General features: G+C 59.8%; 50 protein-coding genes (2 of these 50 cut by a window edge). 30 read left to right on the top strand and 20 right to left on the bottom strand.

Translation table 11 applies throughout. The features are described 5' to 3' along the window. From M2367_RS06505 to M2367_RS06440, 14 genes are all read left to right on the top strand, one after another. Positions 1 to 655: the 3' portion of a LysR substrate-binding domain-containing protein gene (locus tag M2367_RS06505; RefSeq protein WP_259236182.1), read on the top strand. Its footprint begins 224 nt before the window's first position; 655 of the gene's 879 nt are visible here — the last part of the coding sequence; its start codon lies beyond the left edge, outside the window; it ends in the stop codon at positions 653 to 655. Positions 656 to 1,052: 397 nt separating this feature from the next. Continuing rightward, entirely contained in the window at positions 1,053 to 2,981 is a 1,929-nt protein-coding gene (gene thrS, locus M2367_RS06500) for a threonine--tRNA ligase (RefSeq protein ID WP_259236181.1), read from the top strand. Positions 2,982 to 3,002: 21 nt separating this feature from the next. Next, positions 3,003 to 3,533, top strand: coding sequence for a translation initiation factor IF-3 (gene infC, locus M2367_RS06495; protein WP_259236227.1), 531 nt, complete (start codon positions 3,003 to 3,005; stop codon positions 3,531 to 3,533). An 85-nt stretch (positions 3,534 to 3,618) separates the two neighbouring features. Beyond that, positions 3,619 to 3,816, top strand: coding sequence for a 50S ribosomal protein L35 (gene rpmI / locus M2367_RS06490; protein WP_005315535.1), 198 nt, complete (start codon positions 3,619 to 3,621; stop codon positions 3,814 to 3,816). A gap of 14 nt (positions 3,817 to 3,830) precedes the next feature. Further along, the gene (gene rplT, locus M2367_RS06485) at positions 3,831 to 4,187 is read left to right on the top strand and encodes a 50S ribosomal protein L20 (protein ID WP_005300683.1); all 357 of its coding nucleotides are present in this window, start codon (positions 3,831 to 3,833) and stop codon (positions 4,185 to 4,187) included. 319 nt (positions 4,188 to 4,506) lie between these two features. Then, positions 4,507 to 5,490 (top strand): phenylalanine--tRNA ligase subunit alpha, encoded by a 984-nt coding sequence (gene pheS / locus M2367_RS06480; RefSeq protein ID WP_224432855.1) that lies wholly within the window; start codon positions 4,507 to 4,509, stop codon positions 5,488 to 5,490. 12 nt (positions 5,491 to 5,502) lie between these two features. After that, positions 5,503 to 7,902 carry a phenylalanine--tRNA ligase subunit beta gene (gene pheT / locus M2367_RS06475; protein ID WP_259236180.1) on the top strand — a complete coding sequence of 800 codons (2,400 nt, stop codon included), beginning with the start codon at positions 5,503 to 5,505 and terminating at the stop codon, positions 7,900 to 7,902. A 3-nt stretch (positions 7,903 to 7,905) separates the two neighbouring features. After that, a complete protein-coding gene (ihfA, locus tag M2367_RS06470) occupies positions 7,906 to 8,205 on the top strand; it encodes an integration host factor subunit alpha (protein WP_005908994.1) in 300 nt (99 codons plus the stop codon). 45 nt (positions 8,206 to 8,250) lie between these two features. Continuing rightward, entirely contained in the window at positions 8,251 to 12,276 is a 4,026-nt protein-coding gene (locus M2367_RS06465) for an ATP-binding protein (protein WP_259236179.1), read from the top strand. Further along, positions 12,260 to 13,501, top strand: a complete 1,242-nt coding sequence (locus tag M2367_RS06460; RefSeq protein ID WP_259236178.1) for a response regulator — start codon at positions 12,260 to 12,262, stop codon at positions 13,499 to 13,501. The genes M2367_RS06465 and M2367_RS06460 overlap by 17 nt, the downstream gene beginning before the upstream one ends. Then, positions 13,502 to 14,149, top strand: coding sequence for a GNAT family N-acetyltransferase (locus M2367_RS06455; protein WP_259236177.1), 648 nt, complete (start codon positions 13,502 to 13,504; stop codon positions 14,147 to 14,149). A 73-nt stretch (positions 14,150 to 14,222) separates the two neighbouring features. After that, the gene (gene cobB, locus M2367_RS06450; RefSeq protein ID WP_259236176.1) at positions 14,223 to 14,996 is read left to right on the top strand and encodes a Sir2 family NAD+-dependent deacetylase; all 774 of its coding nucleotides are present in this window, start codon (positions 14,223 to 14,225) and stop codon (positions 14,994 to 14,996) included. 132 nt (positions 14,997 to 15,128) lie between these two features. After that, entirely contained in the window at positions 15,129 to 15,620 is a 492-nt protein-coding gene (locus M2367_RS06445; RefSeq protein ID WP_259236175.1) for a molybdopterin-dependent oxidoreductase, read from the top strand. Beyond that, positions 15,617 to 17,263 (top strand): GGDEF domain-containing protein, encoded by a 1,647-nt coding sequence (locus tag M2367_RS06440; protein WP_259236174.1) that lies wholly within the window; start codon positions 15,617 to 15,619, stop codon positions 17,261 to 17,263. The genes M2367_RS06445 and M2367_RS06440 overlap by 4 nt, the downstream gene beginning before the upstream one ends. 115 nt (positions 17,264 to 17,378) lie before the next feature. Here the strand turns inward: M2367_RS06440 and M2367_RS06435 are convergent, their stop codons facing one another. The 7 genes from M2367_RS06435 to M2367_RS06405 form a co-directional block, all read right to left on the bottom strand. Next, positions 17,379 to 18,380: a substrate-binding domain-containing protein gene (locus M2367_RS06435; RefSeq protein ID WP_042042424.1), complete on the bottom strand. Its 1,002-nt coding sequence runs from the start codon at positions 18,378 to 18,380 to the stop codon at positions 17,379 to 17,381. Beyond that, on the bottom strand, positions 18,380 to 19,303 hold the full coding sequence (gene rbsK / locus M2367_RS06430; protein WP_259236173.1) for a ribokinase: 924 nt from the start codon (positions 19,301 to 19,303) through the stop codon (positions 18,380 to 18,382). Before rbsK ends, M2367_RS06435 begins: the two co-directional genes overlap by 1 nt. Positions 19,304 to 19,407: 104 nt before the next feature. Then, positions 19,408 to 20,283: a ribose ABC transporter substrate-binding protein RbsB gene (rbsB, locus tag M2367_RS06425; RefSeq protein WP_259236172.1), complete on the bottom strand. Its 876-nt coding sequence runs from the start codon at positions 20,281 to 20,283 to the stop codon at positions 19,408 to 19,410. A 45-nt stretch (positions 20,284 to 20,328) separates the two neighbouring features. Continuing rightward, positions 20,329 to 21,294 carry a ribose ABC transporter permease gene (rbsC, locus tag M2367_RS06420; RefSeq protein WP_042042429.1) on the bottom strand — a complete coding sequence of 322 codons (966 nt, stop codon included), beginning with the start codon at positions 21,292 to 21,294 and terminating at the stop codon, positions 20,329 to 20,331. Further along, positions 21,291 to 22,814, bottom strand: coding sequence for a ribose ABC transporter ATP-binding protein RbsA (rbsA, locus tag M2367_RS06415; RefSeq protein WP_259236171.1), 1,524 nt, complete (start codon positions 22,812 to 22,814; stop codon positions 21,291 to 21,293). Before rbsA ends, rbsC begins: the two co-directional genes overlap by 4 nt. A 17-nt stretch (positions 22,815 to 22,831) precedes the next feature. After that, positions 22,832 to 23,251 carry a D-ribose pyranase gene (gene rbsD / locus M2367_RS06410; RefSeq protein ID WP_259236170.1) on the bottom strand — a complete coding sequence of 140 codons (420 nt, stop codon included), beginning with the start codon at positions 23,249 to 23,251 and terminating at the stop codon, positions 22,832 to 22,834. Between the two features lie 201 nt (positions 23,252 to 23,452). Then, on the bottom strand, positions 23,453 to 24,070 hold the full coding sequence (locus M2367_RS06405; protein ID WP_259236169.1) for a glutathione S-transferase family protein: 618 nt from the start codon (positions 24,068 to 24,070) through the stop codon (positions 23,453 to 23,455). 302 nt (positions 24,071 to 24,372) lie between these two features. On the opposite strand from M2367_RS06405, the gene M2367_RS06400 reads away from it, so the two are divergent. Then, complete coding sequence (locus M2367_RS06400) at positions 24,373 to 25,113, top strand: hypothetical protein (protein WP_042042433.1); 741 nt, start codon at positions 24,373 to 24,375, stop codon at positions 25,111 to 25,113. A 9-nt stretch (positions 25,114 to 25,122) separates the two neighbouring features. After that, entirely contained in the window at positions 25,123 to 25,794 is a 672-nt protein-coding gene (locus tag M2367_RS06395; RefSeq protein ID WP_259236168.1) for a DUF2987 domain-containing protein, read from the top strand. 102 nt (positions 25,795 to 25,896) lie between these two features. Here the strand turns inward: M2367_RS06395 and ttcA are convergent, their stop codons facing one another. From ttcA to ccoN, 11 genes are all read right to left on the bottom strand, one after another. After that, positions 25,897 to 26,805, bottom strand: a complete 909-nt coding sequence (gene ttcA, locus M2367_RS06390) for a tRNA 2-thiocytidine(32) synthetase TtcA (RefSeq protein WP_042042435.1) — start codon at positions 26,803 to 26,805, stop codon at positions 25,897 to 25,899. Between the two features lie 67 nt (positions 26,806 to 26,872). Then, a complete protein-coding gene (uspE, locus tag M2367_RS06385; RefSeq protein WP_042042436.1) occupies positions 26,873 to 27,820 on the bottom strand; it encodes a universal stress protein UspE in 948 nt (315 codons plus the stop codon). 136 nt (positions 27,821 to 27,956) lie between these two features. Continuing rightward, entirely contained in the window at positions 27,957 to 28,712 is a 756-nt protein-coding gene (locus M2367_RS06380; protein ID WP_042042437.1) for an FNR family transcription factor, read from the bottom strand. A 68-nt stretch (positions 28,713 to 28,780) separates the two neighbouring features. Beyond that, the gene (locus tag M2367_RS06375) at positions 28,781 to 29,467 is read right to left on the bottom strand and encodes a sulfite exporter TauE/SafE family protein (RefSeq protein WP_259236167.1); all 687 of its coding nucleotides are present in this window, start codon (positions 29,465 to 29,467) and stop codon (positions 28,781 to 28,783) included. After that, on the bottom strand, positions 29,451 to 29,642 hold the full coding sequence (ccoS, locus tag M2367_RS06370) for a cbb3-type cytochrome oxidase assembly protein CcoS (protein ID WP_259236166.1): 192 nt from the start codon (positions 29,640 to 29,642) through the stop codon (positions 29,451 to 29,453). Before ccoS ends, M2367_RS06375 begins: the two co-directional genes overlap by 17 nt. Positions 29,643 to 29,751: 109 nt before the next feature. Beyond that, positions 29,752 to 32,124 carry a heavy metal translocating P-type ATPase gene (locus M2367_RS06365; protein ID WP_259236165.1) on the bottom strand — a complete coding sequence of 791 codons (2,373 nt, stop codon included), beginning with the start codon at positions 32,122 to 32,124 and terminating at the stop codon, positions 29,752 to 29,754. Between the two features lie 2 nt (positions 32,125 to 32,126). Next, complete coding sequence (locus M2367_RS06360; protein WP_042042441.1) at positions 32,127 to 32,615, bottom strand: FixH family protein; 489 nt, start codon at positions 32,613 to 32,615, stop codon at positions 32,127 to 32,129. A 122-nt stretch (positions 32,616 to 32,737) separates the two neighbouring features. After that, the gene (ccoP, locus tag M2367_RS06355; RefSeq protein ID WP_042042443.1) at positions 32,738 to 33,724 is read right to left on the bottom strand and encodes a cytochrome-c oxidase, cbb3-type subunit III; all 987 of its coding nucleotides are present in this window, start codon (positions 33,722 to 33,724) and stop codon (positions 32,738 to 32,740) included. Beyond that, entirely contained in the window at positions 33,724 to 33,903 is a 180-nt protein-coding gene (locus tag M2367_RS06350) for a CcoQ/FixQ family Cbb3-type cytochrome c oxidase assembly chaperone (protein ID WP_042042444.1), read from the bottom strand. The genes ccoP and M2367_RS06350 overlap by 1 nt, the downstream gene beginning before the upstream one ends. A gap of 11 nt (positions 33,904 to 33,914) precedes the next feature. Next, entirely contained in the window at positions 33,915 to 34,529 is a 615-nt protein-coding gene (ccoO, locus tag M2367_RS06345; protein ID WP_042042446.1) for a cytochrome-c oxidase, cbb3-type subunit II, read from the bottom strand. 17 nt (positions 34,530 to 34,546) lie between these two features. Further along, the gene (gene ccoN / locus M2367_RS06340) at positions 34,547 to 35,971 is read right to left on the bottom strand and encodes a cytochrome-c oxidase, cbb3-type subunit I (protein WP_042042447.1); all 1,425 of its coding nucleotides are present in this window, start codon (positions 35,969 to 35,971) and stop codon (positions 34,547 to 34,549) included. A gap of 289 nt (positions 35,972 to 36,260) precedes the next feature. Between ccoN and M2367_RS06335 the strand changes: the two genes are divergently transcribed. From M2367_RS06335 to rmf, 14 genes are all read left to right on the top strand, one after another. Further along, positions 36,261 to 36,722: a hypothetical protein gene (locus M2367_RS06335; protein WP_259236164.1), complete on the top strand. Its 462-nt coding sequence runs from the start codon at positions 36,261 to 36,263 to the stop codon at positions 36,720 to 36,722. An 85-nt stretch (positions 36,723 to 36,807) separates the two neighbouring features. Beyond that, positions 36,808 to 37,266 (top strand): GAF domain-containing protein, encoded by a 459-nt coding sequence (locus tag M2367_RS06330; RefSeq protein ID WP_042042449.1) that lies wholly within the window; start codon positions 36,808 to 36,810, stop codon positions 37,264 to 37,266. 102 nt (positions 37,267 to 37,368) lie between these two features. After that, positions 37,369 to 38,010, top strand: coding sequence for an RNA chaperone ProQ (gene proQ / locus M2367_RS06325; protein ID WP_259236163.1), 642 nt, complete (start codon positions 37,369 to 37,371; stop codon positions 38,008 to 38,010). Positions 38,011 to 38,018: 8 nt separating this feature from the next. Beyond that, the gene (gene prc / locus M2367_RS06320) at positions 38,019 to 40,037 is read left to right on the top strand and encodes a carboxy terminal-processing peptidase (RefSeq protein ID WP_042042451.1); all 2,019 of its coding nucleotides are present in this window, start codon (positions 38,019 to 38,021) and stop codon (positions 40,035 to 40,037) included. A 131-nt stretch (positions 40,038 to 40,168) separates the two neighbouring features. Next, positions 40,169 to 42,793 (top strand): aminopeptidase N, encoded by a 2,625-nt coding sequence (gene pepN, locus M2367_RS06315; RefSeq protein ID WP_259236162.1) that lies wholly within the window; start codon positions 40,169 to 40,171, stop codon positions 42,791 to 42,793. A gap of 106 nt (positions 42,794 to 42,899) precedes the next feature. Then, complete coding sequence (locus M2367_RS06310; protein ID WP_042042453.1) at positions 42,900 to 43,121, top strand: DUF2835 family protein; 222 nt, start codon at positions 42,900 to 42,902, stop codon at positions 43,119 to 43,121. Positions 43,122 to 43,393: 272 nt separating this feature from the next. Further along, on the top strand, positions 43,394 to 48,235 hold the full coding sequence (locus M2367_RS06305; protein ID WP_259236161.1) for an NAD-glutamate dehydrogenase: 4,842 nt from the start codon (positions 43,394 to 43,396) through the stop codon (positions 48,233 to 48,235). A 47-nt stretch (positions 48,236 to 48,282) separates the two neighbouring features. Continuing rightward, the gene (gene pyrD, locus M2367_RS06300) at positions 48,283 to 49,293 is read left to right on the top strand and encodes a quinone-dependent dihydroorotate dehydrogenase (protein ID WP_042042455.1); all 1,011 of its coding nucleotides are present in this window, start codon (positions 48,283 to 48,285) and stop codon (positions 49,291 to 49,293) included. Positions 49,294 to 49,392: 99 nt separating this feature from the next. After that, complete coding sequence (locus M2367_RS06295) at positions 49,393 to 49,929, top strand: cell division protein ZapC (protein ID WP_259236160.1); 537 nt, start codon at positions 49,393 to 49,395, stop codon at positions 49,927 to 49,929. Positions 49,930 to 50,198: 269 nt separating this feature from the next. Continuing rightward, positions 50,199 to 52,343, top strand: a complete 2,145-nt coding sequence (gene rlmKL, locus M2367_RS06290) for a bifunctional 23S rRNA (guanine(2069)-N(7))-methyltransferase RlmK/23S rRNA (guanine(2445)-N(2))-methyltransferase RlmL (RefSeq protein ID WP_259236159.1) — start codon at positions 50,199 to 50,201, stop codon at positions 52,341 to 52,343. After that, positions 52,343 to 52,567 (top strand): glutaredoxin family protein, encoded by a 225-nt coding sequence (locus M2367_RS06285; RefSeq protein WP_259236158.1) that lies wholly within the window; start codon positions 52,343 to 52,345, stop codon positions 52,565 to 52,567. Before rlmKL ends, M2367_RS06285 begins: the two co-directional genes overlap by 1 nt. 85 nt (positions 52,568 to 52,652) lie before the next feature. Beyond that, positions 52,653 to 54,563, top strand: a complete 1,911-nt coding sequence (locus tag M2367_RS06280) for an ABC transporter ATP-binding protein (RefSeq protein ID WP_259236157.1) — start codon at positions 52,653 to 52,655, stop codon at positions 54,561 to 54,563. Positions 54,564 to 54,571: 8 nt separating this feature from the next. Continuing rightward, the gene (locus tag M2367_RS06275; protein WP_259236156.1) at positions 54,572 to 56,221 is read left to right on the top strand and encodes a DUF3466 family protein; all 1,650 of its coding nucleotides are present in this window, start codon (positions 54,572 to 54,574) and stop codon (positions 56,219 to 56,221) included. Between the two features lie 162 nt (positions 56,222 to 56,383). Continuing rightward, a complete protein-coding gene (gene rmf / locus M2367_RS06270) occupies positions 56,384 to 56,560 on the top strand; it encodes a ribosome modulation factor (RefSeq protein WP_005905568.1) in 177 nt (58 codons plus the stop codon). 81 nt (positions 56,561 to 56,641) lie between these two features. On the opposite strand, the gene fabA is transcribed toward rmf, so the two are convergent. Continuing rightward, a complete protein-coding gene (gene fabA, locus M2367_RS06265; protein WP_198135282.1) occupies positions 56,642 to 57,163 on the bottom strand; it encodes a 3-hydroxyacyl-[acyl-carrier-protein] dehydratase FabA in 522 nt (173 codons plus the stop codon). Positions 57,164 to 57,278: 115 nt separating this feature from the next. Then, positions 57,279 to 57,671: the end of a Lon protease family protein gene (locus tag M2367_RS06260; protein WP_042042464.1), read on the bottom strand. The gene runs 1,584 nt beyond the window's last position; the window shows 393 of its 1,977 coding nt (coding positions 1,585-1,977); its start codon lies beyond the right edge, outside the window; it ends in the stop codon at positions 57,279 to 57,281.

The raw sequence follows: 57,671 nt of genomic DNA, 5'->3' as shown, positions 1-57,671 counted from the left end.
GTTCGTTGCCGCCCATGACCGCGCCATGGCCGCACTGGTTTGTGAAAGCCGACGCTTTCGGTTGGGCATTGCCGAGCATGTGGCGGGGCCCGAGATCCCGTTGTTGTTGGCACGGTTAAGCGAGCGCGATCCCGCCCTGACTATCGAAGTGCGGCTGGAGAATTCCCGCAGCTTGCTCAACGCCTTTGACGAAGGGGCGCTCGACGCTGTGATTGTCCGCCAGGAAGATGATCGCCGCAGTGGTGAAGATTTGGGGCCGGAGCACTTTGGCTGGTTTGCCGCCCCCGGCTTCTATCATCAGCCAGGGAAACCGGTACGGCTGGCCGCCCTCGCACCTTGTTGTGGTGTGCGCGACATCGCCATTCGAGCACTGAGTGGTGCCGACATTGAGTGGAGTGAAGTCTTTGTTGGCGGAGGTCATTCGGCCGTCATGGCCGCGGTGTCGGCCGGGCTGGCTGTCGCTGCGTTATCTTGCCGTCTGGCGCCACCCGATGCGGTGGAAGTAGGGCAGTCTCTGGGTCTGCCCGCGTTGCCCTCATCGAGGATCATGCTCCATTCGACCCTGACGGATCACCGCTCGCGCGATGCCCTGCGGACACTGGTTGCTGTGTATCGGGAGCACCGCGTACCAGCGCATGCCAGTGTGGCATTCTGAAAATAGCCCTCTGTCGGGGGTCTCCCATTGCGCTTATTGGCGTGCCAACATCTTCTGCCTGATGGTGTCATATGCTTTACTTTTCGCGCTGTGCCAGCGTGATAAGGCTGAGTTGATTGTCCATGTCGGGCGCGATGAGCCACATGGTGGCCGCTGAGCAATGGATTCCTCTCGACCCCAGATAGCGACCATTCAAACTTGTCTGGGTTGTCACGTCTGATACAATCCTCGACTGTCCCCGTTAATGGATAGCCTCGCACGGAGTAAGGTGCGTATCACCGCGTGTAGCAGCCGTATTGTGAACGGTGAAACATCAAAGTTAATAGCTTGATATTAAAGGATATTTTCAATTCACACGTGGCCTTTGGTAGGGGTCACCACTGTCAAGGAAGCAATCATGCCAATCATTACTCTGCCTGACGGCAGTCAACGTCAATTTGCCCAGGCCGTTTCCGTCATGGACGTCGCCGCGGACATAGGTCCCGGCCTCGCCAAGGCGTGCATTGCCGGTCGGGTGAACGGTGAACTGGTGGATGCCTGCGAGCTGATCGAAGCCGACGCCCAGCTCTCCATCATCACCGCCAAAGACGAAGAGGGTCTCGAGATCCTGCGTCACTCCTGCGCGCACTTGCTCGGTCATGCCATCAAGCAACTCTGGCCGCAGACCAAGATGGCCATAGGTCCTGTCATTGACAACGGCTTCTACTATGACGTCGATCTCGATCACACCCTGACCGAAGAGGACATGGCTGCACTGGAAGCCCGTATGCTCGAGCTGGCAGACAAGGATTATGACGTCGTCAAGAAGCGGGTCTCCTGGCAGGAGGCGCGCGATGTGTTCGCTGCCCGTGGCGAGAGCTATAAAGTCGAGATCCTGGATCAGAATATCGCCCGTGATGATAAGCCCGGTCTCTATCATCACGAAGAGTATGTCGACATGTGCCGTGGTCCCCACGTGCCCAACATGCGTCATTGCCACCATTTCAAGTTGCAGAAGATGTCCGGCGCTTACTGGCGTGGCGACTCCAACAACAAGATGCTGCAGCGTATCTACGGTACCGCATGGGCCGACAAGAAGCAGCTCAAGGCCTACCTGCAACGCCTCGAAGAGGCCGCCAAGCGTGACCACCGCAAGATAGGCAAGCAGCTCGACCTGTATCACATGCAGGAAGAGGCCCCCGGCATGGTGTTCTGGCACAACGATGGCTGGACCATCTTCCGTGAGCTGGAAACCTTCATGCGCACCAAGCTGCGTGAGTATGACTATCAGGAGGTGAAAGGCCCCTCCATGATGGATCGCGTGCTGTGGGAGCGCTCCGGTCACTGGGATAAATATGCCCAAGGCATGTTCACCACCCAGTCCGAGAACCGTGAGTACGCCATCAAGCCGATGAACTGCCCGGGTCACGTGCAGATCTTCAACCAGGGCCTCAAGTCCTATCGCGACCTGCCATTGCGCATGGCCGAGTTCGGCTCCTGCCACCGCAATGAGCCGTCCGGTTCCCTGCATGGCCTGATGCGAGTCCGTGGTTTTACCCAGGATGACGCTCACATCTTCTGTACCGAAGATCAGATCATGGAAGAGGTTTCGGCCTGTATCCGTATGGTCTATGACGTCTACGGCACCTTTGGCTTCGAAAATATCGTGGTCAAGCTTTCGACTCGTCCGGAACAGCGCATCGGTTCAGATGAAGCTTGGGATCGCGCCGAAGCGGCCCTGGCCGAAGCCCTGGTGCTGAATGGCCTGGAGTACGATCTGCAGCCGGGTGAAGGGGCGTTCTACGGCCCTAAAATTGAATTCACCCTGCACGATTGCCTGGATCGTGCGTGGCAGTGTGGTACAGTGCAGCTCGATTTCGCCCTGCCAGGTCGGCTGGGCGCCACTTATGTGGGCGAGGACAACGAGCGTCACGTCCCCGTGATGATACATCGCGCCATCTTGGGGTCCATCGAGCGCTTCATCGGCATATTGACCGAAGAGTACGCAGGATTGTTCCCTACCTGGTTGGCACCGACTCAGGCCGTGGTGATGAATATCACGGATAATCAGGCCGATTATGCCGTAAAAGTGGCCAAAGCATTGAATGATGCGGGCCTTCGTGCAAAAGCGGACTTGAGAAATGAGAAGATTGGCTTTAAAATCCGCGAGCATACTTTGAAACGAGTACCTTTCATGCTGGTCTGTGGCGATAAAGAAGTTGAAGCCGGTCAGATTGCAGTACGGACTCGTAAAGGGGCTGACCTGGGCACTTATCCTGTTGAAGAGCTAATCGCTCTACTGTCCCAGGAAGTTCAGACCCGCGGACAAAAGAAAGTGGAGGAATAAGCTATAAAAGGCGGAAAAAAACTGGGCAAGCAACCGCAAGCCCGCGCTCACCGGATCAATACCGAGATTCGTCTGAAAGAAGTTCGTTTGACTGGACTTGATGGTGAGCCCTTGGGCGTCGTCGAAATCCATGATGCACTGAACTTGGCCCTTGAGGCTGGAGTAGATCTGGTCGAGATCAGCCCTAATGCTGAACCGCCCGTTTGCCGAATCATGGATTACGGCAAATTCCTCTACGAGAAGAGCAAGACCACCAAAGAACAGAAGAAAAAGCAGAAAGTTGTCCAGGTCAAGGAAATCAAATTCCGTCCTGGTACAGACGAAGGCGACTATCAGGTAAAACTACGCAACCTGGTTCGCTTTTTAGAAGACGGGGACAAGGCGAAGGTCACCCTGCGCTTCCGCGGTCGTGAAATGGCTCACCAGGATCTTGGTATCAAGGTACTGGAGCGCGTCAAGAACGATCTGGAAGAGCTGGCCGTAGTCGAGTCGTTCCCGAAAGTCGAAGGCCGTCAAGCTGTGATGGTTCTCGCACCTAAGAAGAAATCTTAAGGCCCACAAGAAATTGACTCATGGGTTCGCCCCATGAGTCGGTTCGCCTTGCGATTTTGTTGTCACTCACAATGCGGAGTATAAAATGCCGAAGATGAAAACCAACCGGGGTGCTGCAAAGCGCTTCAAGAAGACTGGCTCAGGTCGCTTCAAGTGCAAGCATAACCACCTGCGTCACATCCTGACCAAGAAGAGCAGTAAGCGTAAGCGTAAGCTGGGGCCGAAGTTCATGGTTTCTGCTGCCGACCACAAACGTGTTGTCGCTTGTCTGCCGTACGCATAAGGGGGATGTGAAAAATGCCAAGAGTTAAACGTGGTGTGACTGCTCGCGCTCGTCACAAGAAAGTAATGAAAGCCGCCAAGGGTTACTACGGCGCCCGTTCCCGTGTCTACCGCGTAGCGGTACAAGCGGTAACCAAAGCTGGTCAGTATGCCTATCGTGACCGTCGCCAGAAAAAGCGTCAGTTCCGTCAGCTGTGGATTGCACGTATCAACGCTGCAGCCCGTCAGAATGGTCTGTCCTACAGCCGTCTGATCAACGGTCTGAAGAAAGCGTCTATCGAAATCGATCGCAAGATCCTGTCCGATATCGCTGTTCACGACAAGCTGGCTTTCACCGCCCTGGTTGAAAAGGCTAAAGCAGCGCTGGTTTAATCCGGTTCTGTTATGAAAGATAAAAGGAGGCCCAGGCCTCCTTTTTTGTATCTGCAATTCATCGAATTCTGTTACCAGACCCGACTGTTACCTCCGTATATCTGCAATATGATGTCACATATGCCAACAAACTAGTGTTGTCGCCCCATATTTAACGGGGGGAGGGGAGCAAGTCAGCCTCTTACCCGATAACAAAATGATTTCTCGGGAGAAAAGGCTACCTTAACTATGGTCAGCCAAGGGGCTTTTTTTGTATTATCCCCCTCTTGACCTTATTTAGCCTACAGGCTCCTGTTTCGGGAGTGGTGACGAGGAAGACATGCAACAGCTTGAAGAAGTAGTCGGCCAGGCCAAGGCCGAAATTGAGGGCGTCAATGACGTGGCGACCCTCGACGAGATCCGGGTCAAATATCTGGGTAAAAAAGGCTTTTTTACCGAGCAGATGAAGACCCTGGGTGCCTTGTCCGCCGAGGAGCGTCCCGCAGCCGGCGCCGTGATCAACCAGGCCAAGCAGCAGGTGCAAGATGCCCTGAATGCGCGCCGCGATGATCTTGCCGCCCAGGAGCTGAACCAGAAGCTGGCCGCCGAGACCATCGACATCAGCCTGCCGGGCCGCCGCATCGAAAACGGTGGTCTGCACCCGGTGACCCGCACCATTGAGCGCATCGAACGTCTGTTTGGCGAGATGGGTTTCAAAGTGGAGCGCGGTCCCGAGATTGAAGATGGCTTCCACAACTTCGATGCGCTGAACATTCCGGCTCATCACCCGGCGCGTACCGATCACGATACCTTCTACTTCAATCCCGATCTGATGCTGCGTACCCACACCTCAGGTGTGCAGATCCGCACCATGCAGCAGCAACAGCCGCCAATTCGCATTATTGCGCCGGGCCGCGTCTATCGTAACGACTACGACATGACCCACACCCCGATGTTCCATCAGGTCGAAGGTCTGCTGGTTGACGAGCATGCCAGCTTTACCGAGCTGAAGGGGATTTTGCACGACTTCCTGCGCAACTACTTCGAGGAAGACTTGACCATTCGTTTCCGTCCCTCCTACTTCCCGTTCACCGAGCCGAGCGCTGAAGTGGACGTGATGGGCAAGAACGGCAAGTGGCTGGAAGTGCTGGGCTGCGGCATGGTGCACCCGAACGTGCTGCGTTCGGTCGGCATCGATCCGGAAAAATACTCCGGCTTTGCCTTCGGCATGGGCGTTGAGCGCCTGACCATGCTGCGTTACGGGGTCAATGACCTGCGTGCCTTCTTCGAAAACGATCTGCGCTTCCTCAAGCAGTTCAAGTAAGGGCGAGAGAACATGAAATTCAGTAAATCCTGGGTGATGGAGTGGGTCCGCACCGAGTTGAGTGATAACGCACTGGCCGAGCAGATCACCATGGCCGGCCTGGAAGTGGACGCCATCGAGGCAGTCGCCGGCCAGTTCAACAATGTGGTGGTGGGCGAAGTGGTCGAATGTGGCCAGCATCCGGACGCCGACAAGCTGCGGGTGACCAAGGTCAACGTGGGCGAAGCCGAGCTGCTGGACATCGTCTGCGGCGCGCCGAACTGCCGCATTGGCCTGAAGGTCTGCGTGGCCAAGGTCGGGGCGACCCTGCCGGGTGATTTCACCATCAAGAAGGCCAAGCTGCGTGGCCAGCCGTCTCACGGCATGCTCTGCTCCTTCAGCGAGCTGGGTATCGACGTCGAAGCCGACGGCATCATAGAGCTGCCGAGTGATGCCCCCATCGGCACCGACATTCGCGACTACTTGAATCTGAACGACGTCGCCATCGACGTGGACTTGACCCCGAACCGGGCCGATTGCCTCGGCATTGCAGGTCTGGCCCGCGAGATTGGCGTGCTCAACAGCGCCGACGTGGTCGAGCCTGTCTGGGCGCCTGCCGTTGCCACCATTGATGCGACCTTCCCGATCCGGGTCGAGGCACCGGCGGATTGCCCGCGCTACCTCGGCCGCGTCATCAAGGGGCTGAACCTGCACGCCCAGAGCCCGCTCTGGATGCAAGAGAAGCTGCGCCGTGGCGGCATTCGCTCCATCGACGCTATCGTCGACATCACCAACTTCCTGCTGTTGGAATATGGTCAGCCGATGCACGCCTTCGACCTGGCCAAGCTGGAAGGGGAATTGGTAGTACGCCGCGCCAAGGCCGATGAGCCGATGACCCTGCTGGACGGTACCGAGGTGAAGCTCAAAGAGACCACCCTGGTGATTGCCGATACACAAGGCCCTGCCTGCATGGCCGGTATCTTCGGCGGTGATCGCACCGGTGTGTCCGAGTCCACCACCGATATCCTGCTGGAGTGCGCCTTCTTCGCGCCGCTCTCCATCACCGGCCGGGCCCGTGCCTACGGTCTGCATACCGACTCTTCCCACCGCTTCGAGCGCGGGGTCGATCCCGAGCTGCAAGCCAAGGTGATGGACAGAGCCACCCGTCTGCTGCTGGACATTTGTGGCGGAGAGTGCGGCGGTGAAGCGGGCCCCGTCATCGAGGTCAAATCCGATGCCCATCTACCCAAGGCTGCCCCCATCAAGCTGCGCCGTGCCAAGCTCGACAAGGTGATCGGCATCAGCGTGGCCGATGCTCAGGTGCTTGAGATCCTGACCCGCCTCGGCATGCAGGTGACGGTGGATGCCGACGGTTGGACCGCACTGGCCCCCTCCTGGCGTTTCGACATCGCCATCGAGGAAGACCTCATCGAGGAAGTGGCCCGCATCTACGGCTACAACAAGATCCCGAATCTGAAACCGGCCGCCTCTCTGGCGATGGTTGAACAGGCCGAAGGCCAGGTGACCCTCAAGCGGGTCCGTGACCTGCTGGTCGACCGCGGTTTCCAGGAAGCCATCACCTACAGCTTCGTGGATCCCAAGGCTCAGCAGGCTCTGTTCCCCCAGAGCGATGCCCTGGTGCTGCCCAATCCAATCTCGGTCGAGATGTCCGCCATGCGCGTCTCTCTGTTCCCGGGGCTGGTGCAGGCGGTGGTCTACAACCAGAACCGCCAGCAGGGCCGTGTGCGTCTGTTCGAGCAGGGCTTGCGCTTCATCAAGGACGAGCGTGCCGAAAACGGCATCCGTCAGGAGCCGATGCTGGCCGGCATCATCACCGGCAACCAGAGCGACGAGCACTGGGACATCAAGAGCCGCGGCGCCGACTTCTTTGATTTGAAAGGGGATCTGGAAGCCGTGCTGGATCTCACCGCCGAAGGGGCCAGCTTCAGCTTCGAGCGCACCGAGCACAGCGCCCTGCACCCTGGCCAGAGCGCGGCCATACTGCGCAACGGCGCCGTCATCGGCCACATCGGCGTGATCCACCCGAGCCTCGAGAAGAAGCTGGGTCTCAAGACCCGTGCCATCATGTTCGAGCTGGAGTTGAACAAGCTGATCCCTGCCAAGGTGCCGGTTGCGGCCGAAGTGTCCCGCTTCCCGGCCAACCGCCGCGACATCGCCGTGGTGGTCGACGCTGCGGTTCTGGCCGGTGATGTGCTCGCAGTAATTAAAAAAGTTGGCGGAAATCAGTTAGTTGGAATAAACTTGTTTGACGTATACCAGGGTGCTGGTATGGCAGAGGACAAGAAGAGCCTGGCCATCAGTCTTGTATTGCAAGACACCCAGCGCACCCTGGAGGAGAAAGAGATTGCCGAGACCGTAGACAATGTCGTGCGGGCCCTCGGTGAAGAGTTGAATGCATCCTTGAGGGATTGATCTATGGCGCTTACCAAAGCCGACATTGCAGAGCACCTGTTCACCCAGCTCGGGATGAGCAAGCGTGAAGCCAAAGATATGGTGGAAGCCTTCTTTGAGGAGATCCGACAGGCGCTGGAACGCGGCGAACAAGTCAAAATCTCGGGCTTCGGTAATTTTGATCTTCGTGAGAAGAACCAGCGTCCAGGACGTAACCCCAAGACGGGCGAAGATATTCCCATCAGCGCCCGTCGGGTGGTGACCTTCCGCCCCGGCCAGAAACTCAAGGCCAGGGTTGAGACGGTCGAACCCAATGAGTCTTGAGTTAACTAACGAAAAGCCAGGCGTCTGCCTGGCTTTTGCTATGTCATGATCCGCGCGATTTTTCTGTTGGCCAGCCTGCTGGCCGGCACGGCTCACGCCATGGTGCTGCCGTTGCCCCCCTCGACCCAGCACTATGCCTCGTCCATTGACCAGCTCACCTTCTGTTATCCCAGCCTGGTGCGTTCCCCCTATCTGGAGAAGAAGGGGGGGTTTTTGATGGATCAACTCGACAGGCTGGCCAACACACTGCCGATCTCTCTGGTCAAGATACGACTCGACAGCTGGGAAGCGGTTCGGGACGGGTTGCGATCCGGGCGTTGCGATCTGGTGCCGAGCATAGGTCCTGCCCCGACACCCCGCGCGGGTTACCTCTATAGCCGCACCATACTCGAGTCCGAGTCCGCCATTCTCTACCGCGGCAAACTCAATAACGCCATCTTTCTGGTATCCCCCGTCTGGCAGCAGAGCAAACGTCTGAGCCGGCTCTACCCCAGAGCCACTCAGCTGACCCTCGCCAATCCCGATCGCTGGTTTGAGGCACTCAAGGCCGGCGAGGGGAGTGCCTATCTGGGCGACTATTTGCAACTGCGCCATCTGATGCGGCAAAACCCGGCCGAAGGGTTGCGGCTAAGGCGACTGCGCAGTGATGATTGGGTCATTGGCTACCGGCTGGAGATGGGGGATAAGCCCGAGCTGAAGCGCCTGGTCGACACCGGCATTCGCTATCTGACCCCGGGCGCCCTCTATCAGGATCTGGAGCGCTATCTGGCCGATGGCAAGCAGACCATCAACCCGGTGCACTTTACCGATGAGGAGCAGGCCTGGCTGGCAGGGCGGGGTAGCCGGGTGCGGCTGGTGATCAACCCGGACTTGATGCCCTATAGCGGCGTCGATGATCAGGGCCAGCTCAGGGGCTGGAGTGGCGATGTGCTGCGCTGGGTGGGTCAGCAGACCGGCTTGCGGTTTGAGACAGTGCCCGCTGCCAGCCGGGAAGAGGCGCTGGACAAACTCAGGCGTGGGGAGGCCGACATGATGGCTGGCCTGCTCGAATCCCCTCGTCTTGGTCAGGAGTTCGAGTTTACCCGCACCATCGCCGAGAACCGTTTCGCCCTGGTTTCCCTCAAGTCCAGGCAGATCAAGCGACTGAGCGAGCTGAGCGGCGAGCGGGTGCTGGTGCCGACCAGCCTTTATGATCCGGACATGCTCTCCGGCTATGGCAATGCCGCCTGGGTGCGGGTCGATGATGTGGATCAGGGCCTGAGCGAACTGCGCAGCGGCAATGCGGACTGGTTGCTGAGCGAGCTGTACCAGTTGCAATACCCCCTGCGCAGCAATCAGTTGACCGAACTCAATGTGCGTGAACTCGATGACAGCTTTGCCCTGAGCTTTGCGGTCAACCGCCAGCATCTGTTGCTGGCCAGCGTGCTGGATCAGGGGTTGATGACTCTCAACCGCGAGCAGATGGCGGAGCTGACCCAGCGCTGGCACAGGCTCACCCTCACCCAGCAGAGTGGCGTCAGCTACTGGGTGCTGTTCGGTTCGGTGCTGCTGGCGCTGTTGATCAGCGCCGCCGTGATAATGCTGATCTGGCGCTCTCGCCAGCAGCTCTCCCAGGAGGTGGCCCAGCGTCTGGCGGCGGAACAGGCTCTGGCCGTCGAGAGCCGGTTTCGTGAGTCCCTGTTCCAGGCCCTGCCGGTCCCCGTGTTCCTGCGGGATGGCAACGGCGACATCATCAAGCGCAATAAACGTGGCAAACGGCTGGAGGCCCGTCATCCAGGCCCGCTGACCCTGCCGGCCCCCGAACAGGGTGCCACCGAGGGGGAGTTGACCCTGGGAGAGCGGGTCTTCTCCTACGCCCAGATACCGCTGCGCCTCGGCCACCAGGGGCCCGCCGGGGAGCTGATTGCGCTCTCCGATATCAGCTCACTGCGCGAGCGGGAGCGATTCTCACGCCAGGCGGAGCGGCGCTTGCGGGCGCTGACCAATACGGTGCCCGGCATGGTGGTGCAGTTCCTGCTGCGCGACGGTCTCCTCGGCGAGCTGGAATTTGTCAGTCGTGGCAGCTTCGAGCTGCTCGGGGTATCGAACAATCGACTGCGCCGTGAGCCCCTTGATGCCCTGGCCGCCCTGAACGGCAGAGACAGGTATCAGCTGCAGGTGGATATGCCCGCCATGCTGGAGGCGGGTCAGCCCTTCTCCTATGTCCTGCGATATCAACATCCCGCCGAAGGGCTGCGCTGGTTGCAGTTCCATGGCCGGGGGCGGCGCCTGGATGAGGATGGCTGGCGGGTCTACGGCGTGGTGCTGGATGTGACCATGCGGGTGGCTCAGGAGCAGGCCCTGCAACGATCCCATGCCAGGGCGGAGCAGGCGATGCAGGCCAAGGGTCGTTTCCTTGCGGCCATCAGCCATGAGATACGCACCCCCATGAATGCCATTCTCGGCTGGCTGGAGTGGCTCGCGACCACCCCTCTGTCCGATCAGCAGCAGGGGGCCGTGACCAGTGTGCGTCAGGCCGGGGATGAGCTGCTCGGCCTGCTCAATGATGTGCTCGATTTCAGCCGCAATGAGAGCGGCAAGTTGAGCCTGGCGCCACAACCGACGGATCTGGCGCTGTTGTGCGAGCGTGTCATTGCGGTGCACTGGCCCAAGGCGCGTAACAAGGGCCTGCAGTTGAGGCTGAAATTGAGCGCTGACTTGCCCAACCGGGTCGAGATTGATCCCCACAGGGTGCAGCAGCTGCTGCATAACCTGCTCTCCAATGCCATCAAGTTCAGCACCCGGGGCACTGTCTGCCTGTGGGCCGATCTGCAACTCGATGGGGGCAAATCCTGGCTCAGGCTCGGGGTTGACGATCAGGGACCCGGCATTGCGGCAGAGTTGCTGGCGCGACTGTTCGAGCCCTTCGAGCAGGGGGAGGTCAGTGGTCAACTCAGGGCGCAGGGTACCGGACTCGGCCTGGCCATTTGTCGCCAACTGCTCGAACAGATGGGCGGCACCATTGCCATGACCCCGGGTCTGGGTGGCGGCAGCCGCTTTACCGGCAAAGTGCCTCTGCTCGTATCGGATACGGAGGCAGCCAGGGAGAGCACCGTCACGCGGCTGGCCATCAGTTTGCCGGATAGTGAGCGCGAGGGGGTGGATCCCTGGTTGGCCCGTTATGGGTTGACGCCGGTCGCACCGGAGGAGGGGATCCCCTGCCTTGGCACGCAGCTCGATGAGCATGGTTTGCTGACCTGGCGCTGGCAGGGCAAGAGTTGGATACCCGGCACCCTGGTGAGCCTGTTGCAAGAGGATGTCAGCGAGGCCATGAGCGTCAATCTGACCCAGGCTGGGGTGGGACTGCGGGTGTTGCTGGTCGAGGATCACGACATGAACAGAGCGCTGATCAGCATGCAGCTCCGTCAGCTCGGCGCCCAGGTGTGGTGTGCGAACCATGGGCTGCAGGCCCTCGACATGCTGCGGGAACACCCCGTGGATCTGGTGTTGACCGATCTGCAGATGCCGTTGATGGATGGCGCCGAGCTCTGCCAGCAACTCAGGGCTACTGCCGAGCACAAGGCACTGCCCATCTATATCGTCACCGCCGATGTGAGTGAGCAGGCGGTGCTGCGCCTGACGGCTTGCGGTTGCACTGGTCGCCTCGAAAAACCCCTGCGTCTGGAGACCCTGGCCGCGCTGCTGCACCGGATCCCGCGGGCATTGCCGTCCCCTGGGGATGAGCCGGGATCCCGGACTGGGTCTGCGCCGGACAGGCAGAGCCCTATCCCTGAGGGTCGGTTGGCCATGCCACTCCTGAGCGATGAGTTGATCGCTCTCTACCTGACCACCACCACCGCAGACATCGACAAGTTGGCCGAGGCCCTTGCCTGCCAACAAGCCACTGAGAGAGATGCGTATTTACACAAGATCAGGGGGGCTGCGAAAATGGTCGCGGCCCAGCCTCTGCTGCAGGCGATGGCTCGCTGGCACAGGGAGCCCGAGCTACCCCTGATCCTGTTGCTGCGCCAGGCCCTGGATGAGACGGCGCACCAGCTGACCGAGAGACAAACTGATGATCATCACAGATGAAGAGCTGATGGCTCTGTTGGAATCCCCGACAGAACAGGAGTCCGGTTTTCATACCCTGACCCTGTATGCCCTGGATAATAACGCTTATGAGGCGGCCAAGGCTGCGGGGTTACCCGACTATGTCTCCCTGTGGCGTGCCCGACCCGATGCCAGCTGGCAATGGACAGGGTTGTTTGCCACCGGTGCCATCGCCTTGTATGACCCAGGCGAGCATGCTGGCACGGAGTACTTTACCGCCATGACGCAGGATCACGAGGGGGTTTGCCGTCTCAGCCAGGATTGGCAGGCGGCCCTCGCGCTGCGTCAGCAGCAGTGGCTCGCCTGGCTGGCAGATTTCGAGCTGCTGCTGCTCGAAGACCACCCTTTTCAAGGTGCCCAGTTGCAGCAACAGATCCAGCAGCTGGGTCTGCCGTGCCGCTGGGTGCAAGATGGCGCCAGCTGCCTGGCGCTCCTGGCCGAGGGCAAGACCCGGCTCTTGCTCTGTGACTTGAGTCTGGCGGAGCAGGATGCCATCAGTCTGTTGCTTGCCAACCGTCAATATCAGAGCTTGCCGATCATCTTGCTCTCCGCCCATGAGCAGACCCTGATCGATGGCAGCCGTCGTCTGCTCCATGACGCCGGTTTCAATGTGCTGGCCGCCCTCGCCAAGCCGCTCCAGGGCGAAGAGCTGCTGCGCCAGCTCAAAGGGCTCTATCTTGGCAACCAGCGGCTGCGGCGGCTCAAGGGGCTGCGCCGCACGGTGCGCAACTGGCAGGGGCAAGGGATAGGCACACTCTCTCTCAAATCCAATCCCCCCTTGCAGGGCGCGCACTGGTTGCCTTTCACCGGCTGCGCAACTGACTGGCAAGCACTCAAAGCCTGGCTTGACAGCCTGGATCGCACGCCTCAGGCGCTCACCCTGGTGATCCAGCGCCGGGATGCCCTGCTCGGGGATCAGGCCGCCTTCGCCCTGGTGCTGCAAGCCAGTCTGGCGGGGGTCAAGCTGGCACTGTTGCTCGATAATGGCGAGCACTTGCCATTCGATCTGCTCGAGCGCTTGCCGTTTCAGCAGTTGCTGCTCGGCCAGCCTCTCTTGCAGGAGTGGGAGCGGGCGGGGCCAGACTCTCTGCTTGGCCGCTTTATGGCGCGGGTTCGTGAGATAGGCATCGACATCTATCTGGATGACAGCGTCAAGTTGCTGGATGAGGAGAGTTGGCGCACCCGGGGTGCGGCGGGATACTGGTAGGTGATCCGTTATCTCTGCTGGCCCCAGGACGAGGCCCGGCTTGCGCGCGGACTCGCCGGTTGGCAGCCGGCGCTGACCCGTGCCGATCTGCCGCTGGCAATGACCCTAGGGGGGACGGTGTGCCACCTTACGGAGTTGGGGCCCGCCGATGAGACACGCATCGTGCAAGCGTTCGAGGAGCTGAGTCAGTACAGCGTCTACCTGCGCTTCATGCGCGCCAAGCAGCATCCCACCGCCGAGCAGGTGGCCTTCTTCCTCCAGTATCCGAGGGATAGACAGATCTCCTTGTTGCTCAGCGACAGCCGGGGCGCCCCCCTGGCTCAGGCTCAGTCAATCCGTCGTCGCCTGCATCCGGACAGAGCCGAGTTTGCCTGTATCGTCGCCGATCATTTTCAACACAAGGGTGCGGGTCGTCGCCTGTTGCTGGCCCTGGCCATATTGGCGCGGGGGGAGGGCATTCGCGAGTGGACCGCCGAGGTGCTGGCCCAGAACAGACCCATGCTGGCGCTGCTCAAGAGTCTGGGGCTGCCGCTCACCTTGGTGACGGGGCGTGAACTCATCTTCGTGCGGCTCGATCTCAGCGTGCTGGATCCCTGGCTGGGGTTGCCGGGTGTTGGCCGATGGACTGCCCCCACCGCGCGGTTCTAAGACCAAGGGCGAATAGGCCCCCTCAGGGCGCCTGTGTTAAGGTCTCTCCATCGGCTGCGTCAAGGAGTTGTGCATGCAAGCGCCCAAACACATAGTGGTACTGACCGGGGCCGGTATCTCGGCCGAGTCGGGTATCAAGACCTTTCGTGCCAGTGATGGCCTCTGGGAGGAGCACAAGGTGGAAGACGTGGCCACCCCTGAGGGCTACCATCGGGATCCCGTCCTGGTGCAGGGCTTCTACAACGCCCGCCGCCAACAGTTGCAGCAAGAGCAGATCCATCCCAATCCGGCCCATTACGCACTGGCGCGGCTGGAGCGTCTCTACCCCGAACAGATCACCCTGATCACCCAGAACATCGACAATCTGCATGAGCGGGCGGGTAGCCAGCGGCTTATCCATATGCATGGCGAGCTGCTCAGGGCGCGTTGCCCCGTCTCGGGACAAGTCATCGAGTGGCGTGGTGACTTGCATCAGGAGGAACTCTGCTCCTGCTGTCAGTTTCCCCAGCCGCTGCGCCCCCATGTGGTCTGGTTTGGCGAGATGCCTCTGGGTCTGGATCGCATCTATGGCGCCCTGGCACAATGCGATCTCTTCATCTCCATCGGCACCTCGGGGGCCGTCTATCCGGCGGCGGGTTTTGTCCATGAAGCAGGCCTCAATGGTGCCCACACCATAGAGCTCAATCTGGAGCCGAGCGAACTGGAGAGCCAATTCGATGAGAAACGCTATGGCCCCGCTTCCCTCTTGGTGCCAGCCTATGTCGATGAGCTGCTGCAACGTTGCGGGGTACACAAACCCAAGCCCGTCTCCGGGGAGGATTGGATGGAGATGAGGGATCGCCTCTGACGCGGGAGTCGTCTGCCACTGATTTATCTCACTATTTTCATTCAGCAAAGCCAATAAAGTTGCACTCCCGATGATATGTCAGCACACTCGAATGAGACAGTGTTGATGGATGTCACAATAGAGGGGTGCTGGATGCAAAGACACATATTCACCAGGTGGCTGGTCGCCGCCTTGCTGCTGAGCGGTGTGATGGCGCCATGGGCGCAGGCCGCGCAGAGCCCCATTCTGACGTTGACCGCCCCTGGTGGTGTCAGCAGAGAGTATGGGCTCCACGAACTGGGATCCCTGCCTCAGGTTGCCTTCGAAACGGAAACCCCCTGGACCAAGGGCAAGCATAGTTATCGCGGCCCCTTGCTGCGCGACCTGATCAGGCAGATCAGCCCCAATGCCGACCGGATCAATGTGGTGGCCCTGAACAATTACAGCCATGAGGTCAGGCTCTCGGACTATGCCGACTACCCGCTGATCCTGGCCATGAGCGAGAATGGCAAGATGTTGACCCGCCGCAACAAAGGGCCGCTCTGGCTGCTGGTGCCCTTCTCCGATCACCCCAAATTGAGTGAAGATCCCAATGTGCAGGCCTCGATGGTGTGGCAGATTGTCCGGTTAGAGATATTGGATTGACACGGCGCTCGCTGCAAAACCCGCTACTGATAGGGGTCTGTCTGCTGTTTATCGGCTCCTCCATCTGGGGGCTGATGCTGCAGAAGAAGCATGAACGGCTGGTCGACTACTTCTATCGCGGCTCCCACTGGAACATTCATCAGCTGCTGCTCGATTCACAGCGCTTCCTCTATGAGTTGAAGCTCTACCGCGCCGGGGTGGGGGACATGGCGACCCTCTCCCTCGAGTACGATCTGTTCTGGAACCGGATCGATGTCTTCCTGGTGAGCGATGAGACCCGGGTCGTGCGTGGCCAGCTTGGTCTGGCAGGTATCGCCAATGATCTGCTGGCTGATCTCAAGCTGATCGAGTCACAAATGGATGCAGGCAAGCTGGTGGAGGGGCCCGAGCTCGATCACATGCAAAAGCATCTGATCGCTTGCACCAAACGGCTCGAGCAGATCAGCCGGGTGGTGCTGACCGGGGAGGCGAGGGAGGCCTCCATCACCCAGATCCGTCGCAATATGCTGTTGCTGCAGGTCTGGCAACTCACCTTGCTGGTCGCCGGTGTGCTGCTGGTGGCTGCGCTGGTGCGGGCCAATGTGCTCAATCGTCGTCAGGCTCGCACCGATCCCCTCACTCAGCTTGGCAATCGGCTTGCCATGCACGAGCGGCTCGATGTCAGCCTGAGCCGTGCCCCGTTGGTGGCACTGGTCATTCTGGATCTCAAACGCTTCAAACTCGTCAATGATCAGCTGGGTTATCAGGTCGGTGATCGCCTGTTGCAGGTCGTTGCCGACAAGCTGGATGCCTGGCCCCATGGTGATGCCTTTCGCCTCGGCGGTGACGAATTTGCCTGTGTGCTCGACCAGTGTCCCGATGATGGGAGTTGCCTCGCCCGGGCAGAGGAGCTGATCGCCTTGCTTGCGTTCGAGTTTCGCACCAGGGAGAGCAGCTTCCAGCTCGCCTGTCGCCTCGGCCTGGCGCTGGCACAGCGGGGGGAAGACAGAGACAGGCTGATCGATCACTGCATCCTGGCCCTCAATCAGGCCAAGGGGGGCCAGCAGGGGGATCTGGTGCAATTCAGCCATGCCATGCTCGGCCAGCTGCAACTGCGCCATAACCGGGTGAGAGGGTTGCAGATCTGGCTGGAGCGGGGGCTGGGCATGCCGTTGACCCTGGTGTTGGAACCCATGATGGAGGCCCATCATCCTCAACCGGTAGCGATGCGGCTCAGCCTCAACTGGGGGCAGGGAGAGGCATGCAGCCTCAACTGGCTGGAGGAGTCCGGCCTGCTCGAGGAGGTACTCTCCCGGGTACTGGCCCAGGCGCATACCATGACGTCGCAGCCCTTGCTGCTGGGGCTGAGCAAGACGCAGCTCCTTCGACTGCTGCGCAGCCCTCTGGTGACCTTGACGCCGGCTTGCTTCATCGCAGGCTTGCCTTATCTGGCCAGAGACGATGCCGAGCTCAAGCAGCAGGTGCTCAAGGCAGGCCTGGTGCTGGCTTTGGAGGAGATTGGCAGCGCCACCCTGGCCCTGGCAAGAGGGGGCTGGCCGCTGGCCTACTGGACTCCGTGCCGTGAGGGCGAAGAGGAGGCTGCGGCCTTTCAGCCCTTGGTGCAAGCCATTGGCCTCAAGACCCTCAGGTCTGCCCGGCGGTGAGAGCTGTCCCGCCCAGCCGGGGCAGCAAGCGGCTTGCTATGTCGGGAATACAGATATGACGGAGCAACAGAAAGGGAGCCCTGGGCTCCCTTTCTGTTGTTTGGCTGCATGGGCCTTAGAGGCGGCGGCAGGATTGACGGATCACCAGATTTGGCTCCAGGGTGATCAAGCGATTCTCTATCTGCTGACCATTGATGCGAGCCAACAGCCGGGTCACGGCAAGACGGCCCAGCGCCTCCTTGGGCTGATTGATGGTGGTGAGCGGCGGTGACAGGTATTGGGCCAGCTCGACATTGTCATAGCCGATGAGGGAGATATCTTCCGGCACCCTGAGCCCGGCCTGATGGATGGCGCTGATGGCCCCCATGGCCATCATGTCGTTGAACACAAACAGAGCGCTCGGCCGTTCAGGTTGAGCCAGCAGGGTCTGCATGGCATTGAAACCGCTGGCACAATCGAACTCACCGGCTTGCAGCCACGCCGGGCGCACGGCCAGCTGGGCCTCTTCCATCGCCTGCTCGAAACCGGCCAGGCGCTGGGTCGCAGGGGCGCGTCCGGCCGGGCCCATGATGCAGCCAATGTCCCTGTGACCCAGCCCTATCAAGTGGCGGGTTGCCAGGTAGCCGCCCAGATGAGAGTTGTCGGCGATGAGATCGACCCTGTCGCTGTCCAGCCCCCAGTCCATGACCACCACCGGCAGGTTATCCAGCCAGTCGAGCTGGTTGAACACCTCCTGCTGCCCCTCGCTGCACATGATCAGCAGCCCATCCACCCGTTTGCGCAGCATCATCTTGAGGTAGGAGAGCGCGGTCTCGGTCTGGCCCTCGGTGTTGCCCAGCATCAGGTTGTAACCCTGCTCGAAGCAGTAGCGCTCCACCCCGCGCACCACTTCCGCGAAGAAGGGGTTGCTGGAGGTAGTGACCAGCATGCCGATGCTGTTGGTCTCTTTCACCTTGAGGCTGCGGGCCACCAGGCTGGGGGCATAGTTGAGGCTCTCCATGGCGGCGAAGACCCGCTCGCGGGTCGCATCGGCGACGACGCGAGTCTCATTGATGACGTGGGACACCGTGGTGGTGGAGACCCCGGCCTGGGCCGCGACTTGCTTGATGTTGGCCATCAGCCTTGCTGCCCGTCGAGGAAGGCGGTCACCTCCTCCTTGTGGGGAATGGCGCTCTGGGCGCCGAGCCGGGTCACCGACAGCGCCGCGGCGCCATGGGCGAAACGAACCGCCGCTGGAAAGTCCAACCCCGCCAGTTCGGCGGCCAACAGGGCGCCATTGAAGGTATCCCCGGCCGCCGTGGTGTCCACCGCCTCGACCCGAAAGCCCGGGATCAGTTGTTGCTGCCGGGTGTTGCTGCAATAGACCCCCTGGGCCCCCAGGGTGATCATCACATCGCTGATCCCCATCTGGTGGAAGCGGGCCGCCGCCTGAGCCGCGCTCGCCTCATCGGTGACGGCCACCCCGGTCAGCAGCTCGGCCTCGGTCTGGTTGGGGGTGATGAGATCCACCAGCGCCAGCAGCTCGGCAGGCAAGGGCTGGGCAGGCGCCGGATTGAGCACCACCCGGGTGCCACCGGCGCGGGCCAGACGGGCGGCCTCGAAGACGCTCTCCAGCGGCACCTCCAGCTGCAACAGCAGGGTGTGCGCCTCGGCGATGAGGCGACCATGGCGCTGTACCATGGCCGGGCAGAGGGCGCCATTGGCCTCGGCGGAGAGGCCTATGCTGTTCTCCCCCTCATCACTCACATAGATGATGGCGATGCCGGTGGGCAGGGTGGCATCTTCTTCCACCGCACCGACGTCGATACCATCCTCGGCAAAGCCTGCGCGCATCTCGCGGCCTATGGCATCTGCCCCTATGCGGGCGATGAAGGATACCTCGGCGCCGAGGCGGGCGGCGGCGACCGCCTGGTTGGCGCCCTTGCCGCCGGGTACCACTCGGTAACTGTGACCGGCCAGGGTCTCACCCGGGCGGGGAAAGTGCGGCACCCGCAGCACGTGATCGGCATTGACACTGCCCAGAACAACGAGACGATTCATAATGTTGCTTCCCTTGATGCATCTTGACTTGGGACTGCCCAAGGCGAGAGACACCGCTGATTGTGTTCGACTGAGAGGGGGAGGCTAGCCTCCCCCAGCTACTGTTACTTGCTGACCACTTGCAGGGGAACGGGTATGGATTTTTCTACCGGTTGGCCCTTGAGTACCTTGTCGGCGGTCTCGACGCCAATGGCACCGATCAGCGCCGGCTGCTGGGCGATGGTGGCGGCCAGTTTGCCACGGGCGACCGCGGCCTTGCCATCATCGGTGCCATCGAAACCGACGATCATCACCTGCTTGCCGGCGGCCTGTACGGCGCGAATGGCACCCAGCGCCATCTCGTCGTTCTGGGCGAACACGGCCTGGACGGTCGGGTGAGCCGCCAGAAGATTCTCCATCACGTTCAGACCCTTGGTACGGTCAAAGTCGGCAGGCTGGGAGGCCAGCACATCCAGCTGATGACCCTTCACCGCCAGGGCGAAGCCCTCGCCGCGATCCCGGGCCGCCGAGGTACCGGCGATCCCTTCGAGCTGAATGACCTTGGCGCCGCTCCCTAGCTGCTCGGCGATGAAGTCGCCCGCCAGCTTGCCGCCGGCCACGTTGTCGGAGGCGATGTGGGCCTTGACCTCACCCTGGGCCGCGCCGCGGTCCAGGGTCAGCACCGGGATATTGGCCTTGTTGGCCAGGCGGATGGCGTTACCGACCGCGTCCGAATCGGTGGGGTTGATCAGAATGGCGCTCACCTTGCGCACCGTCAGATCTTCCACGTTGGCGAGCTCCTTGGCCGGATCGTTCTGGGAGTCGAGCACCACCAGCTCATAACCGAGCTCCTTGGCCTTGGCCTCGGCGCCTTCCTTCATGGTGACGAAGAAGGGGTTGTTGAGGGTGGAGACCACCATGGCCAACGAGTGATCGGCTGCCTGGGCGGTGCCCAGCACGGACATGATGGCGGCGGCGAGCAGGGTATTGAGCTTTTTCATCGTTTCATTCCTTGTGCTTTTTGTTATGGGTGCGTGTGGTTGTCGTTATTTGCTTTTGTTGTCGATCATCACGGCGAGCAGTATCACGCTGGCCTTGGCGATCATCTGGTAATAGGAGGAGACGTCGAGCAGGTTGAGGGCATTGTTGAGGAAACCGATGATGAGCGCGCCTATCAGGGTGCCCATGATGCGCCCCTTGCCCCCCATCAGGCTGGTGCCCCCCAGTACCACGGCGGCGATGGCGTCGAGTTCATACCCCATGCCCGCGGTGGGTTGTGCCGACGACAGGCGGGAGGTGACGATGAGGCCTGCCAGGGCGGAGAGGGCGCCGCAGATGGCATAGACCGCCAGCTTGACTCTGTCCACATTGATGCCGGAGAGGCGAGTGGCCGACTCGTTGCCGCCCAGGGCATAGATGTAGCGCCCCAGACGGGTATGGTTGAGCAGGTACCAGGCGAGCAGGAAGACGATGGCCATCAGCCAGATCGGCACCGGCAGACCGAGCAGATAGCCGGTGCCGAGCCAGGCGAAGTGATCGGACCCTTCGCTAAAACCGGTGGAGATGGGCCGCCCCTCGGTATAGACCATGGTCACGCCACGCAGGGCGGTCATGGTGACCAGGGTGGCGATGAAGGCTTGCACCTTGCCCTTGGCGATGATGAGACCGCTGACGCCGCCGAGCAGGGCTCCGGCCCCCAGGGTGAGGGGGATGACCAGGGCGATGGGCAGCTCCATGGCGACCATGGTCGCGGCCAGGGCGCCGCACAGAGCCAGGACTGAGCCGACCGACAGATCGATGCCGGCGGTCAGGATGACCAGCGTCATGCCGACCGCCATGATGGCGTTGACCGAGGTCTGGCGCAGTATGTTGAGCAGGTTGTCGGCGGTGAAGAAGTTGGGGCTCAAGAAGGAGACCACGCCGATGAGCACCAGCAGCGCCACCAGGGATTTGTTCTCTATCCACCACTGCTTGCTCAGGAAGCCGGTGCGGGTCAGGGTCTGGGTTGTCATGAAATCGCCTCTTGTGCTACTTGCCACTGTTTTCCGACCGCCGCCGCCATCAGCTTCTCCTGATTGGCGTCTTTGGTATCAAATTCGGCGCTGATGCGCCCCTCGTGCATCACCAGGATGCGATCGCTCATGCCGAGCACTTCCGGCATCTCGGAGGAGACCAGGATGATGCTCATCCCCTCCTGCTTGAAGCGGTTGATGAGCTGGTAGATCTCTTTCTTGGCGCCGACGTCGACGCCGCGGGTCGGCTCATCGAGGATCAGCACCTTGGGACGGGTGAGCAGCCCCTTGGCGATGGCCACCTTCTGCTGGTTGCCACCGGAGAGCAGCTTGATGAGCTGTTCGGTGCTCGGGGTCTTGATGTTGAACAGACGCACATAGTCCTCTACCGCCTGACGCTCGGCCTTGCCGTCGATGCGGCCGCCCTTGTTGAATTCCCCAAGGGCGCACAGGCTCATGTTCTCCCGTACCGACAACTCCAGCACCAGGCCATCACCCTTGCGATCCTCCGAGATATAGGCAATGCCAGCGGCCAGACCATCGGCCGGGCTGCGGGGCCTGAGGGGCTGGCCGTCGACCTCGACCTGGCCGGCGCTCAGAGGGCTGGCGCCATAGATGAGCTTCATCAGCTCGGTGCGCCCCGATCCCATCAGGCCGCTGAAGCCGAGGATCTCACCCTGATGCAGGGTAAAGCTCACCTCGCGCACCCCGGGGCCCGCCACGCCCTCGACCATCAGGCTGACGGGGCCAAGATCGCGGCTAAGACGCGGGTACTGCTCTTCCAGCCGACGACCGACCATCATCTCGATGATCCTGTCTTCGTCGAGTTCACTCACCGGCTGCTCGCCAATCCACTTGCCATCGCGCAGTACCGTGACCCGGTCGCAGATCTCGAAGATCTCCTTCAAGCGGTGGGAGATGTAGACGATGCCGCAGCCCTGTTCACGCAGCTCGCGGATCACGGTGAACAGCTGCGCCGTCTCGGTGTCGGTGAGGGCATCGGTGGGCTCGTCCATGATGATGACGCTGGCATCGAACGACAGGGCCTTGGCTATCTCCACCATCTGCTGCTCGCCGATGGAGAGGTTGCCGAGCCGGGTGTCCGGCCTGTGCTTGACCCCGAGCCGCTGCAGCAGGGCGCCGGCGCGAGCACGCAACTGGCCATGGTCGATATTGCCAAAGCGGGTGCGGGGCTCGCGGCCGAGGAAGATGTTGGCGGCGATGGAGAGTCCCGGCAGCAGGTTCAGCTCCTGATGGATGATGCTGATCCCCTGATCCTGGGAGTCGCGGGGCCCCTTGAAACGTACCGGCTGACCGCGATAACTGAGGGTGCCGCTGTCGGCCTGATAGATGCCGGTCAGCACCTTCATCAGGGTGGATTTACCCGCCCCATTCTCGCCGAGCAGGGCCATCACCTCACCGGGATAGACCTTGAGCCCCGCCTCGTCGAGGGCTCGTACTCCGGGGAAGGTCTTGACGATGCCGCCAAGCTCGAGGATGGGGATAGGGGTTGTGCTCATCTTGGCTCCTTGGGCAGTCAAAAGGCGACGCCGGCGCAGAGGATCAGGTTGGCGTAGGGAGTGACCTCGCCGGTGCGCACTATCGCCTTGCTGGCCTGGCTACGGATTTTGAACGCCTCGTGAGAGAGGTAGTCGATGGTGATGGGCTTGCCCTGATCCCGCGCATGGGCCTCCAGCTGATCGAGCAGCGCCTGATGGGCGAGGGGGCTGACCGATTTGAGTTCGCTGGCGAGCAGGACTCGCTCCACCACCAGATCGGTGAGCAGGGCGCCGAGCACGGTTTCCAGACTCGGGGTGCCGGGGATCAGCGCCAGGTCGATACGTTCCGGGCCCGGGGGAATGGGGAGTCCGGCGTCGCACACCACTATCTCGTCGGTATGCCCCATCCGGGCCACCAGGGCGCTCAGGGGGGCATTGAGCAGCTTGCCTCGTTTCATACAGCACCTCATCAGGCGAGAGCCTGCGTCTCTGTGTTGAAGTAGGCAACCGGTTACGCAACCGGTTGCGTGGTGGATGGAAGGTAGGCGTTAATCGTTGCTGGATCCAGTGATCAGTAACGAAAGTGTGAAAACGATCTCAATGGTGGGGGATTAGAGGTGAAAAAGCGGGTGCCCGCACGCAGGCTCCCGCGCTGGGGATCAGATGGCAAGTGCCTGCTGCACGGCAGAGCGGGCCAGCATCCGGCGACTGTGCGCCGCCACCTTGGGGAATTCGTCGATGGCCACGCCATCGCTTTTGAGCCAGCTGGCCACCACGAACAGATAGATATCGGCCAGGCTGAATTGCTCCCCCAGCACCCAGGGACCGACCAGATAGTGGTTTTCTATCTCGGCGAAACCATCGCGCATGTTTTGCGGCATCTTGGCCTTCATGGCGGCGATGGCATGCTCGTCATCGGCCCAGCGGCTGCCACGGCGCCCGTGGGCATGGGAGATGTGCAGGGTGGCGGCGAGGAAGAGGTTGACCTCCTGCATCCTGGCCAGCAGGAAAAAGTCCTGCAGTGGTGCCAGCTTCGCGGCAGGGAAGCGCTGCGCCACATAGAGCAGCAGGGCCGGGGTCTCGGTCAAGACGCCATGCTCGGTGACCAGAGCCGGCACCCGCCCCTTGGGGTTGATGGCCAGATACTCTGGGCTGCGCTGCTCACCGGCAGCGAGATCAAGCTGCTTGATCTGGTGTGGGGCACCGGCTTCCACCAGGGCGATACGTACCGCCATGGCACAGGTGCCGGGGGCGAGATAGAGGGTCAGTTCAGACATTGCTGTTCTCCTTGGGTTAGGGGGCTGGGCGCACAAGGCTGGGGGACGCCGACCATCAAATGGGTCTTGGGCATGCTACCCCCATGCCGGGCAGGGGCCAAGTCGGCGCTGACGAACACCATTAATTTGGCTGATCGTCGAACGGTCAAAATGGTGATCCGCTCGGCCGTTGGCCTGTGAAATCAATGGCTTTATGAACGGCAGATAACAGGAAAAACGGCTACGCATGCCCGGTCAAATCGCTATAATGTGCCACCTTGGATCAGTGGTTTTCGATGTTGGATAGTCAATTGAGTAATAGAATGCGGATCGGCGGCTCTCTCGAGGAGTCCATGAGCAAAGGGTATCGGCTCGATGTAAGGGCAATACTGCAAGAGAGTTGGCAACAGACCCGCAGCAATGGATTGGGGATGTTGCTGGCCATCATGGGCGTCATGGCAATCTGGATCCTGCTCAGCAATGTGCTGCTCGCCCCCTTGCTCGAGAGTGAGAAGGAGGGCCTCGATAGCGCCATGTTTATCAGCTTGCTGATCACAGTGGTGATGGCACCCATGAGCTCGGCCCTCGATATGCTGGGGCTGCAGCAGGCGATCGGGGTGCGGGCCCGCGCCAGCCAGGTGTTCGATTTCTTCCGTCACTTTCTGCGTCTAGCCTTGCTCAGCCTGCTCGGCAGCCTGTTGACCAGTCTGTTTGGCCCCCTGTTCGATCTGTTGGGACTGCCCATGATGCTGGCCCTTATCCCCTCCGCATTGGTTGGCATGGGATTGCTGTTTACCGTGCCGCTGGTGCTGGAGCGGGGTCTGAGTCCGGCTCAGGCGATCCTGGTGTCGCTCAAGGTGTTTGCGCGCGGTTGGCCCTCGCTGTTATTGCTCCACGGCATCATGCTGGGACTCTGCCTGCTGGCCATGATCCCCATGGGATTGGGGCTTATCTGGGTAGCCCCCCTCTATTTCAACTGCAAAGGCATCCTCTACCGGGAGCTGTGCGGCGTCGCGGTGGAAGTGAGCGAGGCGCCCACGGCGGCGGATCATTTCAATGCATAAGGATTTGACATGAAAAGGCTTTTAACGTGCCTGATGATGGGGGGAGCCTTGCTGCCAGCGCCGCTGTTGGCGCAATCCCTGGTGCTCGATTACGGCACCTTCTATGGCCATATGAAGACGGAGCGCAAGGCTGACTTCGGCCTGGCCAGACTCGGTTTCTATTTGCGGGACTCGGAGACGGGGCAACCCTGTCTGGCGCAGTCGGTACGCATCCACAGCGACAACAGGGACAGGCCCGCGGAGGTCGCAGCCGACGGTGGCCTGACTCTGCCGTTTGATGAGCAGGTCTATCTCGACAAGGGCAAGGTGCTGCTCGAGATGGACGCGCCCCATGAGCGCTGCGATCTGTCGGTACAGGTGATGGCCAGTCTCAAGCCTGACAGTGAAGGGCGGGTTGCCCTGAGCGAGATCGCGGCCGCCCAGCGAGACATGCAGGCCCTGCTCGACAAGATGGCGGGCATGGTTGGCAAACACTTTCTGCCCGAGGTGGCCGGCGTGCGGGTATCCCTTGCACCTGTGAGCGGCACCGCCTATCTGGACAAGGGGAGTGAGCAGCTGGTTCTGCCCTGGAAAGAGGGCTCTCTGTTGCTGGGCAATGCCCAGCTGTCTGCGTTCGAAGGGGGCACCCTGCAACCCAATGGTGAACTGATCCGGCTCACTCCCTGGTTGCACAAGGGCTGACCATGGCCCGGTGAGTTGTGAGAGTAAAAAAAGGAGCGCCTCGGCGCTCCTTTTTCACAGGCTGATGCTGCTCTGAAACAGCGTCAGTGCCAAGGGCCGCGCTTAGCGCACTTCAATCACATCCAGCCTGTCCATCTCGTCGATGTTGAGCAGGGGAGCCGTCGGCAGCTCGGGGGGATCGAATGCCTTGTCGCCGCCATCTATGATGCCGGAGTCGCGGTTGATGCTCTTGAAATCGAACAGCTTGTGATCGAGCAGGTGACTCGGCACCACATCCTGAATGGCGGTGAACATGGTTTCGATACGGCCCGGGAAACGGCGATCCCAATCCTGCATCATCTGCTTGATCGCCTTGCGCTGCAGGTTCTCCTGGGAGCCACAGAGGTTGCAAGGAATGATGGGGAACTCCTTGATCTCGGCGTAGCGCGCCAGATCCTTCTCCTTGCAGTAGGCGAGGGGGCGGATGACCACGTTCTTGCCATCGTCACTCACCAGCTTGGGCGGCATGGACTTGAGCTTGCCACCGTAGAACATGTTGAGGAACAGCGTCTCGAGAATGTCGTCTCTGTGATGGCCGAGGGCTATCTTGGTGCAACCCAGCTCCAGGGCGCGGCGATAGAGGATGCCGCGACGCAGTCGTGAGCAGAGGGCGCAGGTGGTCTTGCCTTCGGGCACCTTCTCTTTGACGATGGCGTAGGTATCTTCCTCGACCACTTCGAAGGGAACACCCAGCTCAGCCAGATAGGCGGGCAGTATGTGCTCGGGGAAGCCTGGCTGCTTCTGATCCAGGTTGACGGCGATGAGGTCGAAATGGATGGGGGCACTGGCTTGCAGGCTCAGCAGTATGTCGAGCATACCGTAGCTGTCCTTGCCGCCAGAGAGGCAGACCATCACCTTGTCACCCTCTTCAATCATGTTGAAGTCGGCGATGGCCTGACCTACGTTGCGCCTGAGGCGCTTCTGCAGCTTGTTGAAACTGTATTTATCTTTGGTGTTCAGCTCTTGCACCATGACCTCAAACCCGGGACAAAAATAAGCGGCTTATTATAGCCATGTCCCGGGGGAGGGCAAGGATGCGTTACGGTTGGCTCGACTTCGTCTCGACCGGGCATTGGTAGTCGGTCGGCTTGAGGATCAGGATGTCGCAGGGCAAGCGGTCTATCACCTGCTCGGCCGTGTTGCCGAGCAAGGCGGCCGAGAGACCGGTACGGCCAACGCTGCCCATGATCATCAGACTCGCTTTGAGCTCCTCGGCCAGATCCGGCAGCACCTCTTCGGGCAAGCCTTCGGCGACCTTGGTCCAGAGGTGGTTTATCTGATATTTGTCGGCATGGGCGAGCAGCAGGGACTCATGATGCCGGCGGATCGCCTCGTTGTAGGCGTGGGGATCGAACTCGGGCAGCTCGATGGCGACATTGACAGGGGTGCCAGGGAAGGTATTGACCAGATAGAGGCTGGCGCCGAGCAGGTCGGCGACCCCCATGCCCTCCTCCGTGATGCGATCATTGAGATCCTGCTGCTCCTTGTCATCACTCGAACAGTTGATGGCGGCGATGATATTGCCGCCCCGCTGCCAATGACCCTCTTTTACCAACAATACCGGGCAGGGACACTTGCGCAGCAGATGCCAGTCGGTGGGGGTGAAGATGAAGGTCTGCAGGAAGTTGTGGTGATGGGTCGCCTTGACCACCAGATCATGTTTGCCGTTGAGCACCTCCTGAATGACGGACTCGAAGGGACGGCTGTGCCAGATGACCTTGACCTCACACTGCATGCCCCTGGCACGATAGGGGGTGAGGATCTCGTCCAGCCACTCCTGACGTTGACTGATGACGCCGGCGCGCATCTCGTCACGCTCCTCGCTCGAGAGCATGGCGGTCATCTCATACGAGAAGTCGTAGATGGTCAGTAACAGGGTCAGCTGTGCGTCTGTTTCCAGCTCGGCTACTTTGACTGCGCGCTCGAGTGCAATTTGGCGCTCTTGTTCCGGGTTGATAACTACCAGGATTTTTCGGTACTTGACCATGGGCTCCTCCTTGGACAAAAGACCAATGATGACAGGCCTTTAGCTTTTATAGCTTAGCGTAGGAGAAGCAGTAATGACGTGGGCCGGATCAAATTATTGGGGTCAACTTGATCCGGCGCAAGAGAAGAGTCTGTGATCAGGCGCAGGGCTGGCGAGGGGTGCCAGCCATGGTGGCGAGGGCATTGTGATTGAGCACGGTAATGTATTTGCCTTTGACCGCAATGAGCTCTGACTTCTGGAAGCGACCCAGCAGCCGACTGATGGTCTCGACGGTCAACCCCAGATAATTGCCGATGTCGCCCCGGGTCATGGAGAGACGAAACTCCTTGGCGGAGAAACCACGCTCGGAGAAGCGCTGGGAGAGGTTGCTCAGGAAGGCCGCGAGGCGCTCCTCGGCATTCTTCTTGGAGAGCAGCAGTATCATCTCCTGATCCCCCATGATCTCGTTGCTCATCAACCGCATGATCTGCTGGCGCAGCTTGGGCATCTTGCCGGAAAGATCGTCGAGGACATCGAAGGGGATCTCGCACACCATGGCCGTTTCCAGCGCCTGGGCGAAGGAGGGATGGATGTGCTTGTTGATGGCATCAAACCCGACCAGATCACCCGCGAGGTGGAAGGCGGTGATCTGCTCGTCCCCTTGCTCTGTGATGGTGTAAGACTTGATGGTCCCGGAGCGGATGGCGTAGAGGGATTTCAGCTCGTCGCCAGCCTTGAACAGCTCTTCACCTTTCTGAATAGGCTTCTTGCGCTCAATGATGCTGTCGAGCTGATCCAGTTCGCTGTCATTGAGGCTGAAGGGAATGCAGAGCTGGCTGATGCTGCAATCCTGGCAATGAATTGCACAGCCACCGCTCTGAATACGTCTGCCAGGTTTCTTGTCCGGGATCATAGGCTCATTTGAATAATTGATTTATATCAATCAAGTCTACCACCAACCCATCCATTTTGGATAGGGTTTCAAAGGGATGCCAGGCCGACCCAGAGGGTGTGCAGGCCATAGGCAATCAACAGCAAAGCGCCGGTGAGGCGTAGGCTGCGCAGGGTGAGCCAGTAACGCAACCTGTCCGCCAGGCCGCCCAGGGCAAACAGGGTGGGCAGTGTGCCTATGCCGAAACAGAGCATGATGAGGGCGCCCTTGGTGGCGGAGCCTGCCGCCGCACTCCAGGTCAGCATGGAATAGACCAGGCCGCAGGGCAGCCAACCCCACACCATGCCAAAGGGCAGCGCCTGGTGTGGATGGCGGAAGGGGAGGAACTTGCCTGCCAGTGGCCTGAGCCTGGGCCAGAGCCGGGCGCCGAGCCGCTCGAGCAGCAATATTCCCTGCCACCAGCCAGCCAAATAAAGCCCCAGGGCTATCATGAGCCCCCCGGCGAACAAGCGCAGATAGAGCAGAGCCTGTTTGCCCGCCCCCAACTCCCCCGTGGTGGCAAGCAGACCGCCCACCAGGGCGCCAGCCATCACATAGCTGAGGATGCGACCCAGATTGTAATAGAGCAGATAGCTGAGCCGGCCTGTGAAATGCTGCTGCGCTGGCGGAATGGCCATGGAGAGCGCAGCCGAGACACCGCCGCACATGCCGATGCAGTGGCCTGCCCCCGCGAGTCCGACCAGCAGGGCCCCCAGCAGATCAAGGTTGGTGGTCATCGGATGGGCGCTTGTTGGTTGTGGTTGACGTGGCGTCGTCTTCATCAAACAAGATGTTGGAGCCCTGGCGATCGAGATCCTCGAACTGCTCCGAGCGTATGGCCCAGAAGAAGACGAACACGGCGATGACCACGAACAGGATGGCGATGGGGATCAGAATGAAGATGATGTTCATGGGGCAAGCCTTGCGATGGGAGTGGCCGGGGTCATGGTAAACGAGTTGTCAGCCAAGATCCCGCTTGACGCAGTGAGTCGTGAAACTGCATTTGCATGGGCAATCTCCTTCACCGGTTCAGGCGCATGGAGTTGGTGACCACAATGAGGGAGCTCAGGGACATCCCTGCCGCCGCCAGATAGGGGGGCAGCCAGCCGCTGGCCGCCAGGGGCAATACCAGCAGGTTGTAACCGATGGACCAGGCGAAGTTCTCCTTGATGATCCTGCGGGTTCGCAGCGCCAGGGTGCGGGCCTCCAGCAGGCGGGTGAGATCATCGGCCAACAGGATGGCATCGGCACTGTTTTTCGCCAGATCCGTGCCCCCCGCCATGGCAAAAGAGGCGTGCGCCCCGGCCAGCACGGGGGCGTCGTTGATGCCGTCCCCCACCATGATACTGATGTCACCCCTCGCTTCGCACGCCTTGAGATAAGCCAGCTTGCCATCCGGGGTCACGCCCTTCACCAACTCGTCCACCCCCAGGGTACGTGCCACCTCGTCGGCCTGAGCGGAACCATCGCCGGTGAGTATGGTGGTCTTGAGCCCGGCGGCCTTGAAGGCCTGGATCAGGGCCAGGGCATCCGGGCGCAGGCTGTCTTCCAACAAGAAGCGGGCGAGGGGGCCCTTGTCATCGGCAAGATAAACGCTCAGGCCTGGCACCTCTTCATCCGGTGAAATACCAAGCCAGCGGGCGCTGCCGAGTCGATAGGACTGCCCGGCAATGAGGCCGGCGACGCCGTGGCCGATCACCGGCTGGATGTCGCGAGTGGCGAGCAGTACCTCTCCCGGGGCGCGAAAGGCGCGGGCGATGGGGTGTTCGGATTGGGACTCCAACGCCCGGGCGATGGCCAGGCAGTGAGCCTCATCCTGATTGCCAAGCAGCTGGATGGCGGCGAGGCGCACCTCCCCGGTGGTGAGGGTGCCTGTCTTGTCCATCACCACCCGGTTGGCCCGGGTCAGGATATCGAGCACATGGCCGCGGCGCAGCAATATGCCGGTGCGGGTGAGGTGGGCCGTGGCCGAGGTGAGCGCGGTCGGTGTGGCCAGCGACAAGGCGCAGGGGCAGGTGGCGACCAGGACCGCCAGGGCTATCCAGAAGGCCTGATCCGGTTGATGGAGGTGCCAGTAAGTCCAGACCAGCGCGGCAATGATCAGCAACACCAGGATGAAGTGGCGGGAGAGGGTATCGGCCAGCTCGGCGATGGCCGGTTTGTCGATGAGTGCCTCATCCTGCAGGCGCATGATCTGGGCGATACGAGACTGGGCGATGGGCTGATTGACCCGCACCAGCAGCGGGGCGTCGGTATTGATGGTGCCCGCATAGACGGTGTCGCCACGGCGCTTGCACAGGGGTAACTGCTCTCCGGTCAGCATGGCCTCGTTCACGTTGGCCTCTCCCTCGACGATGATGCCATCGCCGGGGAGGGTGGCACCGGCCAGCACCCGCACGCTGTCCCCTACCTTGAGGGTCTTGGCGGCCACCTCATGGTCGCCCTGCTCATCGACCAGGGTTGCCATGATGGGTACCAAACGTGCCAGGTTGGAGCTCGACTCCGAGGCCTTGCGCCTGGCCCGCAACTCGAGAAATCGGCCGAGCAGCAGGAAGAAGACGAACATGGTGATGGAGTCGTAATAGACCTCACCGGTGTTGAAGACGGTGGCCCAGATGGAGGCGACGAAGGCACCGATCAGCGCCAGGGATACCGACACATCCATGGAGAGCTGCCCTTGGCGCAGGCTGCGCCAGGCGCCCAGGTAAAATGGCTGGGCCGAATAGATCATGATGGGGGTGGAGAGCAGCAGGCTTATCCACTTGAAGTAGATCATGAACTCCTCTTCGACACTGATGAAGAGATCCATATAGAGGGCCACGGCGCACATCATCACCTGCATGGACCCCAGACCCGCCAATCCCATGCGATAGAGGTAGCTCTTCACCTCGCGGGCATAGAGGGCTTCTTGTTGATGGGTCTGGAAGGGGTAGGCGCGATAGCCTATCCGGGCGAACCCCTTGAGGATGTCGCTCAGGGAGAGCTGCAAGGGATCCCACTTGATGCGGGCCCTGTGGGTGGTGCTGTTGACCACGATGTAGCTCAAGCCATCGAGAGTGTTGAGATGGCGTTCGATGAGCCAGGCACAGGCGGCGCAGCTGAGCCCTTCGACACTGAGCTGGATCTCCCGCAGCGTCCCGGAGTCGGTGACGAACTCCTGCTGTACCTCGGCCAAGTCATAGTGGCTGAGGGCGGCCAGTTCGGCGGGGATCAGCTCCCCCTTGGCGCCGGGGGCGGTGCGGTGTTCGTAATAACTGGCGAGGCCGCACTCCATGATGGTCTGGGCCACGGCCTGGCAGCCAGGGCAGCACATGGGGCGGAGAATGCCTTTTATCTCGAAGGCATACTGGCTGTTGGCAGGTACCGGCTCGCCACAGTGGAAACAGCCCGTCATGACTAGCGTCCCTTGGGATCGAGTTCGACCGGCGCTGCCAGGGGGAAATGTACTGTCTCTTGCAAGCGCCACTCATGGTCGAAGGCATCGACCCGGATATGCCACTTGCCGGTGAGGGGTTGGTCGAGGTGCAAACGATAGACGCCGCTGGCATCGCTGGTGAGCAGATAGTCGCTGTCACGACCCGCCAGAGTCGGGTGGAACAGAGAAAGGCGCAGGGCCTGATTGGGGACCAGATCGCCACTCACCGGCTTGAGGGTCAGTTCGCTCTCCTGAAGGTTCAACGCGATGTGGACGTTGAGCGCCTCGGCACGGTCAAACTTGCTGAGGTCCTGATTGATCTCTTTCCCTTGCTTGTAATAGTCCTCCGCCACCAGATTGACCCCATCCTTGCTGGCAATGATGGCGGTGGCAATGCCGGCGACGACGACAGTGGCGGGAAGGGCGATGATGAACCAGGGCCAGAATTGGCGATACCAGGGTTGAGTCATAGTGCTACCGAAACCTATGATTAACGAAACTGAGGATTTTTAGACAAAACAAGATAACAAAAAGCCTCGAAGAGTCGAGGCTTTTTGCTGAGTAATCACGTGTTTATCACATGTTACTGCTGTTATTGCGCGCTTTCGCCAGTGTGGGACAAACCGTACACATAGGAGGCGAGCAGCTGCACCTTGTCTTCACCCAGGATATCTTTCCAGGCTGGCATCACGCCGTGACGACCATGGGTGATGGTCTCCTCGACGACCTGACGGGAACCGCCATAGAGCCAGGTGGTGTTGGTGAGATCCGGGGCGCCAAAGGCGGTGCCACCCTTGGCATCCGGGCCGTGGCAGGCGGCGCACACCGCGAAGCGTGTCTCCCCTTTCTTGGCTTCCACCATGTCGACCTTGCGACCGGACAGGTTCAGCACATAGGAGGCCACCTCTTTGACGCCATCCTTGCCCAGGATATCTCCCCAGGCTGCCATGATGCCCTGACGGCCATTCATGATGGTGGTCTTGATGTCGGACGGCTTGCCGCCCCACTGCCATTCGGCATCGGTCAGGTTCGGGAAGCCGCGACCGCCGCGGGCATCCGAGCCATGGCACTGGGCGCAGTTTTGCAAGAAGAGGCGTTGACCAACCTTGCGAGCCTCAGGATCGGCGGCTATCTCCTCGATGGCTTTATAGGTCTTGCCATCGGCCTGATAGGCCAACTCCTTGAACTTGGCGCCGTAGACGGCATCCGCTTTGGCCAGCTCACGGTCATACTCGACCGCACTGCCATTGCTCTTGGCAGCCTCGGCGGCGGCCTTGCCTTGCGCCAGGGAGCGGATGTCCTGGTGGGAGCTCTGCCAGCCCAGCAGCCCCTTCCAGTTACCCAGCCCCGGGAAGGCGAGCAGGTAGAGCAGCCCAATCACTATCATGAAGAGGAACATGTAGGTCCACCATTTGGGCAGTGGGTTGTTCAGCTCTTCGATGCCGTCGAAGGCGTGGCCCATGGACTGGCCCTCTTCGACACCCATCTTGTCATTGCGACACCACATGAGCAGCAAGAAGCAGCCCACTATGGTACCCAGTGACACCAAGGTCACAAAAATGCTTAACAGAGTGCTCATTATTGCTTCGCTCCTGCGTTCTTGTTATCAGCACTGGGTTGCTCGTCGTCGGCAAAAACCAGGTTGGCGGCCTCGTCAAAGGAGGCTTTGCGGCGCTTGCTGTAAGCCCAGCCGATGATGCCAAACATCATCAGCATCAGCAGCAGGGTGTAGAGTCCGCGAAAAGTGCCGTAATCCATTTCCATACTCCTTATTTCAAGGCATGGCCCAGTGATTGCAGATAGGCGATCAGGGCATCGAGCTCACTCTTGCCTTTCACCGCGTCCTTGGCACCCTCGATGTCTGCATCCGTATAGGGCACACCGAAGTGATCCCGGAACAGCGCCAGCTTCTTGCCGGTCAGTTCGCCGCTCAAGACATTGGTTTCAAGCCAGGGGAAACTCGGCATGTTGGACTCGGGGACCACGTCGCGCGGGTTGATCAGGTGAGCGCGGTGCCAGTCATCGGAGTAACGACCGCCGACCCGGGCCAGATCCGGGCCGGTACGCTTGGAGCCCCACAGGAAGGGGTGCTCCCAGACGCTCTCTCCGGCGACCGAGTAGTGACCGTAACGTTCGGTCTCGGCGCGGAACGGGCGGATCATCTGGCTGTGACAGACGGTACAGCCTTCGCGGATGTAAATATCACGACCTTCCATCTGCAGGGCGGTGTAGGCCTTGAGGCCCTCCACCGGCTCATTGGTCTGCTTCTGGAAGAACAGCGGCGTGATCTCGACCAGGCCTCCCAGGCTGATGGCAAAGATGATGCCTATCACCAGCATGGGGACGCTTTTCTCAAAGATTTCGTGACGATTATTATTGCTCATGCTTTAACCCCTTCAGATCAGGCTGGCTGCGCGATGGGTTCGAGGGAACCCTTGGGCGCAGTAATGGTGCGATAGGCGTTGTAGGCCATCAGCAGCATACCGGTGACGAAGAAACAGCCACCCAGGAAGCGCACGAAGTAGAAGGGATAGGAAGCCTGCAGTGCCTCCACGAAGCTGTAGGTCAAGGTGCCGTCATCGTTGACCGCACGCCACATCAGGCCCTGCATCACGCCGGAAATCCACATGGCGACGATGTAGAGCACGGTGCCGACGGTGGCCAGCCAGAAGTGGATGTTGATCAGGCGCACGCTGTACATCCGCCCCTGGTCGAACAGGTTAGGGATCAGGTGGTAGACGGCACCGATGGAGATCATGGCAACCCAGCCCAGGGCGCCGGAGTGGACGTGGCCTATGGTCCAGTCGGTGTAGTGGGAGAGGGCATTGACGGTCTTGATGGCCATCATGGGGCCTTCGAAGGTGGACATGCCATAGAACGACAGCGAGACGATCAGGAAACGCAGCACCGGATCGTAACGCAGTTTATGCCAGGCGCCGGACAGGGTCATGATGCCGTTGATCATGCCGCCCCAGGAGGGCACGAACAGGATGAGGGACATCACCATCCCCAATGACTGTGCCCAGTCAGGCAGCGCCGTGTAGTGCAGGTGGTGCGGACCGGCCCAGATGTAGAGGGAGATCAGCGCCCAGAAGTGCACGATGGAGAGGCGGTAGGAGTAGACCGGACGGCCAGCCTGCTTGGGCACGAAGTAGTACATCATCCCCAGGAAGCCGGCGGTGAGCAGGAAGCCGACCGCGTTATGGCCATACCACCACTGCACCATGGCATCGGTGGCGCCCGAGTAGACGGAGTAGGACTTCATTCCGCTGACCGGGATCTCCAGGTTGTTGACGATGTGCAGCACGGCCACCGTGATGATGAAGGCGCCGAAGAACCAGTTCGCCACATAGATGTGGGAGGTGGTGCGCTTCATCAGGGTGCCAAAGAAGACGATGGCGTAAGAGACCCAGACCACGGCGATGGCGATGTCGATGGGCCACTCCAGCTCGGCGTACTCTTTCGAGCTGGTGTACCCCATGGGCAGGGAGATGGCAGCGGCGATGATGATGGCTTGCCAACCCCAGAACACAAAGCCGACCAAGGGGCCACCAAATAGCCGGGTCTGGCAGGTGCGCTGTGCCACGTAGAAGGAGGTCGCCATCAGGGCGCTACAACCGAAGGCGAAGATGACCGCGTTGGTGTGCAGGGGGCGAAGGCGGCTGTAGGTCAGCCAGGGGGTATCGAAGTTGAGGGCAGGCCAGATAAGTTGGGCTGCAATCAGTACCCCTACCGACATGCCGACAATTCCCCAGACAATAGTCATGACGGTGAACTGACGGACAACCTTGTAGTTGTACTCAGGGTGGTTTGTTGTATGGCTCATCGTTGTATTCCGCTTCCGATGCTGCTGTTGTTTGATTTTTGTCCTGTGACAAGGACTGACAACTAAATTCATCAGCGACTGCCTTCCGGTTGTTAATGTCTGTTAACGAAAGGAAAAGCAAAAAGTAGCTAAATGAAAAATTCGATGGGAATGATACTGAACCGGCAGGTAAAATAACAGTATAAACAGTGATATATTTGGCTCCGCCCGGAGTCGCATCGTGTCGTTTTTACCATGAGTAAGATCACGAAAATGGCATTTAAAAGTTAGCTTACAAGGTTGTTTTTTAATGAAAGAGAGACTGACTTCACGCAAATTTGCTCATCTCCTCATAGTGATGACCATTTTGCTGGGGCTGATGGCCTATCGCACCTGGTTTGATGGGGCGCCAGCCGCCTCGGACAGCCAGAAAAATGATCAGATCTGTGATCTGTCCCACAGCCCCTGCCGCGCCACCATCGCCGATTCGTCGCTGACAGTGTCACTTGAGGATCAACCCATTCGCCCCGAACATGACTTTCAGTTGCAACTCAGTGGGGTGGCTTCGGGGGTGGCACCCATCAAAAGCTGGCTGGAGGGGCAGGAGATGTTCATGGGCCGCATCCCGGTGTTGTTCAGCCAGCAAGGGGAGGGGCAGTGGCAGGCCAACACGCAGGTGGGGGCCTGCACCAGCCACCGCATGGTGTGGCTGCTTACCATTGAATGGAGCAATGGCCAGCGTCAGCAGATGGCGCTCTCGTTGACCCGTTAGGGGGAGCTGTCGCAAATTTAATTTGAATTTTTCAGGCAGGGCGGTACCTTGCTCTGATTATTAAGGGAATCAAGACCATTTCATCATGATTGAAAAACAAAACTTTTATCGACTGCTCAACCAGCAGGCCCAGGCACTGCTGGAAGGGGAGCCGGATCTTGTCGCCACCCTCGCCAACCTCAGCGCCCTGCTCAATCAGGAACTGACCGAGATCAACTGGGTCGGTTTTTACCTGTTGCAGGGAGAGACCCTGGTGCTGGGACCCTTCCAGGGCAAGCCCGCCTGTGTGCGGATCCCGGTTGGCCGCGGGGTCTGTGGCACTGCGGTGGCAACAGGCGAGACACAGCTCATCGATGATGTTCATCAATTCGAAGGGCACATTGCCTGCGATGGGGCCAGCAATTCGGAGATAGTGATCCCGCTGCGTCGTGAAGGTGTCATCATCGGGGTATTGGATATTGACAGTCCCGTTTTCAACCGTTTTGACCAAATTGACCGGCTTGGACTGGAAGAAACGGTCAAAATATTGGAACGCCTGCTGTAAGTTAAGTGCGAGATGGTTCGCAAAAGGTCCCAAGCTCTCTATAATGGGGCCTTTGTTGTGCCCGGGGTTGCCCGTGCGTTTATATGAAAGCCAAGGTTATACATGGAAAACACTGAAAAGCTGAAGAACAGTAAAGAGATCGTCGCCTACCTGGTCGAGAAATTCCCGGCCTGCTTCATCGCAGAAGGAGAGGCCAAGCCACTCAAGATTGGCATCTTCCAGGATCTGGCAGCGCGTCTTGCTGACGACGAGAGGGTCTCCAAGACCATGCTGCGCTCTGCTCTGCGTCAATACACTTCCAGCTGGCGTTACCTGCACGGCCTCAAAGCTGGCCAGGCTCGCGTCGACCTCGATGGTAACCCGGGCGAATTGTTGACCGAAGAGCATATCGAGCACGCCAAGCAAGCGCTGAAAGAGAGCAAAGACAAAGTCTTCGCCAGCCGTCGTGCCAAAGACGACAAGAAAGAGCCAACCGGCGAGGCCAAGGCCGATACCAAGCGCGAAGATAAACCCAAGAAGCCTCGTCGTCCTGCTCCGCGCAAGACCGAGACCGCACCTGCCGCTGCTCCTAAGCAGTATCGTCAGGCCGAGGCGGGTGAGCTGAAAGTGGAGCAAACCGTCAATGTGGTACTGGGTAAGTCTCCTGTCCCGGCGACCATCAAGGAAATTACCAAGGATGATGTGCAGGTTCAGCTGCAGACCGGCATGATGCTGCGCGTCAAATTCGAGCATCTGGTTCTCTAAGGAGACAAATGTTGAAGCATGGCGTAATTCGTTTCTCCCTCGTCGCCTGTAGCCTGGCTATTGCCGGGCTTGCACAGGCCATCGAGCCGGTGCTCAAGGAAAGTGATTTGCCTGTGTTGGCTCAAGAGAGCCAACATGCTACGGCTAGCAAGCGAATTGCCAATCTGTTTACTCGCTCCCACTACAAGCAGTTCAAGCTGGATGATGCCTTCTCGGAAGTTGTCTTTGACAAATATCTGGAGAATCTGGATTTCAGTCGCAACCTGTTCTTGGCTTCTGATATTCGCCGGTTTGACAAATACCGCGACGGCTTCGATACCGATCTGGAGCGTGGTCGTCTGGCGCCCGCCTACGACATGTTCAATCTCGGTCAGCAGCGGCGCTATGAGCGGTTCGAATACGCCCTCAAACTGCTCGATACCCCCTTCGATTTCACCCAGAAAGATGAATACATCTTTGACCGGGAAGGGGCTCCCTGGCCCAAGGATGAAGCCGAGCTCAATGAGCTGTGGCGTCAGCGGGTCAAGTTCGATGCCCTGAGCCTCAAGCTCAGCGGCAAGGAGTGGCCCGAGATCAAGGAGCTGCTTGGCAAGCGTTACAACAACGCCATCAAGCGGATGTCCCAGACCGAGAGCGAGGACGTGTTCCAGCTGTTCATGAACTCCTTCTCCCGCGCCATCGAGCCTCACACCAGTTATCTCTCCCCGCGCAACGCCGATCGCTTCAACACCGAGATGAACCTCTCGCTGGAAGGCATTGGTGCCGTGTTGCAGGCCGATGATGACTTCACGGTGATCCGTTCCCTGGTCCCGGGTGGTCCGGCCGCCAAGTCCAACAACCTCAAGCCCGATGACAAAATCGTCGGTGTGGGTCAGGAAGATGGCAAGGTGGTCGATGTGATTGGCTGGCGTCTCGATGACGTAGTCGAACTCATCAAGGGTCCCAAGGGGAGCAAGGTGCGCCTCGAGATCCAGCGTGGCAAGGGTGCCAGCGTCAAGACAGAGCAGGTCGAGCTGACCCGGGACAAGGTGCGTCTGGAAGACAGGGCCGCCAAGTCCAAGGTGATCAAGGCCGAGGGCAAGAAGATAGGGGTACTCGAGATCCCGAGCTTCTATGTCAACCTGCACGATGATGTCATCAAGGAGCTGGCCAGCCTCAACAAGCAGAAAGTGGACGGCCTGGTGGTGGATCTGCGCAGCAACGGCGGCGGTGCCCTCACCGAAGCCTCTGCCCTGAGCGGTCTCTTCTTCGCCAGCGGTCCCGTGGTACAGATCCGCGATCACATGGGTCGCATCTCGGTCAATGGCGATGATGATGGTCAAGTCTACTACGGCGGCCCCATGTCGGTGCTGATCGACAGATACAGTGCCTCGGCCTCCGAGATCTTTGCCGCTGCCATGCAAGATTACGGCCGTGCCCTGATCCTGGGGGAGAACTCGTTTGGCAAGGGCACGGTGCAGCAGCATCGCAGCCTGGCCAAGGTGTATGACTTCTACGATCATCCCCTGGGTCACGTGCAGTACACCATCGCCAAGTTCTACCGCATCGATGGCGGCAGCACCCAGAACAAGGGTGTCGCCCCGGACATCAGTTTCCCGACCCCGGTCACCCCGGAAGAGACGGGAGAGAGCCGTGAGTTCCACGCCCTGCCTTGGGACAAGATAGCCTCGGCGGACTACCAGAAGATAGGTAGCTTCACCAGCTTGTTGCCCAAGTTGGCGGCGGCACACCAGGCGCGGATCGAGACAGATCCGGAGTTCGCCTACGTGTTGCAGGACATCAAGGAGTATCGCGCCGAGAAGGACAAGAAATCCCTCTCCCTGAACGAAGCGGATCGCCGCGCCGAGCAGGACAAGCAAGATGCACTGGCCTTGTTGCGGGCCAACGAGCGCCTGGCGCGGATGGGCAAGCCTGCCATCAAGAGCCTGGACGAGTTGCCCACCGATTTTGAGGCGCCGGATGAGTTCTTGCTTGAGTCTGCCAATATCACGGCAGACCTGGTCAAGATGGAGCCAAAACGCGGTTAGTGACCCATAGCTATAACGAAAAGGGCGACATCACAGTCGCCCTTTTTCTTGCCTGAATGTAAACCATTTGACCCAAGGATGGGCTTGTGACAGCCTCGTTACGCCCATAACAAGCGTGGAAGCACATAATAATGACCGATCACCATCAGGCCATGACGGCCAAATATCGCCAGGATTATCAAGCCCCTCTCTATTGGATCGACAGCATAGATCTCGACTTTCAGCTCGAGGAACCCCTGTGCCGGGTCACCGCCATTTCCCGAGTCCGCCGCAACGGCGAGCACAATGAAGCCCTGATCCTGGATGGCGAAAATCTGCATCTGGTGAGCATCAGCATCGACGGGGTAGCCTGTGAGCAGTATGAGCTGACCGACAACCAGCTGCGGCTCAGCAACCTGCCCGCCGAGTGCGTGTTGACCATAGTCACCGACCTGGATGCCGCCGCCAACACGGCCCTCGAGGGACTCTACAAGTCCGGTGATGCCTATTGCACCCAGTGTGAGGCGGAGGGCTTTCGTCGCATCACCTATTACCTGGACAGACCCGACATCCTGGCCCGCTACAGCACCCGCATCACCGCCGACAAGGCGAAATTCCCTTATCTGCTCTCCAACGGCAACAAGGTGGCGAGCGGCAATCTGGATGGCGGCCGCCACTTCGTGCAGTGGCAGGATCCCTTCCCCAAACCCAGCTACCTGTTTGCCCTGGTGGCCGGTGACTTCGACGTGCAGCGCGATCACTTCGTGACCATGAGCGGGCGCGAGGTGGCCCTCGAGATCTTCGTCGACAAGGGCAACCTGGACCGCGCCGGTTTTGCCATGGAGAGCCTCATCAACTCCATGCGCTGGGACGAGCAGCGCTTCGGCCTCGAATACGACCTCGACATCTATATGATCGTCGCGGTGGATTTCTTCAACATGGGCGCCATGGAGAACAAGGGACTCAACGTTTTCAACTCCAAGTTCGTGCTGGCCAATCCGCAGACCGCGACCGACAGCGACTATCACGGCATCGAGCGGGTCATAGGGCACGAATACTTCCATAACTGGACCGGCAACAGAGTCACTTGCCGCGACTGGTTCCAGCTCAGCCTCAAAGAGGGACTGACGGTGTTCCGGGATCAGGAGTTCTCCTCGGATCTGGGCTCGCGCGGCGTCAACCGCATCAACAACGTGCGCACCGTGCGCGGCCCGCAGTTTGCCGAAGATGCCGGCCCCATGGCCCACCCGATCCGCCCGGATGTGGTGATCGAGATGAACAACTTCTACACCCTGACCGTCTACGAGAAGGGCTCGGAAGTGATCCGCATGCTGCATGTCTTGTTGGGGGAAGCTGCCTTCCAGGCCGGCATGGGCCTCTACTTCGAGCGTCACGACGGCTCGGCCGCCACCTGCGATGACTTCGTGCAGGCGATGGAGGATGCCTCCGGGGTCGATTTGACCCGTTTCCGCCGCTGGTACAGTCAGTCCGGCACCCCTGAGCTGACAGTCCGTGACGACTATGATGCCGCCACCGGCGTCTATCGCCTCCATGTCAGCCAGCACACGCCGCCGACTCAGGATCAACCCCAGAAGCTGCCGCTGCACATCCCCCTCGATATCGAGTTGTATGATGCCGAGGGTGCGGTGATCCCGCTGCAGAACCGGGGCAAGGCCATCGGCAGCGTGCTCGACGTGCTGGAAGCGGAGCAGACCTTCGCCTTCGATCGGGTGCCTGCCAAACCCGTGATCTCCCTGCTGCGGGACTTCTCCGCGCCGGTCAAGCTGCACTATGACTACAGCGACAGGGATCTTGCCTTCCTGATGCGCCACGCCCGCAACGAGTTTGCCCGCTGGGATGCCGCCCAGATGCTGATCAACAAGGCGGTGATCGCCAATGTGGCCGCGCATCAGCTGGGGAAAGAGGTGACGCTGTCATCGGATCTGGTTGCTGCCTTCGTGGCCATCCTGGACGAAGCCGGGCTGGATCCCGCCCTCAAGGCCGAGATCCTGGCCCTGCCGGGGGAGGCTACTCTGGCCGAGCTGTTCGAGGTGGCCGACATCGACGCCATTCATGCCGTGCGGGGTGCCATAGGCACAGCCCTGGCCCAGACATTTGGCGATCGCCTGCTCGCCAGCTATCAGAGCCTGCTGCTCGATGGCTATCGGGTGGTCCACGATGACATGGCCAAACGGGCCCTCAAGGGGGTAGTGCTGGGTTATCTGGCGCGTCTGGATGACGAGTTGACCGATCGGCTGGTGCGTCAGCAATACCAGGGGGCGGACAACATGACCGACACCCTGACCGCCCTGCAGATTGCCAACCAGCATCTGCTGCCATGCCGGGCCGCACTGCTGGCCGATTTTGAAGGCAAGTGGGCCAAAGATGGCCTGGTGCTGGACAACTGGTTGCGTCTGGTCGGCGCCAAGCCTGCCTCCGATGTACTCGGCGAGATCAGGCAGGCCATGGCCCACCCGACGTTCAGCATTCGCAACCCCAATCGACTGCGGGCGCTGATCGGCAGTTTTGCCATGGGCAACCAGGTGCAGTTCCATGCCAGAGATGGCGCGGGTTACCGTTTCCTGACCGACATCTTGATTGAGCTCAACAGCATCAATCCCCAGGTGGCCTCGCGCCTCATCACCCCGCTTATCCAGTTCAAGCGACTGGATGAGGAGCGTAAGCGCCTGATCCGTACCGAACTGCTGCGGTTGCAGGCCTTGCCCGACTTGGCCCGGGATCTCTACGAGAAGGTGGCCAAGGCGCTGGCCCAGTAAGTCGTTGCTAAGAAAAACAGGGCCGGGCGCATGTCCGGCCCTGTTGTTTGTCGTGAATCAGCCTCCAGACGAGGCGAGCTGAACTGTGGTAGAGGAGGGCAAGGGTATGAAGCAATTCACCTTCGGATTACATCTGTCGCGAGACGAGATACTGCTGATGTATCAGGGCCATGCCCGGCGTCTGGTGGTGCGCTCTGATCAGGGACTGACGCTGGAACTGGGACTGGATAAAATCCGCCCTTTCGTCGGGCAGGAAGGGGTTCATGGTCGTTTCTTGCTCAAGACTCAGGACGATCATCGCTTTATCGGCCTGGAACGCATAAATTAACAAAAACCAAACAGTAAACCGCGTAATTATCTGCTTAAAGTCACTAACTATCAGGTTAAAACGCATTTTATCAGTGGTATTTTCTGTTTTTTAAGCAGATGGCAAAATTTATGACAGCTTGAGCCGTGATCTGCCGCTAGTTTTTAACATTCCATTATCAGCTTTGCTCGCCTTCCGGGATCCGACCCATTACACTTCGCACAACTCTGTACCAGTGGGCATCCAGGGTGGATGTCTCTGTCGGTGATGTCGGTCCGATAAGGAATATAGCAATGGCATTGAAAGACGCCCCTACCTCAGTTCTGCTCGAAAACGTTCTCAACCTGATCCATCAAAAACTGCCTCAGAAGAGTGCCTCCCTGGTCGAGCGCTTCGTTGCCAAGTTCTACGGCAACATGGCGAGCGATGATCTGCATGATCGCAATGACAGCGATCTGTATGGCGCCGCCTTGAGCCTGTGGAATGCCCTCAACCAGCGGGACAGCACGGCGCCCTATATCCGGGTCTACAACCCGGAGCTGACCCGTCATGGCTGGCAGTCACCGCACACCATAGTCGAAGTTATTTTGCAGGACTCCCCCTTCCTGGTGGACTCCATCCGCATGACCCTCAAGCGTCTCAACATCACGGCGCACATGATGCTGCATCAACCTCTGCACCTCATTCGCAGCAAGGATGGCAAGATAGAGGCCATTCTGGATCTGGATCAGACGGCGCAGCAGACATCGGCCGAGACCGCCTTCCTCATCGAGATAGATCACCTGACCTCGGATGAACAGATGGCCGCCCTGGCCGCCGAACTCGATTCGGTCGCGGGGGAGGTGGCGTTGGCGGTAGGTGACTGGCAGCCCATGCTGGCGCGCCTCAACGAGATCATCGAGGATCTGCCAAAACGCAACAGTCCGGTGAGCAAGGAAGAGGTGGAGTCCACGGTTTCCTTCCTCAAATGGGTTGCCGCCCACAACTTCACCCTGATGGGTTATCGCCGTTATGACGTCAAGGCGATAGAGGGGGATCACGAGATCCTGCCCCAGCCCGATTCGAGCCTTGGCCTGATGAAGAACTCCATCAAGGACGAGGGCCAGCGTCTGGGCACCATGCCCGCCAGTGCCCGTCATGCGGCCCTCTCCAATCATCTGCTGATCCTGACCAAGTCCAACAGCAAGTCCCGGGTCCATCGACCGGCCTACGTGGATTACATCGGCATCAAACGCTTCGATGAACATGGCAAGGTGATAGGCGAAGATCGCTTCATCGGTCTCTACGCCTCTTCCATCTACAACACCAGCGCCACCCAGATCCCCCTCATCAGCCACCGCCTCGAGCGCATCATGGTGGCCTCTGGCCACGAGAAGGGTTCCCACGCCTACAAGGCACTGCTCAATGTACTGGAAACCTATCCCCGTGATGAGCTGATCCAGGCCCGGGAAGAGGAGCTGCTCGCCACCGGTCTCGGGGTGTTGGCCATGCAGGAGCGCGACATGCTGCGCCTGTTCGTGCGCCGGGATGTGTACGGCCGCTTCTTCTCCTGCATGGTCTATGTCACCAAGGAGCGCTACAACACGGCGCTGCGCGTCAAGACCCAGCAGATCCTGCAACAGCATTTCGGCAGCAACGAAGAGGTGGAGTTCAATGTCTACTTCTCCGAAGGCGTGCTGGCCCGGACCCATTACATAGTTCGAGTGAACAATAACAACGTGGATGTGGACGTGAACCAAGTGCAGAACAACCTGATTGAAGCCGCCCGCAGCTGGGACGATCGCCTGGATTCGGTGCTGCTTGCCCACTATGGCGAGGCCCAGGGCAATGAACTGAGCCGCCGCTTCAACGATGCCTTCCCCCGTGCTTACAAAGAAGACGTGCTGCCGGGCTCCGCCGTGGCCGACATCATCGCCCTGGAGAACCTGAGCGAAGCCGAGCCCCTTGGCATGCTGTTCTACCGTGCTCAGGAAGAGGAGAACGATCGCCGGGTGCGCCTCAAGCTGTTCCACCGCACCGAGCCGATCCACTTGTCCGATGTCTTGCCCATGCTGGAAAACATGGGGCTGAGGGTCATTGGCGAGACCCCCTATGAGGTCAAGACCCCCAATGGCGAAGTGTTCTGGATCCTCGACTTCTCCATGCTGCTGCGTGGCGATCAGCCCTTCAGCCTGGCCAAGAGCCAGCAGCGCTTCCAGCAGGCCTTCGCCAGCGTCTGGAACAAGGCCCTGGAAGATGATGGTTTCAACCGCCTGGTGCTGGGCGCCAGCCTCACCGGTCGTCAGGTCTCGGTGCTGCGCGCCTATGCCAAGTACATGCGCCAGACCGGCGTCTCCTTCAGCCAGTCCTATATCGAAGAGACCCTGACCCGTTATCCCGAGCTGGCCCAGCTGCTGTTCTCTCTGTTCGAGGCTCGCCTCGATCCGGCACTGAACCAGGATGGCGCGGCGCTGCAGACGCTGCACGACACCCTGACGGCCAAGCTGGATCTGGTGGCGAACCTGGACGATGACCGCATCATCCGCCGTTACATGGAGATGATAGAGGCGACCCTGCGCACCAACTATTATCAGCCGGACGCGCAAGGCAACATCAAGCCCTATATCTCCTTCAAGCTGGCGCCATCCGGTATCAGCGACATGCCACAGCCTCTGCCCAAGTTCGAGATCTTCGTCTACTCGCCGCGGGTGGAAGGGGTGCATCTGCGCTGGGGCAAGGTGGCCCGGGGCGGGCTGCGCTGGTCCGATCGCAAGGAAGATTTCCGCACCGAAGTGCTGGGTCTGGTCAAGGCGCAGCAGGTGAAGAACACCGTCATAGTGCCAGTCGGCGCCAAGGGCGGCTTCTATTGCAAGCAGATGCCGGTGGGTGCCGCCCGCGCCGTCATTCAGGAGGAAGGCAAGGCCTGCTATCGCCTGTTTATCCGCGGCCTGCTCGATGTCACCGACAACATCCTCCAGGGGGAGGTGATCCCGCCCAAACAGGTGGTACGCCACGACGAGGATGACTACTACCTGGTGGTCGCGGCCGACAAGGGCACCGCCACCTTCTCCGACATCGCCAACGAGATCAGCCATGAATATGGTCACTGGCTCGGCGATGCCTTCGCCTCCGGCGGTTCGGTCGGTTATGACCACAAGAAGATGGGCATCACGGCGCGGGGCGCCTGGGAGTCGGTCAAGCGCCACTTCCGTGAGCTTGAGATCAACTGCCAGACCACCGACTTCAGCTGCGTGGGCATAGGCGACATGGCCGGTGACGTGTTTGGCAACGGCATGCTGCTCTCCGAGCACACCTTGTTGGTCGGCGCCTTCAATCACATGCACATCTTCATCGACCCGACCCCGGATGCGGCCAGCACCTTCGCCGAGCGCAAGCGTCTGTTCGAGCTGCCGGGTTCGAGCTGGGACGACTACAACCGTGAGCTTATCTCCGTAGGGGGCGGCATCTTCCTGCGCTCGGCCAAGTCCATCAAGCTGAGCCCGCAAATTCAGACCCTGCTTGGCACCGACAAGGCCAGCATGGCGCCAAACGAGCTGATCAAGGCACTGCTCTGCCTGAACGTGGACTTGCTCTGGAATGGCGGCATCGGCACCTACGTCAAGAGCCACAAAGAGAGCGATGGCGAGGTGGGGGATCGCAGCAACGATGCCCTGCGCGTCAATGGTCGCGACCTGCGTGCCCGTATCGTCGGTGAGGGCGGTAACCTGGGCTTCACGCAGCTGGGTCGTATCGAATACGCCAGCCAGGGCGGCCACATCAACACCGATTTTACCGACAACGTGGGCGGGGTAGATTGCTCCGACAACGAGGTCAACATCAAGATACTGCTCAACCAGCTGGTGGCGGCAGGGGATCTGACCCTCAAGCAGCGCAACCAGATGCTCTACGAGATGACGGATGCGGTGGCCGATATCGTGCTGACCAACGCCTATCGCCAATCCCAGTCCATCTCGGTTACCAGTTACCGCGCGGCGGATCAGCTCAAAGAGCAGCAGCGTTTCATCCAGGGGCTGGAGCGTGAAGGCAAGCTGGACAGGGCGCTGGAGTTCCTGCCATCGGATGAGGAGTTGTCCGAGCGGATGGCGGCAGGGCAGGGGTTGACCCGCCCCGAATTGGCGGTGCTGGTGGCTTACGGCAAGATGGTGCTCAAGGAGCAGCTCAACTGCCCCGAGATCACCGATGAGCCCTTCCTGGCCCGCATGCTGGTCACCAGCTTCCCCGAGCAGTTGCAGCAGCGCTTCGGCGAGGCCCTGGCCCAGCATCCGCTGCGCGGCGAGATCATCGCCACCCGCGTGGCCAACATGCTGGTCAACGACATGGGGCTCAACTTTGCGACCCGGATGAAGGATGAGACCGGCGCCTCGGTGGCCGAAGTGGCCGCCTGCTTCGCCATGGCCCGCGAAGTGTTCGGTTTCGACCCCCTGTGGCGGGACATCGAATCCCTGGATAACCAGGTGAGTGCCGAGACTCAGCTCGAGTTGATGTTTGCCAGTCGCCGCATCGTGCGCCGCGCCACCCGCTGGTTCCTGCGTGCCCGCAACCGCAGCTGGAGCATCAGCGAAAACATCGCCTTCTTCCGTCCCGCCTTCGAGACCCTGGGCGAGCACCTCTACGAGGTGATGGAGGAGAGCGAGGTGGCCGAGCATCGCCAGGCCGTCGAAACCCTGGTGGCCAAACAGGTGCCTGAGCATATCGCCCGTCAGGTCGCCCACATGAGCAGCCTCTTCTCTTCGCTGGATCTGGCTCAGATTGCGGCGGATCAGCACAGCGACATACTGCGGGTGGCCAATGTGTACTACCGGCTCGGTGCCAAGCTGGACCTGCACTGGTTCCTGGAGCAGGTCAACCATCAGCCGGTGGGCAACCACTGGCAGGCAATGGCCAGAGCCTCCTTCCGCGAGGATCTGGACTGGCAGCAACGCAGTCTCACCTCAGTGGTATTGGAAGGGTGCAAAGATCAGGGAGAATGCGATACCATACTGGCCAACTGGATTGCGGAGCATGAGCAACTCTTGTCCCGTTGGACCCATATGTTGGCCGACTTCAAGACCACCAGTACTCACGAGTTCGCCAAGTTCTCGGTGGCCTTGCGGGAGTTGAACCTGCTCCAGTTGAATTGCCGAGCATCGGCATAACCATGAAAGCCCCGGCCAGTTGCCGGGGCTTTTTTTAAGGAGCAAAGATGTTTTACCCCCTCGCCAGGCATTTGTTGTTCAAGCTCGATCCGGAAAAGGCTCACGAACTCTCTCTCAAACAGCTCTCCCGCCTTCATGGCACGCCCCTCGATATCTTCTTCCGTCAATCCCTGCCAACGCGCCCCGTCACCTGTATGGGGCTTAATTTTGCCAACCCGGTGGGCCTGGCCGCGGGACTCGATAAAGATGGCGAGTGCATAGATGCCTTTGGCGCCATGGGGTTCGGCTTCATCGAAGTGGGGACTGTGACCCCCAAACCCCAGAGCGGCAATGACAAGCCCAGGCTGTTTCGGGTGGTACCGGCAGAGGGGATCATCAACCGCATGGGCTTCAATAACCTGGGGGTTGATCACCTGGTCGAGCGGGTCAAGGCCGCGAAATACCAGGGGGTGATCGGTATTAATATCGGCAAGAATAAAGATACGCCCATTGAGAATGGCAAGGATGATTACCTGATCTGCATGGACAAGGTTTATGATCATGCCGGTTATATTGCGGTCAATATTTCATCCCCCAATACACCTGGTCTGCGTCAGTTGCAGTATGGGGAGGCGCTGGATGATCTACTGGCAGCCCTCAAGGAACGTCAGCAACTCCTGGCGGCACAATATAAGAAGTATGTTCCTGTGGCGGTCAAAATTGCACCGGATCTTAGTCTGGATGAAATTAAGCAAGTTGCAGGATCCTTGATTAAAAATGGGATCGATGGGGTCATCGCCACTAATACCACGCTAGCCCGTGACATGATCTATGACATGCCCCATGCTGGTGAAATGGGTGGATTGAGTGGTCGCCCCTTGCAGCACAAGAGCACCGAGGTTATCCGTCTATTGGCACAGGAATTAAAAGGTGCCTTGCCTATTATCGGTGTCGGGGGAGTGGACAGTGCCCTGGCCGCCCGCGAGAAGCTGCAGGCGGGGGCTACGCTGGTTCAGATATATAGCGGCTTTATTTATAAAGGACCGGCCTTGGTCAAAGAGATCGTGACCAATATCTGACGCATTTAGTCAATTTAATATAAGGGCGCCCCGAATTAACGTTGCTGAAATTATCGACATATAATAAAGTCGAATTACAGCAGCAAGGAAGGGCGCCTCATGTTTCTCCAACCAAACGATCAATGGCAATGGCATTATGATGCGAAGTCCGACCGCCTGATGTTGGAGCTGAGCGATGACATGGTATTCGCGACAGAATATCAAGGTCGTCAGTTGGTGCCCGCCTCATTTGCTACTCAAGCTTTTTGTGTCGAAGATGCGTCCCTCTATTATCAGCTGATGGACCATGCAGCCGATCTCAATTGGAGCATCCCTCAACAGGTACAGCTGGTATTAAATGCCCTCGCTGTGCGCCGCTTCTATAAACCCCTGATGCCCCAAAGCTGGTTCTTTATTGAACTGGGCCAACTGATGGCGCCGCAACAAGGGGAGCTGGTCATCATGCATACCCAGGATGGTCAAGGCTCCTTCATGGTGATCGAGGCCGGGGAGCAGGCCAGTGTCTGCCTCAACCTCACCGGGGAGCTGATGCTCAGCGGCAACAAGCTGATGCCCCGCTTTGCGGTGATCAAGGTGATGAACAATCGCTTCGGTCACTACCATCAAGCCGCGCCAGCGCTGCGCCAGGTCAGTTGATTAACATCCCCCCATTGCCGCTTCCTGCTCAATGACTCGCTCTCTTGGTGCAACAGCCACTCGATAGCCCCTATCCCCCCTCGTGCTGAACGGTTCTATCCCCCTTGAGTGAGCGCTCCGGATGATGCTTCTGAGCATATGACGGTCGCCGTTGCTGCACTTCTGGGCGATTGGTGATGAATTGAGGGGGAGGGGGCGATGATCGGGGCGCCAAGCTGGCCGTGAATGAGGTATAATACGGCACTTTTTATGGCATCCCCGTGAGCGTGATGAAAGAATTCTTTGCAACCTGCCCCAAGGGGCTGGAAAACCTGTTGGCCGACGAGCTGACCACCCTGGGCGCAGAGCAGGTCCGTGAGACCGTGGCCGGCGTCCATTTCAAAGGCGAACTGGTCATTGGCTACAAGGCCTGCCTGTGGAGCCGCTTTGCCTCCCGCATCGTGCTGGTGCTCTCCGAGTTCCAGATGAACGACGATCTGGATCTCTATCTGGGCGCCCACACCATTGCCTGGGAAGAGCACTTCCCCGGTACCGCCACCATAGCGGTGGACTTTACCGGTACCAACCCCGCCATCCGCAATACCCAATACGGCGCGCTGAAGATCAAGGATGCCATCGTCGATCGCTTCACCAAGCGCGGCCATGTGCGCCCGGACATCGACAAGAAGTCGCCGGATATTCGCATCATGGCGCACCTGGGCAAGGGCAAGGCCAATATCACCCTGGACTTGTCGGGCCCGGCGCTGCACCAGCGTTTCTATCGCCAGGGCACCGGCGAGGCGCCGCTCAAAGAGAATCTGGCCATGGCCATGATAGCCCGCAGCGGCTGGGCCGGTGAGCCGATGATGGACCCCATGTGCGGCTCCGGCACCCTGCTTATCGAAGCGGCCTTCGTCGCCGCCGACATGGCACCTGCCCTGCGCCGCGAGCGGTTCGGTTTCGATCGCTGGCTGCAGCATGACTTTGATCTGTGGCAGAGCCTGATGATGGAAGCCCAGGTGCGTGCCAAGCGCGGCATGCAGCGCTGTGAGGTCAAGCTGTTTGGTTGTGACGCCGATCCTCGCGTATTGATGAAGGCCCGCGACAACGCCAAGGCGGCCGGGGTGGATCATTTCATCACCTTCAAGCAGGCCGACGTGACTGCGCTGGAGAACCCGCTGCCGATGCCAGCGGTAGAAGGCGAGGCCCGTCAGGTGGGCATGCTCATCTCCAACCCGCCCTATGGCGAGCGTCTGGGCGAATTCCCGGCCCTGCTCGAAGTGCACCAGGCGCTGGGCGATGCCCTGCGTCGCAGCTTCCAGGGCTGGCGCGTCTCCATTCTGTCTGCCTCCCCTGAACTGTTGAGCTGTCTGCGCCTGCGGGCCGACAAGCAGTATCGCCTGTTCAACGGCGCGCTCGAGTGTCAACTGCGCAACTACCAGATTGCCCTGGATTCCGTGGCCTCCCAGAAAGAGGTGGCCCAGGATTTCGCCAACCGGCTGCGCAAGAATCTCAAGACCCTGGAGAAGTGGGCCAGTAAAGAGGGCATCGACTGCTACCGCATCTACGATGCGGACTTGCCGGAATACAATGCTGCCATCGACCGCTATCAGGATTACCTGGTGGTGCAGGAGTATGCCGCGCCCAAGGACATCCCCGCCCAGAAGACCCGTCAGCGTCTGCTCGACATGGTGCAGGCCGCCATCAAGGTGACCGGCATGGACGGCGAGAAGGTGATCCTCAAGGTGCGCGAGCGTCAGGAGGGCAAGCAGCAGTATCAGAAGCTCTCTACCGAGCAGCACCGGATGGAAGTGCAGGAGTACGGTGCCCGCCTCTGGGTCAACCTCTATGACTACCTGGATACCGGCCTGTTCCTGGATCACCGTCAGACCCGCCGCATGCTGGGCCAGATGGCCCAGGGCAAGCGCTTCCTGAACCTGTTCGCCTATACCGGCAGTGCCACCGTACACGCGGCGCTGGGGGGGGCTAGCGAGACCACTACGGTCGACATGTCTTACACCTATCTGGATTGGGCGCAGGACAACATGCGTCTGAACTCCCAGGTCGGTCGTCAGCACAAGTTCGTGCAGGCCGACTGCCTGAAGTGGCTCTCCGAGGCCGATGGACAATACGATCTCATCTTCATCGATCCGCCCACCTTCTCCAACTCCAAGCGGATGGACGAGAGCTTCGACGTGCAGCGCGATCACCTGCTGCTGTTGCAACACCTCAAGCGTCTGCTGGCGGCGGACGGCACCCTGGTGTTCTCCAACAACAAGCGTCACTTCAAGATGGATCTGGCCGGCCTGGAAGCCGCGGGCCTCAAGGCGCAGAACATCACCAGCAAGACCCGGCCAAAAGATTTCGAGCGCAACGTGCACATCCACAACTGCTGGTTGATCACCCACGCAGACACACCGGTAGATGCCGGCTGATGCTGACCCTGTTTCATACCGACGGCTGTCACCTGTGCGAGCAGGCCTGGCAGCTGGTGGAGGAGGCGGGATTGGCCGCGCAGACCCGCCAGTGCGACATCATGGAGGATGTCGACTGGTTGGCCGCTTACCGGGTGCGCATCCCGGTGCTGCGAGATGAGGCCGGCCGAGAGCTTGGCTGGCCCTTCACCCTGACCGAGCTTGACGACTGGGTGAAGGCGTAAACGGATCACTATTGTGTACCTGTGATATTGAGAGTGGGGCAGACCGGGTCTGTCCCGCTTTTTCATGAAGAATTAAGGAAAAGACATGGCTTTATTAACATTGCACGGCGCTTGTCTGTCGTTCAGTGATTTCCCGCTGCTCGACAATGCCGAACTGAGCATAGAGCGCGGTGAGCGTCTCTGTCTGGTGGGCCGCAACGGGGCGGGCAAGTCCACCCTGATGAAGGTCATCGCCGGTGAATTGCCCCTCGATGACGGCCGCATGGTGCAGCAGCAGGAGTTGAAGGTGACCCGCCTCGAGCAGGATCCTCCCGCCTCCAGCGATCTGACGGTGTTTGACTACACCGCCGAAGGGCTGGCCGGGGTGGGCGAGATCCTCAAGCAGTATCACCATATCTCCATGGAGTTGGCCCACGATCCCTCCGACGCCAACATTCGCATCATGAGCGAGCTGCAAGAGCAGCTCGATTACCAGAATGGCTGGCAGTTCGAGACCCGCATCAGCCAGGTGCTGACCCTGCTCAACCTCGACCCCGACGCGACCCTGGACAGCCTCTCCGGCGGCTGGCTGCGTAAAGTGGCCCTGGCCCGGGCCCTGGCCTGCGATCCGGATCTGCTGCTGCTCGATGAGCCGACCAACCACCTGGACATCGAGGCCATCAACTGGCTGGAAGAGTTCCTGAAAGATTTCCGTGGCGCCATCGTCTTTATCTCTCACGATCGGGAGTTCATCCACAAGCTGGCGACCCGGATCATCGATCTAGATCGCGGCGAGATCACCTCCTGGCCCGGCAACTACGACCAGTATCTGCTCGGGAAAGAGGAGTGGCTGCGGGTCGAGGAGCTGAAGAACGCCGAGTTCGATCGCAAGCTGGCCCAGGAAGAGGTGTGGGTCCGTCAGGGGATCAAGGCCCGCCGTACCCGTAACGAAGGCCGGGTTCGCGCCCTCGAAGCCATGCGCATGGAGCGCAGTCAGCGCCGCGAGCTGCAGGGCAAGGCCAAGCTGCAGATGGACGACGTCAATCGCTCCGGCAAGCTGGTATTCGAGACCGAAGGGCTTGGCTTGGACTTTGGCGATCGCACCCTGTTCCAGGGGTTGGACTTGCAAGTGCTGCGTGGCGACAAGATTGCCCTGGTGGGCCCCAACGGTTGTGGCAAGTCGACCCTTATCAAGCTGTTGCTCGGTCAACTCGAGCCCAGCCGCGGCGTGGTCAAGGGCGGCACCAAGCTGGAAGTGGCCTATTTTGACCAGTATCGCGATCAGCTCGATCCCGAGCAGACGGTGATGGACAACGTGGGGGAGGGCAAGCAGGAAGTGATGGTGCGTGGCCGCTCTCGCCACATTCTGGGCTACCTGCAGGACTTCCTGTTTGAGCCCAAGCGGGCCCGTACCCCGGTCAAGGCCTTGTCAGGGGGTGAGAAAAACCGTCTACTGTTGGCCAAACTGTTCCTCAAGCCCAGTAACTTGTTGATTTTGGATGAACCAACCAACGATCTGGATGTCGAAACGCTGGAATTGCTGGAGGAGCTGCTGGCGGACTATCCCGGCACCCTGCTGCTGGTAAGCCATGATCGTCGTTTCATCGACAATACGGTCACCGGTTGCTGGTTGTTTGAAGGGGATGGCCGCATCAGTGATTATGTGGGCGGCTATGCCGACATGATGGATACCCGTGCCCTGCAAGCGGCGCAGCCTGTCAAGGCGGCTAAAGCAGCGCAGGTGACAGAGACGGTCGCAGTGGCGAGCGAGCCCGTCAAGAAGGCCCGCAAGCTCTCCTACAAGGTGCAGTTGGAGCTTGATGAGTTGCCAGCAAAACTGGAGCAACTTGAAGCCGAACTTGATACATTGCAGGGCGAAGTCAATGAGCCCGGCTTCTTCTCGCTCAGTGCCGAGCAGACACAGCAGAAGCTAAATGCCCTGAGTGCTGCTGAAGCAGCACTGGATCAGGCCTTCTCCCGTTGGGAGGAGTTGGAAGCGTTGAAACATCAGGACTAAGGACGTAGATGAAAAAGAAATTATCCATACTGGCCGTACTGGTCGGCGCCAGCCTCAATGCGCAGGCGGCACAGAACCCCTTCTTCAAGATAACGGAAGTGGGGCAGGGCTATGCGACCGGGATCAGCGCGGACAACAGTGTGCTGGCGGTGAAGCCGAAAAATGATGCGGGAAATTTCTTCTCGACCACTCCCTTCTCCGACTTCCTGGTGGACAGATTCCGCTTCGAGCAGGATTGCATCCTCTCTGGGGATGTCTGTGACGCCTTCTGGGAAGACAATGCGAACTTTGGCTTTGATTGGCGCCGTGATTTCCTCGATGCCACCTCCCAGCGCGACAGCATAGGGGTTTCTGGCAGCGAGACCGATGGCCTTGCCGTGGCCATGGGCCCGGAGAGCGGCACCTACGTCGGCTACAAGGCGAGCAAGAATGCGGTCAACAACTTGGCCAATAGCCGCACCGCCTTTGCCGTTATCGATAGCGGCAATCAGGTGGCTCTGGAAGGTAACTACAAGGTCAACAGCACCAACGTGCTGAGCAGTGCCACCAGTGTGGCGCAGGTCAGTGGCAGCCAGTATCTGATCACCGGCACTGCGGCCACCGGCAAAAACCGCAAGGTCGACACCGACGAATACAAAGATTGCTTCAACGGTGATGACGACAACTTCGGTGACTACCGTTATTGCCCCGGTACCGACACCCAGGCCGCCTTCTGGCTGGTGGACAATGGTGCCGTGAGCCTGTTCCAGCCGGGCAGCTATTACGACAATGACAGCAACATGGTGCAGACCGCCTCTGCCGCTCAGGCCGTCAAGCTCAAGGATGGCAGCTGGGTTGCCGTGGGCTACTCTGCCACCGACGAGGAAGTGTCGGAGCACAGCCTGGATCTGGCCACTTACTGGACATTGGATCTGGCCAGCAAGAGTACTGGCGCCACCACCGCCATCCCCTTGTCAGAGGGGAAACCTGATGACAGCGATGCCAGCCTGCGCGGCAGCTGGGCGAGCGGCGTCAACGCCAATGGCTACGTCATCGGTAACCAGCGCTTTGGCACCAACAAGGGCCAGAACCGCCCGACCGAGATGTTTGTCTTCAACCTGAACAGCCCGAGCAGCAACGCCAGCGTGCCCCTCAAGGACAAGCCGATCAACGGTGCCAACTCGGAAGCGGCCGCCATCAACGATCACAACATGGTGGTTGGCTGGCGTGACTCTCGCCATCAGACCCAGCCGGTGACTGGCGGTACCAACCGCATGCAGGAGGCCTTCCTGCTGAGCGCCGCCAATGGCAACAACTGGTACCTGAACGATCTCATCTGTGGTCTGAATGATGCCGGCAGCAAGAGCTGCAGCCAGAATGGTGTCTATTACCATATCGCTTATGCCAGTGGCATCAGCCCCGATGGCACCATAGCGGCGACGGCTTTCCGTTACGCCAATGAGAGCGATCTGAATAACCGCATCAATGCGAGCGTAGTCAGCATCAAGCTGAGCCCGGATAGCACCAACTACGAAGGTGTACCGGCGAATCGCGTTGTCTCCAATCCTCCGGTCGTCAACCAGACTGGTCAGGATGGTGACGAGGGCGGTGGTGGTGGCAGCCTGTTCTGGTTGACTCTGTTGGGTCTGCCCTTTGCCTGGCTGCGTCGTCGAGGCTAAAAAAGTGAGTCATAAAAATTTAATGCAGTTCAGTGTCTTGTGTCACATGGCCTGATTAGCATCGGAATTTTTGTTTGACCTGCCTTTACCCTTGCGTTAATGATGAAAGCGACCGATGAAAAATTGGTCGCTTTTTTCGTTCAACGAAGAGGGTTGTAGAATATGAAGAGACAAAAACGGGACCGTCTGGAAAGAGCTCGCGCTCGCGGTTATCAGGCAGGCGTTGTCGGTAAAAATAGCGAATCTTGTCCGTATCAGTGTCTGGACGCTCGTGGCCATTGGCTGGGAGGGTGGCGTGATGCCATGGAAGGACGGAGTTCAGGACTCTTCATGAAGTAGTGACTTCATCACCATTCAAAGACAGGAAAGGGGCCCGACAGGCCCCTTTGCATTGCGTATCGTGCGCGCAAGGCGGCGATATCAGAAGCTGGTGGTGTCCTTGAACAGACCCACTTTCAGATCGGTGGCGCTGTAGATGGGACGACCATCCACCTCGACCACGCCATCGGCAATGCCCATTACCAGCTTGCGGTTGATGACACGCTTGAAGGTGATCTTGTAGCTGACCTTCTTGGCGGTCGGCAGGATCTGGCCAGTAAATTTCACTTCACCCACGCCCAGGGCGCGGCCTTTGCCGGGGCCACCTTTCCAGCCAAGGAAGAAGCCAACCAGTTGCCACATGGCATCCAGACCCAGACAGCCCGGCATGACGGGATCACCCGGGAAGTGGCAATCGAAGAACCAGAGGTCTGGCGTGATGTCGAGCTCTGCCACGATTTCACCCTTGCCGTGCTCGCCGCCGTTGTCGTTGATAGTGACGATGCGATCCATCATCAACATGTTGGGGGCGGGCAACTGGCTGTTACCTTCACCGAACAGTTCGCCACGGCTGCAAGCGAGCAGCTCTTCGCGAGAGAACGAGCTCTTGCCTTGTTCACACAGGGAGAGGGGAGCTGCGGAGGCGGTTTTATCTTGGGTCACGCTGTGTATCCTTCATATGAGTCAAAGCGGAGCCAATCTAGCGTACACTTGTGCGCTAAACAACTCCGATCACTTGTTAATGGCCAAACAGACGGCCCAGTATGGTGCGCATTATGCCTGTTTTTGGCAAGGTGCCGTTAAGATCGTCCAGCCGCTGCTGGATCCGGCCAAACAGGGTATCGGCCATGTCCGGCTCGCCAGCCACGCAGCCCGTCAGCATCTCGATGGCCTCTTCCACATGATCTACCGGGTGAATATGGAACAGGCCCTGCTCGACGGCGGCGATCACCTCATCGGAGAGGTTGAGCTGCTGAGCATTGGTGCCCGGCAGCAAGATCCCCTGTTTACCATTGAGACCGTGGATCTGGCATACCCGGAAGAAGCCTTCAATCTTCTCGTTGACCCCGCCGACCGCCTGCACATTACCAAACTGATCGACGGCGCCGGTGACGGCGAAGTGCTGATAGAT

It is taken from the genome of Aeromonas sp. BIGb0445, from assembly GCF_024809075.1.
Lineage (GTDB): Bacteria > Pseudomonadota > Gammaproteobacteria > Enterobacterales > Aeromonadaceae > Aeromonas > Aeromonas rivuli.
This window is presented reverse-complemented; position numbering and strand designations above follow the sequence as displayed.

What these genes read in the sequence shown, in the direction of transcription:
- thrS (WP_259236181.1), top strand. Translation starts at nt 1,053, where the DNA reads ATGCCAATCATTACTCTGCCTGACGGCAGTCAACGTCAATTTGCCCAG.
- rpmI (WP_005315535.1), top strand. Translation starts at nt 3,619, where the DNA reads ATGCCGAAGATGAAAACCAACCGGGGTGCTGCAAAGCGCTTCAAGAAG.
- rplT (WP_005300683.1), top strand. Translation starts at nt 3,831, where the DNA reads ATGCCAAGAGTTAAACGTGGTGTGACTGCTCGCGCTCGTCACAAGAAA.
- pheS (WP_224432855.1), top strand. Translation starts at nt 4,507, where the DNA reads ATGCAACAGCTTGAAGAAGTAGTCGGCCAGGCCAAGGCCGAAATTGAG.
- pheT (WP_259236180.1), top strand. Translation starts at nt 5,503, where the DNA reads ATGAAATTCAGTAAATCCTGGGTGATGGAGTGGGTCCGCACCGAGTTG.
- ihfA (WP_005908994.1), top strand. Translation starts at nt 7,906, where the DNA reads ATGGCGCTTACCAAAGCCGACATTGCAGAGCACCTGTTCACCCAGCTC.
- M2367_RS06465 (WP_259236179.1), top strand. Translation starts at nt 8,251, where the DNA reads ATGATCCGCGCGATTTTTCTGTTGGCCAGCCTGCTGGCCGGCACGGCT.
- M2367_RS06460 (WP_259236178.1), top strand. Translation starts at nt 12,260, where the DNA reads ATGATCATCACAGATGAAGAGCTGATGGCTCTGTTGGAATCCCCGACA.
- cobB (WP_259236176.1), top strand. Translation starts at nt 14,223, where the DNA reads ATGCAAGCGCCCAAACACATAGTGGTACTGACCGGGGCCGGTATCTCG.
- M2367_RS06445 (WP_259236175.1), top strand. Translation starts at nt 15,129, where the DNA reads ATGCAAAGACACATATTCACCAGGTGGCTGGTCGCCGCCTTGCTGCTG.
- M2367_RS06435 (WP_042042424.1), bottom strand. Translation starts at nt 18,380, where the DNA reads ATGGCCAACATCAAGCAAGTCGCGGCCCAGGCCGGGGTCTCCACCACC.
- rbsK (WP_259236173.1), bottom strand. Translation starts at nt 19,303, where the DNA reads ATGAATCGTCTCGTTGTTCTGGGCAGTGTCAATGCCGATCACGTGCTG.
- rbsB (WP_259236172.1), bottom strand. Translation starts at nt 20,283, where the DNA reads ATGAAAAAGCTCAATACCCTGCTCGCCGCCGCCATCATGTCCGTGCTG.
- rbsC (WP_042042429.1), bottom strand. Translation starts at nt 21,294, where the DNA reads ATGACAACCCAGACCCTGACCCGCACCGGCTTCCTGAGCAAGCAGTGG.
- rbsA (WP_259236171.1), bottom strand. Translation starts at nt 22,814, where the DNA reads ATGAGCACAACCCCTATCCCCATCCTCGAGCTTGGCGGCATCGTCAAG.
- rbsD (WP_259236170.1), bottom strand. Translation starts at nt 23,251, where the DNA reads ATGAAACGAGGCAAGCTGCTCAATGCCCCCCTGAGCGCCCTGGTGGCC.
- M2367_RS06405 (WP_259236169.1), bottom strand. Translation starts at nt 24,070, where the DNA reads ATGTCTGAACTGACCCTCTATCTCGCCCCCGGCACCTGTGCCATGGCG.
- M2367_RS06400 (WP_042042433.1), top strand. Translation starts at nt 24,373, where the DNA reads ATGCGGATCGGCGGCTCTCTCGAGGAGTCCATGAGCAAAGGGTATCGG.
- M2367_RS06395 (WP_259236168.1), top strand. Translation starts at nt 25,123, where the DNA reads ATGAAAAGGCTTTTAACGTGCCTGATGATGGGGGGAGCCTTGCTGCCA.
- ttcA (WP_042042435.1), bottom strand. Translation starts at nt 26,805, where the DNA reads ATGGTGCAAGAGCTGAACACCAAAGATAAATACAGTTTCAACAAGCTG.
- uspE (WP_042042436.1), bottom strand. Translation starts at nt 27,820, where the DNA reads ATGGTCAAGTACCGAAAAATCCTGGTAGTTATCAACCCGGAACAAGAG.
- M2367_RS06380 (WP_042042437.1), bottom strand. Translation starts at nt 28,712, where the DNA reads ATGATCCCGGACAAGAAACCTGGCAGACGTATTCAGAGCGGTGGCTGT.
- M2367_RS06375 (WP_259236167.1), bottom strand. Translation starts at nt 29,467, where the DNA reads ATGACCACCAACCTTGATCTGCTGGGGGCCCTGCTGGTCGGACTCGCG.
- ccoS (WP_259236166.1), bottom strand. Translation starts at nt 29,642, where the DNA reads ATGAACATCATCTTCATTCTGATCCCCATCGCCATCCTGTTCGTGGTC.
- M2367_RS06365 (WP_259236165.1), bottom strand. Translation starts at nt 32,124, where the DNA reads ATGACGGGCTGTTTCCACTGTGGCGAGCCGGTACCTGCCAACAGCCAG.
- M2367_RS06360 (WP_042042441.1), bottom strand. Translation starts at nt 32,615, where the DNA reads ATGACTCAACCCTGGTATCGCCAATTCTGGCCCTGGTTCATCATCGCC.
- ccoP (WP_042042443.1), bottom strand. Translation starts at nt 33,724, where the DNA reads ATGAGCACTCTGTTAAGCATTTTTGTGACCTTGGTGTCACTGGGTACC.
- M2367_RS06350 (WP_042042444.1), bottom strand. Translation starts at nt 33,903, where the DNA reads ATGGATTACGGCACTTTTCGCGGACTCTACACCCTGCTGCTGATGCTG.
- ccoO (WP_042042446.1), bottom strand. Translation starts at nt 34,529, where the DNA reads ATGAGCAATAATAATCGTCACGAAATCTTTGAGAAAAGCGTCCCCATG.
- ccoN (WP_042042447.1), bottom strand. Translation starts at nt 35,971, where the DNA reads ATGAGCCATACAACAAACCACCCTGAGTACAACTACAAGGTTGTCCGT.
- M2367_RS06335 (WP_259236164.1), top strand. Translation starts at nt 36,261, where the DNA reads ATGAAAGAGAGACTGACTTCACGCAAATTTGCTCATCTCCTCATAGTG.
- M2367_RS06330 (WP_042042449.1), top strand. Translation starts at nt 36,808, where the DNA reads ATGATTGAAAAACAAAACTTTTATCGACTGCTCAACCAGCAGGCCCAG.
- proQ (WP_259236163.1), top strand. Translation starts at nt 37,369, where the DNA reads ATGGAAAACACTGAAAAGCTGAAGAACAGTAAAGAGATCGTCGCCTAC.
- prc (WP_042042451.1), top strand. Translation starts at nt 38,019, where the DNA reads ATGTTGAAGCATGGCGTAATTCGTTTCTCCCTCGTCGCCTGTAGCCTG.
- pepN (WP_259236162.1), top strand. Translation starts at nt 40,169, where the DNA reads ATGACCGATCACCATCAGGCCATGACGGCCAAATATCGCCAGGATTAT.
- M2367_RS06310 (WP_042042453.1), top strand. Translation starts at nt 42,900, where the DNA reads ATGAAGCAATTCACCTTCGGATTACATCTGTCGCGAGACGAGATACTG.
- M2367_RS06305 (WP_259236161.1), top strand. Translation starts at nt 43,394, where the DNA reads ATGGCATTGAAAGACGCCCCTACCTCAGTTCTGCTCGAAAACGTTCTC.
- pyrD (WP_042042455.1), top strand. Translation starts at nt 48,283, where the DNA reads ATGTTTTACCCCCTCGCCAGGCATTTGTTGTTCAAGCTCGATCCGGAA.
- M2367_RS06295 (WP_259236160.1), top strand. Translation starts at nt 49,393, where the DNA reads ATGTTTCTCCAACCAAACGATCAATGGCAATGGCATTATGATGCGAAG.
- rlmKL (WP_259236159.1), top strand. Translation starts at nt 50,199, where the DNA reads ATGAAAGAATTCTTTGCAACCTGCCCCAAGGGGCTGGAAAACCTGTTG.
- M2367_RS06285 (WP_259236158.1), top strand. Translation starts at nt 52,343, where the DNA reads ATGCTGACCCTGTTTCATACCGACGGCTGTCACCTGTGCGAGCAGGCC.
- M2367_RS06280 (WP_259236157.1), top strand. Translation starts at nt 52,653, where the DNA reads ATGGCTTTATTAACATTGCACGGCGCTTGTCTGTCGTTCAGTGATTTC.
- M2367_RS06275 (WP_259236156.1), top strand. Translation starts at nt 54,572, where the DNA reads ATGAAAAAGAAATTATCCATACTGGCCGTACTGGTCGGCGCCAGCCTC.
- rmf (WP_005905568.1), top strand. Translation starts at nt 56,384, where the DNA reads ATGAAGAGACAAAAACGGGACCGTCTGGAAAGAGCTCGCGCTCGCGGT.